The sequence below is a fragment of the Psychrobacter proteolyticus genome (genome assembly GCF_003350005.1).
GTDB classification, from domain to species: Bacteria; Pseudomonadota; Gammaproteobacteria; order Pseudomonadales; family Moraxellaceae; genus Psychrobacter; species Psychrobacter proteolyticus.
This window is the reverse complement of record NZ_QLKS01000001.1, coordinates 864,331-922,001: the sequence shown is the minus strand read 5'-3', so window position 1 is coordinate 922,001 and position 57,671 is coordinate 864,331. Positions and strand designations below refer to the sequence as shown.

The window sequence follows — 57,671 nt, the reverse complement described above, 5'->3', positions numbered from 1 at the left end:
TCAGGTTGAGAAACAAAACGCATCACATCTGCCTATTGCCGAGCTTCATGACAAGGTCATCAGTGCGTACCCTCAATATAATTTTTCTAGTATGCCAACCTCGATAGCAGCAGAGAGGTCAGCCGTGTTTTCGGTAGATAGAGCACGAGGAAAAGCCGCCCAAAACCAACCAAAAGCACCGTTTCAACAAGTTTATGTCCACCCTTATACTGGCGATATCATTGGTACTCGTGATAGAGATGAGTGGGCATGGCATAACACCATGTGGAAAGTGTTTTGGTTACATCGCGATTTATTACTGGGTGATATTGGAAAATTGCTACTAGGGATTGTTGCGCTCGTGTGGACGATTAATTGCTTTATTGGCTTTTACTTAACGTTTCCTAGAGCGATTAAGAAAAAAGCAAAGAACCAAACCTCGCCTAAAAAACGTGCATCCTTTTTGAAACGCTGGTTACCAGCGTGGAAAATCCGTACCAAAAGTAATATGTTTAAATTGAATTATGATCTACACCATGCTTTTGGATTATGGCTTTGGGGGATCTTGTTTGTCATCGCGTGGTCTAGTGTTGGTTTTAACCTAAGAGAGGTCTATCAACCTGTGATGCACGCTGTCGTAGGTCTTGAGGGAAGAGATGAAAGACAGGAGAGCTCAAGAAAACCACCTAGAAAAGCAGAGCAGGCGTCTGGTGCAGAAATAGCGACTAGTCTTAAGGCTGTAAACAATGAGGCTGTTGATGTGGTCAACAAAGCCAATAGCATTGCTTATTTAAGTGAGCAGGCAAACACCGCCGCCCAAAGCAAGGGTATGCTAGTACGAGAGTTTTTAGGCATACGTTGGATTGAGGATGAAGGTCAATGGCAGCTGCGCTTTAAAACAGATAAGGACATTGGTAAAAAAGGCGGCGCATCATCTATTACGGTTGATGCCATAACTGGCAGGGTCGAGCGCGTTAATTTTGGTTATCAAAGCGGTTTTGGCAATAAAGTAGACCAATGGCTGTCAACGCTGCATATGGGTCATATTGGCCATGGCATCGGCCATTTACTGTATCAAATATTTTTAGCACTGGTAGGTTTGGCTGTGACAGTGTTGTCAGTTACTGGCGTCTATCTGTGGTGGAAAGGTCGACAGCAGCGACTTAAAGCATCACAAAAACTTAAATAGATATTAAGACATAAAATTAATATGCTCAATATATTGCTAGTACCAATGTGCTAGTAATATATTGAGTTTTTATTGCGTACTTGAATATAACCAGTCATTAAACCGCATCAACAATCACTGGACGGCCTTGATGACTTAGGACAGTGACATCGACGTTGTATAAATCTTTCATCGTCTCTTTAGTAATAACATCAGCAGGGCGACCTACAGCGGTCACTTCTCCTGCTTTCATCGTAACCACTGTATCAGCAAACTGTGCCGCTTGGTTGATATCATGCAGGACGATTACCACGGTTTTTTGCTGATTGTGGCTAAGCTGGCGTAGCTCACGCATGAGTCGACCAGCATGATACATGTCTAGGTTGTTCAGTGGCTCATCGAGCAATAGATAGGGTGTATCTTGGCAGACAATCATAGCAATCAGCACGCGCTGACGCTGTCCACCTGATAGCGTTGACAAGAAACGCTCGGCAAGTGGCTCAAGCTCAAAGCGCTCAAGGATTTCTTGCACTTTTTGCTGATCGTCAGCGGTTGGTTGTCCTTGATGATAAGGGTAACGACCAAACATCAGTAGCTCATGTACGCGCAGGCGTCCTTGCACATGATTGTCTTGCCCAAGCATCGCGACAGTCTTGGCCAGCGTCCGCGCCTGACAGCTGACAATATCACGTTCCTCATTATCTACAGCGAAGCTCACCTGCCCAGATTGTAGCGGCTGCAAGCGGGCCATAACAGAAAACAACGTAGACTTCCCAGCACCGTTAGGCCCAATCAAAGCAATCACTTGAGCAGGTGGCAGAGACAATGTGATGTCATGCAAGATTTGTTGTTTGCCAATATGGTGAGAGATATTATTCAGTTTAATCATAGTCAGTCTTATTTAAAAAAGTCTTAGGTTTTTCTCTATCAACAGCATCAGCTAAATAAACAATGTCGGCTAAGTAATCATAAAGAACGGCGCTGAGACATAAATATCAATGCTAAGAACATCAATCCGCCTGCTAGCTCTATCACGACGGACAATACGCCTGCCATATCTAGCACTTGCTCAAAGATAGTCTGACCCAGCACTAAGCAAATCATGGCAACCAAACTGACCAATATCAGCCGCTCGGTGTGATACATATGTCGAGCGATGCGATTGGTCAATGCGCAAACCAGTAGACCAAAGAAAGTCACTGGACCGACCAGAGCGGTAGCCGTGGCAACCAGTACAGCAATGACAGTTAATAGACCAAATGCCAGACGTTGATAATTGATACCAAGATTGACGGCTTGTGCTTGTCCGAGCATCAACACATCGCACTGATAACGCCAGCGCCACACAAATATCGCAGTGATGGCACAGATAAATAAGCTGATGCCCAGCAGCTGAGGGTTGACCGTATTGAACTGTGCGTAGCTAGCAGACTGTACGACCACAAAATCATCAGGGTTAATCAGCCGTGCAATGAGTGCTGATAAGCTGCGAAACAACACGCCAAAGATAACACCCACCAATATTAGCCGCGTCAAATCCTGACTGCTTTTAGAAAATAATAGCTTAAACAATAATAAAGATGCGCCAAACATCAGGACAATCTCTAGCGTGAACTTGGCAATAGGATCGAGACTGGTAAAGCTAATCGCACCTAAAAAGAAAACCAGTAAGCTCTGCAACAGAACATAGAGTGAATCAAATCCGAGTAGGGAGGGCGTTAGAATTGGATTGTGAGTCAACGTCTGAAACAGTAACGTCGACACGCCAATCGCATAGCCAACCACCATCAGTGCTAGCAGTTTTTTGCCGCGTAATGGTAGCGCAAAGTCCCAATAGCCATTGACATTGAGCGTCATAAACAAGGTCATCGAGATCAGTAGAATAATAGCTGCAATAGATTTCGGATGCGCAGCTATCCATGCCCAAAGCTTTGCCAAATGACCTTGGGCAGCGGCTGAATACTGACCATCTGCTGAAGATGAGTTATCTATCGCTGTGCTGGTTTTGGTAGCATCAGTCTTGGTAGAAGTAAGCTTAGTTGATGAGAACATACAAAAATCCTATGGTGCCAAGCTTATCTAATAAGGCAAAAATGAACGACGGTAAGTGAGTGTTGAAAATTAATACATAGTTAGTGAACATGGTGCTACTGCTCAGCTGGCGCACGTAATAACAGCCATAAAAACAGCACCGTACCAACCACACCAAAGATAGTGGCGACCGGCACTTCAAATGGGTAGCGAATAGATCGCCCGATAATATCGCATAGCAGCACGGCTGAAGCACCAAGTAGGGCAACTGCTGGCAAGCTGCGACGCAATTTATCTCCCATTAGACGGCTCACAATGTTTGGCACGACCAGCCCAATAAAAGGAATCATGCCCACAGTCACGACCACGACAGCGCTCATCATGGCTACCATACCCACGCCAATCCAAGTGACCTGACGCTTACTAATACCTAAGTTTAAGGCGATATTGTCACCCAAACCAACGATAGTCAGCTTGTCAGCTATGATATAGGCCAGCACACAAAGTCCACCCGTGAGCCACAACAGCTCATAGCGCCCTGCCAATACGCCTGAAAAATCCCCAAATTGCCAAACACTCAGCATCTGTAGCGACTCGGTTTGATAGGCGATAAAGGTAGTGACGGCTTCGATAATGCCGCCGAAGACAATGCCAATCAGTGGAATCATCAAAAAATCAGTAGGCGGAATGCGATGAATGAGCAGCATAAATAGCATCATGCCAAAAACGGCAGCGATGGTTGCCACACCCATTTTTACAATGAGGGCACTGGCAGGGAACAATAAACTGACCACTAGCAAACCAAGTGCCGCGCTCTGAGTTGCACCAACCATAGATGGCTCTACAAAGCGGTTTTTTAGCACTACTTGGATAATCATCCCAGCTACTGCCATCGCAATACCAGTCAAAATAATGGCGATGGTGCGCGGTATACGGCTAACCAACAATAATGAGCTATCGGAATTGGCACTTTGAGTCAGCAGGCTTTGCAAGATACCTGACCACGAAAAATCAGCCACACCAATAGATAGGCTCAATAACACCAAAAGCCCCATAAGAATGAGGCTTGCTGTATTGATGAACCACGGTGGTATGACAGTACGTTGATGTAACGCATTGCCAGTACCTCTTTGCCAGCTTGACGCTGATGGAGCAGTACTGGATTTGAGCCTAGCGTGAGTACGGTGTGAAAATAACGACATAATCTTTACTGGCTTAAACATGAGCAGTGTTAACGGCAATAATACTTGCTTGTACAACAATCGTTTTTATCATTAACGACGTTATTTAGCGCTAGCAAAAGCATCTTTGATCGTCGTTAGATCCTGCATCCACTGATAGTAGCCGCCAAATGCTAAGTAAGAGTCTGGGCTCAAATAAACCACTTGCTGCTTGCTCCACGCATTGCTCTGGGCAACCAATGGATTGTCTAATACGGCCTTGGCACCAATACCGTCTTCACCAATTGCGGCACTGCGGTCGATGACAAATAACCAATCAGGATTGGCTTTTTGGATGTATTCAAACGATATCGGCTGACCATGAGGCGCATCGGCAATTTTGTCATCTGCCATTGGTACACCTAACACAGTATGGATAAAACCATAGCGAGACTTGTCACCATAGGCTGACATTTTATTGCCATTGACCATGACGACTAGGCCAGTGCCTTTATTTTCTTTTGTTAGACTCTTGGTCTCAGTGATGAGTCCATCGATGTTCTGTTGTAGCTTAGCGGCTTGATCGCTTTTACCGAACAGCGCACCTAGATCATGCAGGCGCTGCTTGCTTGACTCATAGATATTGGCTGTATCAATACTCATGTCCAATGTCGGCGCGATACTTGATAACTCGTCGTATTTTTCTGCCATGCGTGAACCGACCAAAATAGCTTGTGGCTGCATTGCATTCAACGCTTCAAGATCTGGCTCAAACACAGTACCTACCGATTTTGGATCAGGCTGTGTTTCTGAGTGTAGATTCTTTAGTAATAGACCACCAGGCATACCATCGACCGCCACATCTAGCGCGGCCAAGTCTTGCATCAACGTCATATCATAAACGACAAGTGGCGATGGGTTCATAGCCAGCTCAACATCACCTTTTACGGTATTGACCATGATTTTCTCAGCAGATACAGCGTCGTTATTGGCAACGTTCTGTGATTCATCAGCCGTTGGGTTTTCAGTTTTGGCGTCTGCTGGCTCAGAGTCATTGGATTCAGGCGAGCTACATCCTGCCACTACAGTAGCTAACAACGCTGTCATGGCAGCAGTCAATAATGGACGTTTAAAAAAAGAGGCGGTAGATCTGCTAGATAATAAGGGTGTCGGCATAATGAACTCGGTCTATCAAAAAATGTTTAAGCAATTGTCTAAAATAATTGCAAATGAATAACGCTAAAAATATTAAGTCTGAAAGATGCTTGAGATAAAAAGCATAAAATAAATAGTCTACTTAGTACCAATCACTAATTTTTTATACGAATAGTTTTTATAAAAATAGTATGGGTAGACAAGACAGCGATTATAATAAAGTAGTTGAGACTCATTATCAATATAAATGATAATGGTTTTTATTAACAGCACTTGCTATATTAAACGCAACGTATCATTTGATGTAAAGATAAGATTCATAGTAGTGAAGTATAGAAGTAAGGAACGTTCATGAAAATGAGCGCCCTGATAGGTAAAACTACTAAGCAATGCCATGTGTCAGAGATGTATTAAATAGCGAAAATATTGTAAATTATTATTGATAATAATTATCGTTTGCATTATTATCTACGCCATTCTACTCTGAGTAATAAACATTAGGCTGTTATGAGTTCAACGGATTTAGACGCGCCACCACTTAAGTCGTTATTGCTAGCTATTGTTGCAGTACTAGGACTCCATGTGCTTGCCGCAATTGCACTAGTGGCAATAAAAACGCCTGAACTCAAACCTGAGCCAAAAAAAGAGATGTCACCACTTGAGATAAAGTTTGTGTCATTACCGGCAAAAACGGTCTCAACTGAAGTAGAAAAGCAAACAGTCACAGCCAAAAAAGAAGTACAGCCTGAGGTACAAGTTCAGCCAGTGCCGCAACCTGAACCAAAGCCTAAAGAACCGGTTAAACAACCAACAGAGACCCCAGTAAAACCAAAAGAGCCTGTTGTAAAAAATATAGAGCCGAAAGTGACGCCTGTTATAGCGTCAGAAAAGCCTCGTCCTGATACCAGTCAAAAAGTAGCCCCAAAAGAGCCACTACCGAAACCAAAGGTTGATAATTCAGCAGCTGAAGCACAGCGCAAAGCAGCTGCCCAAGCTGAATCAGAGCGACAAGTCAGAAAAGCTGAGCAAGAGGCGCAAGCTAGGGCAGAGCAAGAAGCCAAAAGAGTCGCTGATGCCAAAGCTGCCGCTCAAGCGAAGGCTGCCGCAGAGGCCGCCGCTGCACAAGCAAGAGCTGAGGCAGAAGCAGCAGCTGCTTTAGCACAGAGTAATGAGCCTGTGAGCTTTACTGCTAGCTCAGCCAACTGGGCATCTGCGCCAAACTTTAGTTTCCCTGAGCGCGCCGCACGTAGAGCCCGTTCTGGTGATACGCTCAATGTTGTCTTGGTATTACGAGTCAACAAGCAAGGCGGCATCGATAACGTGCGCGTTGCCCAATCATCAGGTAATCCGCTAGTAGACAAAGAAGCCCGACGTCAAGTGCGATCGGGCAAATTCAAACCCTTTACTAAGAATGGCGTACCCGTGGTAGGTGATGTGACCCTACCGATCAGTTACGCGGTTCCTTGATAGCTCATACTTTATAACAACGTATTTATTGATCATTTTTCATTATAAAACTAAACATGGTATTTACCTCAGTATCATGTAATGGCATTACACATTAAGGAGTCTGACATGGACTTTATGCAATACTGGCAGATCAGCGACATGGTGACAAAAACGTTGTTCTTTTTGTTGCTTGCGTTATCTATTCTCTCTTGGGTGACAGGTATCGTCCGCGTATTGCAAAGTCGCAAACTGGCGACCAATGTAGCAGATGATTTGAGTCAGCAATTACAAGCCAAGCAGTCTGACTTGGCTGGTGCTGATGCTGCCACATGCCGTTTGGTGACTGAGCAGACTTTGCTCAAGCATATCGGTCGCTATCGTTTTGCTAGTGAGCGCGGTCTGCCAATTCTTGGCACGACGGCAGCAATTGCACCGTTCATTGGCTTGTTTGGTACTGTATGGGGTATTTTCCATGCCTTGCACAACATCGGTGTGAGTGGTCAGGCAGGATTGGGGCAAGTTGCAGGGCCAGTCGGTGAAGCACTGATTATGACAGGTCTTGGTATTGCAGTAGCGATTCCAGCCGTGGTGTTTTACAACCTTGCAGTACGTATCAATCGCCGCATAATGTATCAAGCCAACGATAGAGCGCATGATTTATTGGCGCAATCAACGGGTCTTGTGGATACTACTAAGGTAACTGCGAGCAATCATGCTAGCGCCTCACAAGTGCACGCTGCAACAAGCAGTCGTTCAACTACTAGCGAGACGCAGCATACCAGCAACTACAGTAGTTCTGTACCGAAGCAACTATAGATAGTGTTGATTTTGCAGATACTGATTCTGTAAACGCTAGGTCTGTAAGCGATAAGTCTGTAAACATTAAGGCTGCAAGCGTTGGGTCTATAAAGGCTAAAACGACAAGTCGAAAGATAGCCTGGCTGTGTGAAAATAACCAAAAGCATTGAGAGTAACTATGGCATTTCAATTGGGTGATGATGACGTACGAAGCATGGATGAGATGAACCTCATTCCGCTTATCGATATCATGCTGGTATTGATGATTATATTTTTATTGACAGCGACCGTGCTGAATCCGACGGTGCCTTTAGATTTGCCAGAGACTAGTGCCGCGCTCAATGAAACGCCGCCAGAAGCGATTCAAGTCAGTATTGATAAAGATGCGGGGATATTCTGGGATAGTGATCCAATCAGTATGGAAGAGTTGGAGACACGCTTGCAGCAGCAAGGCGCGACTGGTAAGAATCCAGCAGTACAGTTACGTGCAGATAAAGAAGGCAAGTACGATACGGTCGCTCAAGTCTTGGCAGCGGCAAGTAATGCTGGACTGACCAAAATCGCCTTTGTGAATGAGTAGCTTAGTAGCTAAATATTGAATAACTTAAGCACTGTGAGTCAGTACTAGTAGCTTTGGCTCTATAGTAGAAAACTGGCTAGATAAATCAATAGCCCAACCAGTAAAACAACCAACACCGCTATAATAAAAACAATTAAAATAATAAAATTTTCTCCAACCTCATTAACTACTTAAACCTCAAATTAAGTCGTTAGTGAGGTTTTCTTTTTTTACCAGCCGTAGCCAAATGGACGATAGCCGTAACCGAAGCCTGCATGTCTGTAGCCAAATGGGTAAGGTGAGCGTAAGTAGTCGAGATCACGCTGACGGATGTAGTAGTAGCGCCCTTGGGAGTAGGCTTCTTCTAACTTCTCAATACCTTCTAACGGACAGACAGGTTGCCAGTCATAGCCTTCGCGACCGAGCTTATAAGCGTTCAGCTCATTACAATAGTTTTTGAGACCCTGTTGACGGCCTTGCTCCCATTGGATACGGTTAGGACTAGCACCGCCGACACTGGCGCAGCTATTAGTATAGTGACCGAAGTAAGCACCTGAACGACCTTGTGAGCCATCAGCATAGCCGACTTCTTGCCAGTTACTGCTTTGACACTGCTGCGGAGTTAGGCTCTGAGTCGTGGCACAGCCCGATAATGTCAGTACGACCGCGCCAAGTAGCGATAGGCTCATGCTTGTTTTGCTCATGACTTTACTCATCAGCTTGCGAGCGTGATAAGCGCCCGATGAGTTTGACTCAATAAGATAATTCATAATAAACCTGCGCGCGTTTAAAATTATGGTTTATCATAGCACTTTTTTGCGCTGACCACTTTTCGAATCTGGTTTTTATAGCGTGCTGTGTTCGGTAAATTTGTATACGCTAAATAGCTGATTTAATAGCGTAACTTGCTAAATTGTCATATGTTTCAAAAGCACCTGTTGCACCGCGATTGGACGACAACGCTTGATTTTTAATGGTTCGTGCTCATTATAAGCCCTTATATATCGTTGTTTATTATCGTACTAATCGCAAAACTATATGTACTATTTATAAATAACGGTTCATTAGCGATATTTCACTCTATATCTCTTAGTATCTTTTTCATTTAGTCAAAAGGCCAGACCATCATGGGAACATTGATTGGCGTTATCATTGTACTATTCGTATTAGGGAGTATGATGGCGCTCAAACCGAACGGTATCGATCAGCGTTTGGATAAGCTGCGTATGACCGCGCGTCGTTTACAGCTCAATCCAAAGCTCGTTTCGTGCCCTGATTGGATCAAAGGTCGTGATAATGAGTATGGCCGCGGTATGCTTGGACAGTACTGCCTGATATTTGAAGACACTAAACTGCCGCATACCCGTTATCAAGTGATTGATGGACAGTGGCGACCAGACAGCAGTTTTGTCGATACCAGTACAGATGATAAGACGCTTACTATTCCCAGTGCGATTCGTTCTAGTCAAATCAGCAATAATCCAGTAGTCAAAAAAACTGATTTTAGCTTGGATCAAGTGCCGTTAGAGCTGCCAGTAAGTATCGAACCGTTTGTTAAAGGTCTATTGACCAAGGCCAATAGCATTATTATTTATTGGGAAGATATTGCTTATGTACGTCCAGCATCTAATCCTACGTATCATCAAAAACGGATCGAAGCGGACTTACTAGTGCTCAAAGAAAACCTTGAGAAGTGGGCGCTACAGATGCAAAAAAAAGCATAAACCTAGTAAAGCGTTTTTTCGTCTCCATTAAAGGGCAATATGCAAGCGGTTTGTTATATTCAAATTATTTAAAGTTGACAGTTTAACGCTTAGCAGTGTAACGTCTTTATAACTATATCTTTATTTTATGGTTATTATTTGTTTTATAACCTTTTTTATCAGCAGCGATTATTACTATAAATAGCTGAACCATGGCCAAACCATGAGTATCCGCTTCCATAAATTGCTGTGCTGCTGAATTTAATCTTACTTTTAATTTACTTATATTATGGTGTCGTCAAACATGGCAAAAACCACAACCAAAAAAAGTCCAGCACCAGCTGCTGACAGCCCAAAGGGTAAGTCTTTGGTGATTGTAGAATCACCAGCCAAGGCAAAAACGATTAATAAATACCTTGGTGATGACTTTATCGTACGCTCAAGTATCGGTCACGTCCGTGATTTGCCGGTCAGTGCGAGCAAAAGCGCAAAGAAAGCAACAACCGCTAAAAAAGATGACAGTCTGACCAAAGAAGAAAAAGCGCAGCAAGCACTGGTACGCCGCATGGGTGTAGATCCAGAGCATGACTGGGCAGCAGTTTATGAAGTACTACCAAACAAAACCAAAGTCATCAAAGAGCTTAAAGCATTAGCCAAAGACGCTGACAAAATCTATCTAGCAACGGATATGGATAGAGAAGGGGAAGCGATTGCTTGGCATCTAAAAGAAGTCATCGGTGGCCCTGATAGCAAGTATCAACGTGTGGTTTTTAACGAGATTACCAAGTCAGCTATCCAAAGTGCGTTTAAACAGCCTTCGAAATTAGACATTGACCGCGTGAACGCGCAACAAGCTCGTCGATTCTTGGACCGTGTTGTCGGCTTTATGGTATCGCCACTATTATGGCAAAAAATAGCCCGAGGACTGTCGGCAGGTCGTGTACAGTCAGTCGCTATGCGCTTGGTCGTCGAGCGTGAGCATGAGATTCGCGCGTTCATTCCAGAAGAATACTGGCAGATTCATGCGGACACGCACATTGCTAATGGTAAAGCCAAAAAAACCTCAGACGCTGAGCAAATCGGTATACGTTTAGAGGCGACCAAGCAAGGTGGCAAAACCCTAAAGCTTGGTAATAAAGAGCAGACCGATAAAGTTTTAGAGGTGCTCAAAGCAAGCGATTTTATCGTCAAAGAGCGTGAAGAGAAACCAACGCAATCACGTCCAAGCGCGCCATTTATTACTTCGACCTTGCAACAGGCTGCTAGTACACGCTTAGGATTCTCTGTTAAGAAAACCATGATTTTGGCACAGCGTCTATACGAAGCGGGTCATATTACTTATATGCGTACTGATTCGACGTTCTTATCAGGCGATGCCCTTGCAGCTGTCCGTGGTCATATCGAAGACAGCTATGGCGCAAAATACGTACCAGAAAAACCAAATTTCTATGGTAACAAGCAAGGTGCACAAGAGGCGCATGAAGCGATTCGTCCTTCTAATGTCAATATGAAGTCAACACAGCTCAAAGGTGTTGAGCGTGATGCTATACGTCTATACGAGCTAATCTGGCGTCAGTTTGTGGCGTGTCAGATGTTACCTGCCAAATATTTATCAGTGAACCTGTTTGTAGGCGCAGATGATATCGAGCTAAAAGCCCGCGGCCGTACCATGGTATTTGATGGCTATACAAGAGTCATGCCACCAGCCAAAACTGATGATACCTTACTCCCTGATGTCAAAAAAGGCGATAAGTTAAACCTAGACAAGCTAGATCCAAGTCAGCACTTTACTAAGCCTGCGCCTCGCTATACTGAAGCAAGCCTAGTAAAAGAGCTTGAGAAAAAAGGCATCGGTCGTCCATCGACGTATGCTTCAATTATCTCAACCATTCAAGATCGCGGCTATGTGAAGCTTGAGAATAAGCGTCTGTTTGCCGAAAAAATGGGTGATATCGTCACCGATAGATTGACGGCTAGCTTCCCAGACTTAATGGATTATACCTTTACTGCTGCGTTAGAGGACAAGCTCGATCATGTGGCAGAAGGTGATCAAGATTGGAAAGATGTGCTTGATAATTTCTATGGCGAGTTCAAAACCACTCTAGAGCGTGCCAAAGAAAAAGACGGCATGCGTCCAAACGATCCGACTGACGTGCCAGATGTCCATTGTGATATCTGTGATCGTCCGATGCAGTTGCGCACAGGGTCAACAGGCGTATTCTTAGGCTGTACTGGCTATAATCTACCGCCAAAAGAGCGCTGTAAAGGCACTAAAAACTTAATGCCAGTCGAAGCTTTCGCCAATCTCGATGATGCCGAAGGTGAAGAAGACGAAGCGGCCGAAGTCAAAGATTTGATGGAGAAAAAACGCTGTCCAAAATGTGGTACAGCGATGAATGGCTATATCGTGGATGGTGGTCTAAAGCTGCACATCTGCGGTAACAACCCTGATTGTGATGGTTATATCCTAGAAGAAGGTAAGTTCGAAGTACCGGGTTCAGATGCCCCTACCATCGATTGTAATAAGTGTGATGGGCAGATGGAGCTGAAGACGGGACGTTTTGGTCCTTACTTCGCTTGTCAAAAATGTGACAATACGCGCAAGGTACTAAAAACAGGCGAAGCAGCGCCGCCACGTATGGATCCAATCCACCTACCAGAGCTAAAGTCGACCAAGCATGATGATTATTTCATTTTGCGTGAAGGGGCGGCTGGGATGTTCTTAGCAGCGTCTAAGTTCCCAAAAGTGCGCGAGACACGTCCGCCAAAGCTGGCTGAGCTACGAGAAATCAAAGACAAGATGGAAGATAAGTTCCAGTATCTGTTTGCAGGACCAGACGAAGATCCTGAAGGCAACCCAACCATATTGCGCTGGTCGCGTAAGAAAAAAGAGCAGTATATCGGCTCTGAGAAAAACGGCAAGGCCACGCGTTGGGGTGTGTACTGGCGTAAAGGTGAGTGGGTAGAAGAATAACTATTTTTCCATTAACCATGAAAAAACCTCTTAGTATCTAAGAGGTTTTTTTGTGCTATCAATAATAGCTAAATATAGATACTATTAGCTCTTTTCGATAATACCACAAGCAACGCGATCGCCTGATGCGCCTGATGGTTGACTACTGTAATCATCTGCGCCTGCATGAACGATAAAGGCTAAGCGATTGACGCTATACTTACCTGCTTCATCAGCAGTGATTTTTTTGTTCACATAGTTGATCGTTGCCACGCCGTCTGCATTAGCAGTTAAGTTTGGCAAGTCACCAGCATGGCCATTCATGTCATCTGGATTAGAGTGTGGTTTGTTATCTGGATTAAAGTGTCCACCTGCCGCTTTACCCATGTCAGCACAGCTACCTGTTTCGTGAATATGTAATGAGACAGTTCTACCTGGCTGTAAGTTAGTGAGTTTACCGTAAACTTGGACGCCACCATCAACTGGACGTAAGAAAACTTGACCAACTTCTTTCTTCTCGCCATCTACTGTTTGTATGGTTGATTTTAGCGTTGGCTGTGCTAAAGGATTACCCGTTTGCATTTGACTTTCCACTGTTTGGCAACCAGTCATTGCTAACGCTGAACCGCATAATAGGGTACTTGCAAGTAATGTCTTATTCATTATCATCTCCAATTGTTTGAGTTGTTATTTTTAATCTTCATTAAAGCCACGAATATCTATCGTTATTGTTCTATAAAATCGGTGTCAATATTCGTTAACATCGGAGTCAGTATAGCCAAGCTAACTCTATAGTTATTCATCAAATGCGCAACAATCAGTTAATAAATGTAAGTAACGTATGGGTTTGAAAATGTATTAAAGGGTTTTCTTTGGCTCATTTTTCCAAATTAACGTTTCACCAGAATCTAAAGTTTGGGTGAGTAAGTAATTTGGCTCTGACTGCTCTGTAATTGTCTTCGCTTTACTATCCCCGTATTTTAAAGTCAATTGACTCTTACTATGGGTCATCATACGTCGAAGCTGTGATTCGACATCATCAAGAGTATCGCCACAGCTCATCATAGTAGAAGGAAAACTGCCAGTAAGTAAAATTTGATTGATAGAGAGGGCGTAAGGCCCACTAACGCCGTTGCAGCCAACAGAGACACCAAAGCTTTGACCATATATACCTGACTCAAAGCCATTTTGTTCGTCACTCTCATCACCACTATAGTTATCCAAACCATAGGAAAGCATAATAGGTTCTTCTATTTGCGTAAATTCACTCAAGATTGCGTCTGCTTTGTCCGTCACTTGTACTAGCTGCCAGCGATAGCGCTCTAATAATTCATTGGTGAGTGGTATGCCAGTCACAGGGTATTCAGGTTTGGGCGTGCCCGAAAAGATAAGTGTTTTCCCCTTGCTGGTCTTTAAAGCGAGCTGTTTTTCTATGGCTTTATTAACCTGTATGGACTGAATCATCACAGGATTAAATATGAAATTCGTTCCTGCGTAGCGCCCAAAAGTCGCGTTTAATAGAGATGCTGTATCACTAGGGATGATTTTATTACCACGCCAGTCTTGGGTAGTTGCTTGATATATCGCTGTGCAGTCAGCAGCCTTGATTGGCGATTTAGTTGTATCTTGTACTGATGCATCTGTATAAGGATAAGGTAAGGGCAGCCACATATCAAAGGACACGAGATGTCGGTAGCAGCCGTCATCAAAGGTTAACAGGTCTGGGCGAACGTGCATAGTTAGGGGTGGCTGAAAAGTAACACGTATGAGTTTGCTTTTATCATTGCTAACATGCGTCAGTTGCCAGTCGTATTTGGTGATCGTTTGAAACAGTCTGGGTTTTAGTGTTGTCACTGACCAGTTTTTATCGTCGATGACGGTACTGGTTTGGGCTGAATGATTAAGGCTGTTTGTTTGGCAGCCTAACAAAGCGACTGGTAGTAATGCACTTATTATCGCTAGAGGCATCCGTAAACGATTTAAAATCATAAACTTTCTACTAAATAAACATTTGTCTGAAATATAGCACAAGGCTGTAGAGAGATTGTCGTTTATTATTGCCAAAAAAAAGCCGCCCATCATTGTGATGAGCGGCTTCTTAATCTATAAGACGAGTTTAATAAAGGTTCAATTAATTATGAAGTGCTTTGCCAGAAGTTTTATCGACGGTCACTTTGGCAGGTTTGATTGGTGTTGGCATACTGACCAAAGCAACCTTTAAGATTTCTTCAATCGTCGCAACTGGTTGAATGGTTAGGCCTTCTTTCACGTTATCAGGGATATCAGCCAAATCTCGCTCATTGGTCGCTGGAATCAAGACGTGCTTGATACCGCCGCGATGTGCCGCAAGCAATTTCTCTTTAAGGCCACCGATACGTAATATCTTACCGCGTAAGGTAATCTCACCTGTCATCGCAATATCTGGACGGATAGCGATACCTGTCAACGCAGAGACGAGCGCTGTCGTCAGTGCACCACCAGCTGATGGGCCATCTTTTGGCGTAGCACCTTCAGGCATATGCACATGGACGTCAGTGGTTTTAAACGTCTCATAATCAATGCCTAAGCTATCACCGCGAGCACGAACCACGCTCATAGCTGCGCGAATCGACTCTTTCATCACATCGCCTAGTGAACCGGTAAAGCTAAGCTCGCCTTTACCTTTCATGCCGACCGCTTCGATGGTCAATAGCTCACCGCCGACCTGAGTCCATGCAAGACCAGTGATACGACCAATCTCAGGCTCTTCTTCAGCCAGACCGTAGTCATACTGATGTACACCTAGATAATCATCGATGTTTTTGTCATCGACTGTCACTAGCTGACGTTCTGCTTTTTTCGGAGCACGTGCGCCATGAGTTTCAACCGAACCGCGAACCACTTTACGGCAGATCTTGTTCACTTCACGCTCAAGATTACGCACACCTGCTTCACGGGTATAGCTACGCACGATGCTGTGCAATGCTGCTTCAACAATCTCAATTTCACCTTCTTTGAGACCATTTTGCTTAATTGCTTTTGGCACTAGGTATTTCTGTGCGATATTGACCTTTTCTTCTTCGGTATAACCTGGAAGACGAATAACTTCCATACGGTCAAGCAGCGCAGGCGGAATATCCATGCTGTTGGCGGTACAGATAAACATCACTTGCGACAAATCTAAGTCCATATCTAAATAATGGTCGTTAAATGTATCGTTCTGTGAGGGATCCAATACTTCAAGCAATGCTGACGCTGGATCACCGCGGAAGTCTTGCGCCATCTTATCAATTTCATCTAATAAGAACAGCGGATTTTTGACTTCTACTTTTGCCAATGACTGAACAATTTTACCTGGCATAGCACCGATATAGGTACGGCGATGACCACGAATCTCTGCTTCATCACGTACGCCACCAAGCGCCATACGCACAAACTTACGACCCGTAGCACGGGCGATAGATTCGCCTAGTGAAGTTTTACCAACACCTGGAGGACCAACGAGACATAGAATCGGACCACGAAGTTTTTTCACGCGTGATTGCACGGCGAGATATTCTAAGATACGGTCTTTTACATCTTGTAGACCGTAGTGGTCTTCGTCTAATACTGTTTTGGCTTTGTCTAAATTGATCGAGACTTTGGTCGTCGCATTCCACGGCGTGTCCAAAATCCATTCAATATAGTTGCGTACGACTGACGATTCACTTGATGCAGGTGGCATCATTTTGAGCTTTTTGAACTCTTGCTCAGCTTTTTTGCGCACATCTTCTGGCAGGTCAGCATCTTCTAAACGCTGCTCTAGCTCAGCCACATCATCTTCACCATCGAACGCGCCGTCATTCATATCTGACAGCTCGTTTTTGATGGCTTTCATCTTTTCATTTAAAAAATATTCGCGTTGATTATCTTCCATTTGCTGACGGACAGCATCTTGGATATCTTGTTCGATATTTTGCTCAGCACTTTGCTTGACTAGATATTCAGTCAAAGTATTGATATGCGTTTTGATATCGTCTTCTTCTAAGAAAGACTGTTTGATATCAAGGTCCATCGACACACGAGTTGAGATGAAATAAACCAACTCAAGCAAGTCGTCGATACGCTTAGCCACACGAGTCAGCTCACGTGCATTGCGAAGTCGCGCATCTGCATAGCTTTCGAATAATGTAGTTAATGCCTGAATGGTGTTTTTCTGTTGGCTTTCATCCATGCTGACGTCAAGGTCGGCACGCTCAAATCTCGCCATCAATAAGTCATCATGGCCTTCTATGTTATCGACACGAGCACGGTATTGACCTTCGATCAATACTTTAATGCAGTTCTCATCGCTATCGTGTGGCATAGTGCTGACGATGCGGCAAACCGTACCGTACTGATACAAGTTATCTTGATCAATATCTTCGGTCAGTGAGTCTTTTTGCGCGACTACCAGCACTTTGTTGCCATACTCAGCCTGTGCCAACTCAACCGCTTTCACCGATGGCGCGCGTCCCACAAACAATGCAATCTGCATATGTGGATAAACGACGACGTCTCGCAATGCCAGCAGTGGCAGATAGCTTTCATCTTCATTGTCTTTGACAGCGTTAGACGAGGCATTTAACTCATCCGTAGATGAGTTCTCTGTCTCATTGTTCGCGTCAGCACTGATATTAGCATCAGTATTTGCGTCAGACGTCGTGTCAGTGTTCAGGGCAGATGATACATCGATGTCGATGTTGTCTTTATCAATATTATGTTCACTCATATGTTTTTCCTCGTTCCCCAGACTTGTAAAGTCAAGTTCGTGGTTCATGTTTAGATAAATGGTGCTCACGAAAAAAATTGCAAGGCTGAATGGTGAAGTCGTCTGCTTATCTTTGTTAAATAGTTGTTTGAGCGCCCAGTAAGCAATGCTATTAATGTTATCAATACTATGTCGTCAGGAGTGTGACTGGTCTATGAGTGATAAACACAGTCAGAAATTATAGAAGAGGGTTTAGATGTATAGGTGCTATTTGGCTACCTATGTTGATGTCTAATCGGTTCTATGCGTAGGCTTTATACCCAAAATAAGGTAAACTGGCGCGCGTCTAAAACAGGCTCTCACATTGAGACGTTTTAGACAACAGGGCGATATTCATTAGTTTCAATATTCATAGGTCTCAATAAGACCAAAGTATAAAGAACAAGGGGCAACACATGGCCATCAATGCAGTATTGCTAGCAGTTATTATCATGCTAGGACTGTCACTTTCGCGAGTGCACGTGGTGCTCAGTTTATTAATCGGCGCGCTGGCAGGTGGACTGCTGGCAGGGCTTGGTATTACTGATACGCTTAATGCTTTTCAAGAAGGCATCCGTAATGGCGCAGAGATTGCGCTGTCGTATGCATTGCTTGGGGCGTTTGCGGTAGCGATTGCTCATTCGGGCTTGCCGCAATCGCTAGCAGGTGCGGTCATCAAGCGTATTGATGCTGCCGGTACGAGTGGCATGATTAAGTACATGCTGTTTGCAGGCCTCATTACCATGAGCTGCTTTAGCCAAAACTTAATCCCTATTCATATTGCCTTTATTCCGCTACTGGTACCGCCACTATTGTTAGCATTCAATCGCATGCAGATTGATAGACGCCTGATTGCTTGTCTGATTACGTTTGGACTGGTCACCACCTATATGTTTATTCCTTATGGCTTTGGTGATATCTATCTCAATCAGATTATGCTAAAGAATGTAGGTGAAGCGGGCATTGATGTTGCCAATATTTCTGTGGTGCAAGCCATGGCGATTCCTGCATTGGGTATGCTAATTGGTTTACTGGTTGCTGTATTTATCAGCTATCGTAAGCCACGCGCATATCAGCAGGTTGCGATAGATCAGCAAGCGCATGATGCTGTAGTAGAAGGTGATGCATTAAGCAAAACTGCCGCTGGTGCACAGTCGCAAAGCAAGCTAAAGACACTGGTTGCACTGGCTGCTATCGTGACTGCTTTTGTGGTGCAGCTATACACTGATTCGCTACTGCTTGGCTCAATGTTTGGCTTTGGTGTGTTTATGGCGACAGGCGTGGTCAAGTGGCGTGATGCTGACAGCGTCTTTAATGATGGTATCAAGCTGATGGCGATGATTGGCTTTATTATGATTACCGCTCAAGGGTTTGCGGAAGTCATGAAAGCGACTGAGCAGATTCAGCCATTAGTTGATGGGGCAGCGTCACTGTTCGCCGGTAACAAAGCAATGGCCGCATTTATCATGCTACTCATTGGTTTGATTGTGACCATGGGTATCGGCTCGTCATTCTCGACCATTCCGATTCTGGCCGCGATTTATGTACCGCTATGTATCTCGTTAGGGTTTTCACCATTAGCAACTGTAGCGATTATAGGTACGGCGGGCGCGCTGGGTGATGCGGGTTCGCCAGCGTCAGATTCGACATTAGGACCAACATCTGGTCTAAATATCGATGGACAGCATGACCATATCAAAGACAGTGTGATACCGACATTCTTGCATTACAACATTCCGCTACTAGCCTTTGGTTGGATAGCCGCGATGGTGTTGTAGTAAATGACTTGAATTGTTGGGTTTGATATAAAAGGTGGGCATAGCAACTATCGTAAATAGTAACTAATATAAACAGTCACTATGCTCGCCTTTTTTTATCTCTACTCATCGCTTAATCGATGTGTTTTCTAACAATCTTCATCAAAATCTCTTATCTCACTGCTTAAACTACTCAAAAACTCATCGCTTTGCGCCAGCAGTTTATTTAGACGCTCTTCATTGACTAGCCGTGTCATCTCATCAGCGCTAAAGGGCTGCTCTTGACTGTAGTAACGCAGCTCTCTAGCGTCCTCATTGCCTAATGTTTGCAAATATTCATCCACACTGTCTGCACTGGAATCAGCAGCGCTAGAGTCTTTTTCAAACTGTTTATCGTCTTTCATTAAAACCACCTTATGCCGCTTGGCGTAATTAAACCATCTAACGGCACATCCCACGATTGCCGTTGTAATTGTTCAACCACTTGAAAATCATAGCACCAGCCTATCTTTAATGGTTTCTTGGCCCCTGAGCGATAGCTTTTACCAAGCGTCGTATCATAGAACCCGCCACCCATGCCCATACGATTACCGTTTAGATCAACCGCCACAAGTGGACAAATAATCACGTCTAGTTCTGATGCCCATAATAGAGCGCGACTGTGGTTTTGTTTCATGCCTAATTGATGAACGCGAGTGGGGATATTGATCAATTTTGAATGATAAACAGGTACGAAGCGCAGGCGTTTATTATCATTACCATTGCTGGTACGACTAAGTGAACCAACAACAGGTAAATAGGATAAATAGCCTAAGCGCTGACACCAGTCTAATATTAGCTGAGTAGGTAGCTCACCAAATCCATCATAATATAGACCAATGCGTGCATGTGTAGGCAATCGCTGCTGTAGTTTGGTCAGATATAAGCTTGCAGATTGAGCAAATTGTCTGCGTGCGCCCTCACTTAACTGGCGGCGTTGGCGGGTAAAGTGCCGTCTAGGCGGGTTACTTAGTGTGGGTTCTTGTGAGTTAAAAGTTTTTGGCTCAGTGGGCATAGTTTTAGAGTGCATAGGTATCTTATCCAATGAAGTATCAGATTGGTGATGACAGACGTTTTTAGACATTCGTTTTTAGGCATTGCTCAAGGCTATTTGTGAATATTCAACACGCCTTAGTCATGCTATCATAACGCCACTTTACATCGTATTTCCGTTTATGTGCAGCAGCTGTTGCACTTTTTATCGTTCAGTTATCTAACAACAAACCAGTAAAGAGGGTAGTTATGTCGACACAGAATCAGGCAACTCGTACCGAAAAAGACACCATGGGCAACGTAGAAGTCCCAGCTGATGCTTATTGGGGCGCGCAAACTCAGCGTAGCCGCGAAAACTTCAAAATCGGTGGCGAGACTTTGCCGCGTCCAATGATTGAAGCGATGGCACTGGTCAAAAAAGCCGCTGCGCTTACCAATGCAAGCCTAGAGCGTATCGAAGGCGACAAGCGTGACCTTATCGTACAAGCCGCTGACGAAATCATCAATGGTGGTCTGGTCGATCAGTTTCCATTGGTTGTATGGCAGACAGGTTCTGGCACCCAGTCAAACATGAACATGAACGAAGTATTGGCCAACCGTGCCAACGAAATCGCTGGTTCTGAGCGTGGCAGCTACACGCCAATTCACCCAAATGATCATGTAAACCATGCACAGTCTACCAACGACAGCTTCCCAACGGCGATTCGTGTGGCTGCTGCTCGTCAGATCAACAGCTTATTGATTCCAGCGGTAAAAGCACTACGCGATACGCTAGCGGCAAAAGCCAAAGAATTCGATAGCATCGTGAAAATCGGTCGTACGCATTTACAAGACGCGACGCCTTTGACCCTAGGCCAAGAGTTTAGCGGCTATGTGAGCCAACTTGACCATTCATTGACTCGTATCGACAACGCGCTACAAGGTCTATATGAATTGCCACTAGGCGGTACTGCGGTTGGTACTGGTCTAAACGCCCATCCTGACTATGCAGTAAAATCAGCTGAGCAACTAGCGACTTTGACTGGTTTGCCGTTTGTTACTTCACCAAACAAATTTGAAGCACTAGCCGCTCGTGATGCAGAAGTATTTGCCTCAGGCGCACTAAAAACGCTAGCGGGCAGCTTAAACAAAATCGCTAACGACGTACGTTGGTTGGCATCTGGCCCTCGTTGTGGTCTTGGTGAGTTGACGATTCCTGAAAATGAGCCAGGCTCTTCTATCATGCCAGGCAAAGTAAACCCAACTCAGTCAGAAGCAATGACCATGGTTGTCGCTCAGGTTATGGGTAACGACACAACTATCAGCATGGCTGGCGCATCAGGTAACTTTGAGCTGAACGTTTATAAACCAGTTATCGCGTTTAACTTATTGCAGTCTATCAAACTGCTTGGCGATGCTTGCAACAGCTTCAACGAAAACTGTGCCGTAGGTATCGAACCAGTAAAAGACAAAATCGATGACTTCTTGCACAATTCATTGATGCTAGTAACGTCATTGAACCGTCATGTTGGTTATGAAAATGCAGCTAAAATCGCTAAGACGGCTTATAAAGAAAACAAAACTTTGAAGCAAGTGGCGGTTGAGCTAGAGCTATTAACTGAAGCGCAGTTCGATGAGTGGGTCATTCCTGCTGATATGGTACATCCTAAGTAAGCAGTAGACCAAATAATGAGCTGCTACGGCGTCAGACTCGCTTAATGTACGATAAGTACAATTTGCACTCGTCTTTCTGGTAGCAGCATCATATTTGTTCCACTGAGAGTTTAGAGATAAAAAGACCTTGTCATGTGGCAAGGTCTTTTTTTTGTTTGCGCTTTTGAGGTTAATTCTATGTTTTGCTTGTACTTATTAATCTATGTGAGTTTACTACTCGATTAGTGTTTATAAATACGTGATATAAGTGCTATTATTCTAGAAAGACTGATTATTATGCTAACAAGGAGCTAAGATGACTAAAACTGATCGTATAGAAATAAAATGTCCTCAATGTGGTCACAATGAGTTTGAGCATCCAGAAAACTTACAAGAAAATGATTTTGTTAAGTGCGATAACTGTCACTTTGAAATCATGCTTACTGATTTAAAAGAAGTAGGGTTTGAGCAAGCGAAAGATGTGGCTATACCTGAAATGAAGGCAGAAGCTGAGAAATTAGTTAAAAATTTATTTAAGGGCTTCAAATGAGCAAATTTGAAGTTTTAAGTCTAATAGTCTCTATTTTAGCAGCAATAATTTCAACTATTTCTTTAGTTCGTACAAGAGAGCTAGCTAAGGAACAATTAGAACTTGAAAGAGTAACTGCAGAGTTATCTCGGCTTCAGATAGAAAGTATTACTGAACAAAAAACAGAAAAAACGAAGCCTAAATTTAATGTGAGCCTGACTAAGTTAGGAAAGGCTTACAATTTCTATATTTCTAATACAGGACAGGGTAGTGCATATAATGTTCATTTTGAATTGATTGACTGCGAAGACAGTCCTTTATTTGATGCCGAGTTATCAGAAATATTTCCTTACCAAGAAATGAAACCAAGTTCAAGAATTAAGCTTTTAGCCTCCCTACATATGAATAGTCCTAGCAAATATCAGTCTATGATAAGTTGGGAAGATGTAAGTGGTAAAAAACATGAGGAGATATTTTGGACTTCTTTGTAATAAATACGATCATGTATGTCTTTCAAATCGATTTTTTTGCATATAAGTTTGAACTAGAATATAGTTTTTTCATTGATACTGCTTTATAGGAATATATAACAGGTATATGTTCTAAGAGCATATAGTTCATAGGCTTGTTGGGTACGCTTTTTATCTACATTCAAAGCTGAAAAAGACCTTACCATATTACACAGTAAGGTCTTTTTGTTATCAAACATCTAAGCTGAATTAAAACTTATAAAGCAAACCAAGCGTGGTCGCCGCTTCCGTACGCGAGTCTACCATTGGGCTATCGTATTGCTCATTGGGCACATAGCTCACGCTTTGATTGGCAAATCCTGCCCAGCGCTCATTAAAGTCATAGTTAGCGCTAATGTTGATATACGGATTCAGGCTTGAGTTAGATTTATAAGCGTCAACGCCCGTTTTAGCAGCCTCTTTTTCACTGACACCATAGTAGTATTCATTGTAGTCAGCATCATGATATTCAAAGCCAATACTTGGATAGACCGTTAGCTTGCCTTTAGTGATTCTAGAAAGATAGGTCAAGCGAGCTGTGTTACCACCACTACGATCTAATACATCAGCACCTATCTGCGCGCGGATGCCGCCAATAGCCGTACGGCGCTGATAGCTTAGACCTGCTTCTGCTGATGATTTACGTTCATCCAAGCCTTGCAGTGCGCCATTGGCATCATCAGGCTCAAACTCAGAACCCGCAAGCTTGGCATAGGCAGACAGCTGATTGACACCGTCATTGATCAGATACGCACCAGCTTGTGCACCGCGTACATAGACTTTGTTGTTGTCATAAAATGCACCTGGTAGCACGCGCACTTCAGTACTGTCTTCGAGATCATAGGCTGATTTGACCGCCATGACATTGACCCCAACGCTGAGCTCAGCATCTTTGTCAGTCGGCAAGTTGTCATTAAAAAGTGCGGCGTTAGACAGGCTAGCCACACTAAATAGTGCAGTAGCGGTGAACGCGCTAAACATAGTACGTGTAGAGATATTAGGTAGCGCTGCAAGTTTTAGCATAATTGGATCTCGTAAGTGAGTATAAATAACTGAGTGGTGCGGTTAAGCAAAACGTGTTCAAAAGGGCAAGCGATAAAACGAATCAGTAATGTTGGTCAGTATGCTGTTTTTGGAGTCTATATAGCAATGATAGATAAGTATGAGCATTTACTCAATGGCTTTTAGTACTTGCAGTAATTGCTGATGAATATCTTGCCACCACCAGACAAAACCAATGCTGATAAGTAACATCGTAAGCCATGGTAATAGTTGCCAAATAATGGAGGGTTTTTTAAGTGCTTCGGGTTCAATACTATTATGAACAGCTTCATTACTTAACGGTGAATTGTTAGCAGTAATGCTTTCAGCATATATGTCTGCCGTATTCGTTTCATCGTTGGCAACCGCAGTATCTTGCTCGATTGAGTGGGCATCAAGGTGAGGCGATTGATCGATAGGAGTAGGGTCATAAGGACTTTGGTTATCGTGTTGTTCACGATATTGACCGCTATACTGACTGTCATATGGTGGGTTATCTTGAGCACCGTATGTATAGTTGGTTTGATAAGAATTAAACGTGCGCTGCTGCTGAATCGCTGCATTTTGTATAGCGACTGCTAGACGCTGACGGTAGCCAATCGCAAAAGCCAATGCAATCACTAGACCCGTGATTGCGCCACCGATATGACCAGCATTATCAATTCCCGGTACGGCAAACCCATAGACGAGGTTGATGCCCATAATAAATATCAGGCTTTTTAGATTGAGCACCATGCCATTGACCGATATTTTAAACAGTGCCGCGATTAATAATGCCGCACCAATACCCATGATACCGCCTGACGCACCAGCTGATAGTCCAGGCTGTCCCGTACCATCCAAGATACTTTGCCACGTCACATAGCTATTGAGTAAGTTGCCACCGATTGCCGCCAGCAAAAATAACGCCAAAAACTTGGCTGAGCCAAACATCGGCTCGGCAATTTGCCCAAAGAAATACATGGCAAACCCATTAAACAATAAATGCATCAGACCAATGTGTAAAAACGCACTACTGATCAGTCGCCAAGGATCATCACCCATGGTAAAAGGTAAGGCATTGGCACCCCATTTGAGCAGCGCTTCAGTGGAAGGGTTATTGGCATCGACACCCGTTAGTATCTGCATAATAAATAGCCCTATAAAGCTAGCTAGTAGCAGGGTAGTGACGGGTGCTGTTTTTAATAGTTGTTGAATGGTCATAAAAGCGAGATATCATCAAAATGTTGTATATATAGTATAAAGGGTATGGTCAGATAATGTTATGTATCCGCAGGTCATCATGGCACAAGTTTTCATAATCTTTATGACTGATAGCTTTTAAAACTAGAAAGCTCAGAAATGGAAAGTGCTTAAAAACGGATAGCTCTAAAAATTGATAGTCCTAAAAACGACCAACTTTAAGATTCTCGTAAGTACCTTTTACCAAGATATCATCCGTAACTTTATTGATATTGGTATGACCGCAGAATGCCATTGAGATATCACACTCTTTATAGATGATTTCGAGCGCGCGGCGTACACCATCTTCACCATAAGCGCCCAGTCCATAGAGGAAAGCGCGACCAATCATTGTGCCCTTTGCCCCCAGTGATATCGCTTTTAGCACATCTTGACCAGAGCGAATGCCACTATCTAACCATACCTCGATATCGCTATCCTCAGCATGGACGGCTTGTACGATGTCAGACAGCACAGAAATAGAAGACAGTGCGCCATCCAATTGACGGCCTCCATGGTTTGAGACGACCAGTGCATCGGCACCGCTACGGGCAGCCATGATGGCATCTTCGGGTTCCATGATGCCTTTGATGATGAGCTTGCCACCCCACATATCTTTGATACGCGCCACATCATCCCAGCTCAAACGTGGATCAAACTGCTCTTCCGTCCATGAGCTTAATGATAACAAGTCTTCGACACCTTTGGCATGACCCACGATATTGCCAAAGCTACGACGTTTGGTGCCTAGCATATTCATACACCACTGCGGCTTGGTCATTAGATTGATAATGTTGGTAAGTGTCGGTTTAGGCGGTGCAGACAAGCCGTTTTTGATGTCTTTATGGCGTTGACCCATGACCTGCAAGTCGGCAGTTAATATTAGGGCTGAACAATTGGCATCTTTGGCTCGTTGAATCAGATTGGCCATATAGTCTTGATCGCGCATGACATACAACTGAAACCAAAACGGTTTGCTGGTATGAGTAGCGATATCTTCGATAGAGCAGATGCTCATGGTCGAAAGCGAGAAGGGAACGCCAAATTTTTCAGCGGCACGCGCGGCGTGAATTTCGCCATCTGCCCACATCATACCAGTGAACCCAGTTGGGGCGATGGCGACGGGCATGTTGACGGACTCGCCAATCATTTGTGTTGCTAGACTGCGATTGTCCATATCGACCAATACCCGTTGGCGCAGTTTGATACGGTCAAAGTCAGTTTCATTACTACGATACGTGGTCTCAGTCCATGAACCTGAATCGACATAGTCATAAAACATACGCGGTACTTTGCGCTCAGCGACACGGCGCAGGTCTTCAATCTCTGTTACTTTCTTTAAGACAGGTTTTAAATCTTTCATGATTTCTCACCACTTTATCATCGTAATAGGGCGTCTTTGTTATAGGTCTAATGCTATTAAGCGAGCAGCTGCTGCAAATCCATCACCGAAAACGGATAGTTTAATCGTTTGGATGGCGTCAAAATCACAGGAATAGCTGTGGAAAATTCCATCATCAGCGCCTCATCAAAGTCTGCAATATCGACATTTTGGTAGCTAATCGGTTGTACCGCCTGAAACTGAGTAATTATTTGCTCGGCGATGTCACATAAATGGCAGCCCGAGGTGCCCAGTAGCCACCATTGATTGTTATTTTCAGTGCTGTTTAGGCTTGGGCTTGCTGCAATAACACGCGCTCGTAATACTTCTATATTATCATCGTGCATGGTTAGTCTCTTATCTTCATACTGATTGCAAAGCGCTGATGCTCAGCACGCGCTTATCTAAAACATAAAATACTTTAACGGTCATTACATCATAAAGAAGTGGGGTAAATAATGACAGCGATTGTGAGATTAGGTAAGATGACCTGCTATTGATCGTTATTAGTGACTAATGCTCAACAGTTAATGATTGGCTATAGATGGCCCGTTTACAATCATTGATTCTTAGTTGATGTCTCATAGTCATTAATAGAGTATCTACCTTATCTTATTACTTTTTTAACCACTCGGATATCGCGCATGGCAAGTTTTGGCACATTTATCAAACGTCTGTTATTGGCAATTATGCTATTGGTTGTCGCATTCCATATATTGGTCGTTGGGCTACTATTAATTTGGAAAACACAGCCAATTAACAACAGCATGTTTATGTTGACGCATCGCCTAACGGGCGGCACAGTTACTCAGACATGGGCTGAATATGATGCGATTGCCAAATCTGCCAAGCAAGCGGCGATTGTGAGTGAAGACTCAACGTTTAGTCAGCACAGTGGTTTTGATTTTAAAGGTATCAAAGCCGCACAAAAGAAAAATGAAGAAACAGGAAAAATGTCTGCTGGCGGCTCAACGATTACTCAGCAATTGGCAAAGAACTTGTTCCTCACCTCGCATCGCTCTTATGTGCGTAAAGCTGAAGAGGCTGTCATCACTGTGATGATTGAAACGCTATGGGATAAGCAGCGCATTATGACCGCTTACCTAAATGTAGCGGAGTTTGGCAACGGTATTTATGGTATTGATGCAGCCGCGCATCATTATTTCGATAAGTCTGCGGCCAATCTAAACCGAGATGAGTCAGCGCTTCTGATTGCGATGCTTACCAATCCAAAGTACTACGAAGACAATCAAGGCGATAAGCGTTTACGTAACAAGCAACGTATTATCAAAAAACGCATGAAAAACGCTGTATTACCGCAAGCAGCTTCGTAAATATAAAGCATTAAGGATATTTTGAATGAAACTAGGGCGTATCCTCATTCTTCGCCTATTTAGATCACTAGTGAATTGAGGATACATCCTAATAAAGACAGAACGATAAAAGATGATGGCGTATCGATAACGCAAAAGGAGTAGTGACGTGGTAGAGATGACTAGTAATCAGGGCAGTGGTGATGTTAACGATATGATTGACGTTAATAATGTTGAAGATGGCGCTAATGACAATATTGATAAAGACATTAGTGTAGATAATATCCAGAATGACTTGGCCGAAATCGAATGGCAACGCTCAGAAGATGGCAGCTATTCACCGAGCAGTTATATCAATCGTGATTTGTCTTTATTACAGTTTCATCTGCGGGTATTAGCGCAGGCATCTAGTTCACGTCACCCACTGCTTGAACGCTTATTTTTCTTGATTATTTTTTCATCCAATCTCGATGAGTTTTTTGAGATTCGTGTCGCTGGCATCATGCAAAAGCTCAACATCGGTGATGTATCGACCAGTGCTCATGGCATGCGTCCTAGCGAAGTGTTAAACGAGATATCTATTATTACTCATGCCGCAATCAGTGAGCAGTATCGTATTCTCAATGAAGATATCCTGCCAGCGCTCGCGCTCGAAGATATTCGCTACCTAAAGCGTGATGAGCTAAACGCTGAGCAGTCTGCATGGATGAAGCGCTATTTTACGGAGCAAGTCGTACCCGTATTGACGCCGATTAGTATTGATCCGGCGCATCCGTTCCCGCGTCTCGTGAATAAAAGCTTAAACTTTATCGCTACATTAGAAGGCAAAGACGCCTTTGGACGCGATATTAACTTGGCGATTGTGCCTGCGCCGCGCAGTCTACCGCGCGTGATTCGTCTGCCAGATGAGCTAACTGGTGGCAAAGAGCATCATGTGATGCTATCCGCTATTATTCATGAGCATATCGGTGAGCTATTCCCTGGGATGAGTGTGACAGGTTGTCATCAATTTAGGCTGACACGTAATGCCGATTTAGACTTGGCTGATGATGTCGAAGACATTGCCAAAGCACTAGAAGGCGAGCTTGAAAACCGTCGCTTTGGTGATAAGGTGCGCCTTGAGGTCACAACCGATTGCCCAACACATATCAGTGAGTATCTGCTTAATGAGTTTGAGTTGCATGACAATCAGCTATACCGTGTCAATGGCCCAGTCAATCTAACGCGCTTGCTATTTGACTTTAATATTCCTGCGCTACGCTACCAGCCATTTACTCATGTCGTGCCAAAGGCATTTCGCCGAGAAATGGATAAGTCAGATAAATCGACCAGTATGTTTGCTGCCATGCGTAAAAGCGATGTGTTGGTTCATCATCCTTTTCATGCGTTCTCACCGATTATTAATTTACTTTGGCAAGCAGCAAGCGATCCCAAAGTATTGGCGATTAAACAAACGCTATATCGCTCAGGTACCAATTCAGAAATCGTCAAAGCACTTGCGGCCGCTGCTCGTAATGGCAAAGAAGTCACGGCTGTTATCGAGCTGCGTGCGCGTTTTGATGAAGCGTCTAATATCGCAGTTGCCAACTATCTACAAGAAGCAGGCGCGGTCGTGGTCTACGGTATCGTCGGTTACAAGACTCATGCCAAGCTCATGCTAATCGTACGCCGCGAGGACGACCGAATCCGCCGTTATGTCCATTTGGGTACGGGTAACTATCACGCGGCAAATGCTAAGGTCTATACGGACTATGGTCTGTTTAGCGCTGATCCTGATATCTCAGAAGATGTTCACAAGATATTCCAAGAGCTAACCGGCATGGGCAAGCCTGCCAACCTCAAAAAACTGCTACATGCACCGTTTACTTTGCATGAGAAGTTGATGAGCTTTATCGATGATGAAATCGCTCATGCCAAAGCGGGCAAACGTTCTCATATCATTATTAAAGCCAATGCGTTAACTGAGCGCCGCCTCATTGATAAGTTGTATGATGCCTCGCAGGCAGGTGTTAAAATTGAGCTTATTTTGCGTTCTATGTGTTGTCTACGTCCACAAGTAAAAGGGCTGTCTGAAAAAATCACGGTACGCTCTGTTATCGGACGGTTTTTAGAGCATACGCGCGTTTATTATTTCTATAATAATGGCGATGAGCGTCTATACTGCGGTAGTGCAGACTGGATGGATCGTAACCTGTTCCATCGCGTAGAAGTGGCGTTCCCGATTGAGAACAAGAAACTGTTTAAGCAGATTTATCAAGATGGCTTGATTAACTACTTACAGGATAATACGCAAGCATGGACACTTGATGGCACTGGCGTTTGGCATCAGCTACAGCCAGCAGCAGGTGAGGAGCCACACGTCGCACAAGAGCATTTATTAAAAACGATCAATCGTGTCGAGGAATCTAGCTAATTCGTAAAAGTACCTTTAGATGATAATCAGCTATTCAATTATCTATCTAACCAAGCACTGGTAAATACTGGTGCTTGGTTTTTTTGTTCTCACCAATTGCAAAAGTTACAAACTGACTTGCAACCTCACAATTATTCACATATTGATACGGCAGTACACTGGTGCATTACCCAAGGTAAAACCTATAATTAATATCAATTATGACGCTACTTGATAAGTATTGGCTACTTATTTGAGCGTTGGTACAAGTTCAAAACAATTTAATAAAATCATAATAATAGGAAATAAATCATGAGTACTACTAATGATGACAATTCAGATATCAAGCAAGCTGCAGAACAGGTAAATGGTCAGGAAGTTGAGAAGAACTTAGCAGAGAATAAAAAAGTCGACGCTCCTGAATCATTAAGCGAAGAAGAGCAAACGCCTTTTATCGATGATGATTTACGTACTGATAAGTAATCTATAACATCGAACATCTACCTAATAATTAATAATAACCAATAATAAAGCGAGGGACGCGCCATGACTATGCAAGAATCTATAGCACCAGTAGCAACGGAAACAGAAGAAAAAGTAATCGTGGATGACCCTGCTGATAATGAACTAGAAAACCCTAAAGATAGCTATGCAGGGCGCAAGCACAAGCCTGAAATTGATGGCCCTGAGCAAGACTCACAAGAGACAGACGAGGTTTATGCTGATCCACGTAAAGAAGAGAATCTTCCAGCTGGTGGCAAGAATGCAGCAGAACTAAGTGCCTACGACTTGAGCCAAAAAGGTAATGAGTAAAGGGTTACAGATAACAGTGTGCTAACCAAATCGACAAAATTATAAATATAAAAAGAGGATATGATAATGCAAGCCAAAGACTCAGCAATAGACAAGAAAAAAGTACTAGGATCTGACGATCATAGTGCAATTGAGAGAAATACCACTGAGAACAAAGGAACTGATACTTTTGATGAGTCTGTTGTCGACTCAGAACACGTAAATGATAATGACAATCCAGCGCGCCAACCAGATCGTCGTGATCAAGAAGGAAGTACCGCATTTGACGATAATATTAATGAAGATACTGTCGGTAGTGCAGCACCAAAGAGTGAAGGTATTAATGATTTGAATCGTTATGCCAACATTGATAACGCACAAACTCGTATCTTAAATCCTGATGAGAAAGATTAAATAGGTATAAATTTCGACACATATATAGAGTTTTTGGGATTAGACGAGTAATTATCATAGTAGGGAGTACCAATGAATAACTCACATAATGAAAGCGTTAACAACGATCATAATTTGAAAGATGCAGATGATAATAATGGTATTGTCCCTGATGATGCATTACAAAAGGTAAATCCAGCTGCAGCAGAAAAGGCTACGGAAGACCATGATCCGCATAATGTCGCTAAGAGTAACAAACAGTATGATAGTCCATTGATGGAAGATGACAAGTAAGAATTCACTATATAAATAGCTATTAGTATTTGTACATAAATAGGCATTTGTACATAGATAAAAAGGCACTGTGTTTGGTAAGAGTATATAACTCATATCAAACACAGTGCCTTTTTTTGCTTCCTACATTTTCGGTTTTACATTATATAGGTAAATATATTTAGGTAAGGCATGTGCTTTAAGCAGGTGTACCACTGTGAAAGCGTAGCTCAGCATCTGGGCTACTGATTAATTCAGCTTCTACTTCTTTAAAGAACGCGACTCGCTCGTCTATATTCTCATCTGACAATGATTGAGCAAGCGCAAGATAATCTTCGAAATGACGGCTCTCTGACTTGAGTAGATAACGATAATATTTTGCCAAACGCTCATCATCGATGACTTCGGCCAATGCTGCAAAACGCTCACAAGAGCGCGCCTCAATAAATGCCCCAATTATTAATACATCAACCATTGCTGCTGGCTCGTAAGTGCGTTTGTGCTTCAACATACCTTTGGCGTAGCGTCCAGCACTTAGATATTTCCACTCTTGACCGCGCTCATTCATGATACCCAGTACTTGCTCGTAGTGCAGCATCTCTTCTCGTATCAGCTGTGCGAGTTTACGCTGCAAGTCATACGAGAACTCATAACGAAATATCAAATTCATCGCAGTACCAGCGGCCTTTTTTTCGCAGTTGGCATGGTCTTGAATGATCATAGGTAGGTTTTCAATCGCAGCATTTACCCAAGCTTGCGTGGTTCGAGCCCCTAAGAAGTTGTAAACAGGAGATAAGTCTACCTTTATAGGAGTACGTAGATGCGTAATATCGATGCTATCTTCTTCAGGCAGCTCTTTTTCGGTTAGATTTGCTTCAGCACTATTATTTACAGTTTGAGAAACATTTTCTTCGACAGATTTTTTCTCGATACTATCGTTATCTATAGTATTTGCTGTTGATTGTAATGTTGCGAGGTCTTGTTGATTGATAGTCATAGTCTAAGGAAGCTTTATTTATGAATGGTAATACGAGTAATTATATCGTTAGTCTGACCTAGATACGATGCTAAATAACTGACAGTCATCAATAGGTGTTTATTAATAGATAACGGTTAAGCATAATTAAAGGTGTTAATGATTACTTACTGTTTATATTAACGTTGCTGCATCTATTTCCTAGATGATGATTATAGCTCTTAGAGTAGGCCGCTTATACATTATCATTATTAAACAGCCTAAGTATTTACTTAGTGAATGGTGTTTCCTTGTTAATTTCATTATTTGATAGTAGGATGAGATTTTGCTATTTAAGCATTTCGTCTTACTTTTATGATGTGCTATTAGTAAAGAGCAAACCTGATATCAATAGATTACCTTTTATTAGAACATAAAAATTGTAGATATATCTTTGTAGAAAAATTAGAGAATCAAAGATTCCACAATGAATGAGATATGAACGTTTAAAACCTCACAAGATTAAAAAATCTTAAACAGTTACTGTCACAACTCAGTATTAGTACCCCTCACGAGCAGATAAGGATAACAATATGAGCCAGTCTTCTAACACCAATCGTATTCAAAAAGGCAGTCTTGCCATCGATCAGCAGTTATATGACTTTATTGAAAACGAAGTGCTACCGAAAGTCGGTGTGGATTCAGACGATTATTGGTCAGGTTTCGAAAAGGTTATTAAAGAGTTTACCCCTCGCAATAAAGCACTATTGGAAACTCGTGACAAGATTCAAGCGCAAATTGACCAATGGCACTTAGATAATCCTGCAAAAGATGGTGAAATCGACTATCCAGCTTATAAGACATTCCTACAAGAAATTGGTTATTTGCTACCTGAAGGCGAAGCATTTACGGTTGATACCAAAAACGTCGATGACGAAATCGCGCACATCGCAGGGCCGCAGCTGGTCGTACCAGTTCGTAATGCTCGTTATGCGCTTAACGCGACCAACGCACGATGGGGTAGTTTATACGATGCGTTGTATGGTACCGATGTTATCAGCAGTGATAATGGCCAAGAAGCGGGTGGTAGCTATAATCCTACTCGCGGCGCTGCTGTTGTGGCTTACGCCAAAGCGTTCTTAGATGAGCACTTTACATTAGCATCAGGTTCTTACAATGATGTGACTGGTTTTAAAGTAGTCGATGGCAAGCTAGAAGTCGTACAAGGTGATAGCAGTACTGAGCTAAAAGATACGGCTAAGTTTGTCGGTTTTGTCGGTGACGCTGAAGCTCCTACAGGTGTACTGTTAAAGAACAACGGCTTGCATGCTGAGATTCAAATCGATAGTAATCATCCAGTGGGTAAAGACGATCCAGCAAATATCAAGGATGTACTGCTTGAATCGGCCATGACAGCCATTCAGGATTGTGAAGATTCAGTCGCTGCTGTAGATGCAGCAGAGAAAGTCGAAGTTTATCGTAATTGGCTTGGCTTGATGAATAGCGACCTACAGGAAACCTTTGAAAAAGGCGGCAAAACGCGTACACGCAAGCAAAACCCAGATCGTGAATATAACACGCCAGATGGTGGCAAGCTGATCTTGCCAGGTCGTTCGCTATTATTAATTCGTAACGTCGGTCACTTGATGCAGAATCCTGCTATTTTGGTCGATTTTGGTGATGGTCAAGAGCAAATATTTGAAGGCTTAATGGATGGTTTAATCACGCCACTATTATCACTTAATGATATTAAAGGCAAAAACGAGCTATCAAACTCACGTCAAGGCTCAATGTATATCGTGAAGCCAAAAATGCATGGTCCTGAAGAAGTTAAAATGGCTAATGACTTATTTAATGCGTCAGAAGACTTGTTAGGTCTAGAACGCAATACGCTCAAAATCGGCATCATGGATGAAGAGCGCCGTATGACGGTCAACTTAAAAGAAGCAATCCGCCAAGCCAAAGAGCGCGTTATATTCATTAACACAGGTTTCTTAGACCGTACTGGTGATGAGATGCATACCAGCATGAATGCAGGTCCATTTGTACCAAAAGGCGAGATGAAATCGCAAGCATGGCAGCCTGCTTATGAGCAGTGGAACGTCGATATCGGCCTAGAGACAGGCCTACAAGGTCGCGCGCAAATCGGTAAGGGCATGTGGGCTAAGCCTGATGAGATGAAAGAGATGATGGATACTAAGGCTGCTCATCCTAAGTCTGGTGCCAGCACTGCGTGGGTACCATCCCCAACGGGCGCTACCTTGCATAGCATACACTATCATCAAGTGAGCGTGGCTGATGTACAAGACACGCTAAAATCACGCGAGCGTGCTAGCTTGGATGACATCTTGACCATTCCATTAGCAAAAAATACCGACTGGACTGACGAAGAAAAGCAGCAAGAGCTTGAAAACAATGCTCAAGGTATCTTGGGTTATGTCGTACGCTGGGTAAATCAAGGCGTTGGTTGCTCCAAGGTGCCTGATATCAACGATGTCGGTCTCATGGAAGATCGTGCTACTTTGCGTATCTCAAGCCAACATATTGCTAACTGGTTGCATCATGGCGTGGTTAGTGAGCAGCAAGTGATAGATACGATGAAACGCATGGCCAAGGTCGTTGATGAACAAAATGCAGGCGATGATGACTATCAATCGATGGCAGATAACTTGGATAGCTCTTATGCATTCAAAGCCGCCTGCGATTTAGTATTCAAAGGACGCGCGCAGCCTAGTGGTTATACTGAGCCATTGTTGCATCAAGCACGTCTGGATCTTAAAGCAAACGCTTAGAACCATAGAATAAATATGACACCTATTTGAGCATACTAGATGAGTAAGTATAATAGTTAGTCTTGCTCATTTGTAACTAATAAATCTGCTCAAATGGATTATCAACTCCTTAATTAGCGCTGTTTATTTATGAGTAAATAGCGTTTTACTTTGGACAATTATTTGATGTTTATTATGAAAATTTAAGAATATTAGTAATCGTATTAACCAATATTATTCGTATCTAATTGAGTAAGTAGAAGTTTTTTCACAATCGTTCAAATAAAATAAAGCGTCTGTTATTTGATAAGAGCTGTATCGAAAAGGCAAAAAAATATGTTGCAAATTATGTCAAAGTTGTTATGCTTGTACTCGAAGTATGAGTTTGGTAACGGATGTTACGCAAAGGAAGGATAAAAACTAAAGATTACATGGCAGTTACTTTTTTAATCCCAGTTATGTAAATCATGGTTTTTTTCATCTTACTGTAATAGAACTTCGCCACACTTGTTTCTGACTAATCTCGGTAGCCAGTTACACATTATATCTTTGAGGATTTGTGACGATACCATTATGGGCGCCAGCTAATAATAGCTTGCTCATTACTACAATTGTAAAGTGGAGATACCCCATGAAAAAACTACTTTTAGCTACAGCAATCGCAGCCCTATCTGTATCTGCAGCCAATGCAGCACCAACTCTATATGGTAAAGCTTTTCTAGCAGCTGACTATGAGAATGCTGAATTTGATGGCCCTGCTGGCAACATGTATGATGAAGATACTGTAAACATTAACTCTCATGCTTCACGTATTGGTCTTAAAGGTTCTGAAGCCATGACTGCTAATACTGATGTTATTTACCGTCTAGAGTATGGCACAAGCATTGATGGCGATAACGCTACTTTTACTAACCGTGACACATATCTAGGTGTTGTAAACAAGCAGTTTGGTGAGTTCCGTGTTGGTAAAAACCAATCAAGCCTAGCTCGTATCGATAACGTGGTTGTTAACCAAGGTTACTGGGATAACCTAGGCCAAACTGAAAATGAAAGCGAAGTTGTTAGTGCTCTAAACATGGCGGATAGCGGCCGTATCAATAGTTCAGTCATTTGGACTGCACCAAAGTATGACGGTCTACCACTACAGTTGTCTGCTATGTATAGCTCTGATGATCAGAATGGTAACGATGATGCTGGTTTTGGTGTTGCGATGTTATTCGATCAAGGTACTGGTTTCACAGCTGGTGTTGCATACGATAAAGACCAAAACATCGATGGTGACATCATCCGTGGTACTGCTACTGTTGATTTAGGCAAGTACATGGCTTATCCAGTACAGCTAGGCGCACTATACCAAGTAGGCGATTATGACTACGGCTCTGAAAAAGAGAAAGGTCTAGTTGTTAGTGCTCAAATGGGTCTAAATAACTTTGCCCGTCCAGCATCTTTATATGCACAATACAACAAAACTAACAACTTAGATGGCGTTGATAACGCTGATTCTGATCAAATCGTTGTTGGTGGTAAATATATGTTTAAAGATAACATCATTGCTCATGCCTATGCTGGCGTAAACAATGCTGATAATGTTGGCTATGAATACAATTCAGGCACTAACGAAGACCCTATACTTACTGGTGTAAGAGGCGATGCACAAGTAGTCGTAGTTGGTACTGGTCTAGAATACTTGTTCTAGTAAAAACTAGAATCTGATTTTAAAAAAACTCATCCTTCGGGGTGAGTTTTTTGTTGTGCAGCGTTTTAATAATAGAAAAATGTTTGCTACCAGCACGAAAACATAAGAGTTTCAGACAGTTTGCATTTTTGCCCTATATTTTATGGCATATTTTTAGTAAAATCCTTCTTTACCAATTACCGACAGAGTACTATGACCAAGTTTATATTCGTGACCGGTGGGGTAGTGTCCTCACTAGGAAAAGGTATCACCGCAGCTTCTCTTGCAGCGGTCTTAGAAGCACGTGGCGTGACTGTCACGATGACCAAAATGGATCCGTATATCAACGTCGATCCAGGTACAATGAGTCCATTTCAGCATGGTGAAGTATTCGTCACCGAAGATGGCGCAGAGACCGATTTGGATTTAGGTTATTACGAGCGTTTTTTACGTCATTCAAAAATGAGTAAAAGTAATAACTTCACCAGTGGCCGTATTTATCAGAATGTTTTGAATAAAGAGCGCCGTGGTGAGTATCTAGGCGGCACCGTACAGGTTATTCCACATATTACTGATGAAATTAAAAACAAAATCCTTGCCAGTGGCGAAGGATATGATATCGCGATTATCGAAATTGGCGGTACGGTTGGTGATATCGAATCACTTCCTTTTATGGAAGCCGTGCGTCAGATGCAAGTAGAACTTGGCCGTAATAGAGCCATGTTAATGCATCTAACATTGGTACCATATATTGCTAGTGCAGGTGAAACCAAAACTAAGCCAACGCAGCACTCAGTAAAAGAGTTACGCTCTATTGGCTTACAGCCTGATATCCTAATCTGCCGCTCTGACCATCACATTTCACCAGACAACCGTCGCAAGATTGCGCTATTTACTAACGTTGAAGAGCGTGCGGTCATCATGTGTGAAGATGCGCAAAGTATCTATCAGATACCGCGCACATTACACGAGCAAGATCTTGATGATCTCATCTGTGAGCGTTTCGGTCTTGATGTGCCTGAAGCTGATTTGAGCGATTGGGATAAAGTGGTTGAAGCACAGTTGAATCCAGAAGGAACAGTTACTGTTGCGATGGTTGGCAAATATGTTGAGCTTCCAGATGCTTATAAATCTATTAACGAAGCATTGCTTCACGCAGGTATCACTCATAAAGTAGACGTGAAGATTGACTACATCGATGCTGAACGTCTAGAAGATGACGATACTTTGCTTGCGCAGCTAAACGATGCTGATGCTATCTTAGTACCAGGCGGTTTCGGTGAGCGCGGTACGATGGGCAAGATAAAAGCCATCACTTATGCTCGTGAAAACAACGTTCCGTATCTAGGCATTTGTCTTGGTATGCAGTTGGCTGTGATCGAGTATGCGCGTAACGTACTTAACATTAACGCCAACTCTTCTGAGTTTGATCGTAAGACAGCTGAGCCTATCATTGGTCTTATCACTGAATGGTTAGATGAGCGCGGCGAGCTACAGATTCGTAGTGATGATTCAGACCTTGGTGGCACGATGCGTCTAGGCGCACAGCAAGCAGAGCTAGTTTCTGGTAGTAAGCTAAGCCAAATTTACGGCGCTAGCAATATTACTGAGCGCCATCGCCATCGTTATGAGATGAATAACCGTTATATCGAGCCGCTAGAGCAAGCAGGTATGACCATATCTGGTTATTCTGCCAAGCAGCATTTGGTAGAATCGGTTGAGATTTCTGAGCACCCATGGTTCGTTGCTGTACAGTTTCATCCAGAGTTCACTAGCTCACCACGTGGTGGTCATCCACTATTTAATAGCTTTGTAAAAGCCGCTAAGAACCACAGCGAAACAAAGTAGTTCTTATAATAGAGTAACTCTATATAATGTAGTGCAAGGTAAAAGTATTTATTATAAAAAAGACTGATCTTCGGATTGGTCTTTTTTTTTGCTTAATTCAAACTGCTGGACATTATTAAAGAGTCAACATCCTCATTAATAGGGTCTAATTACGCTTGCATACTTTTTTTAATCAGCCTATCGGTTACAATATGGGATAGAGATATTAATAATAAAATAAGAGGTAATGGCTTCATGGAAAACTTATTGACCGCACAATCACATATCACGCTCAACACTCCTAACAACGATACGATTAACATTGGTAACGATCAGCCTTTTGTATTGTTTGGTGGTATGAATGTTTTAGAGTCTAAAGAATTGGCATTTGAGATTGCTGAGCAGTATGTTGATATTTGCAAGCGCTTGGGTATTGGCTATGTTTTTAAAGCGAGCTTTGATAAAGCCAACCGCTCAAGTCTGCATTCGTATCGTGGGCCTGGTTTAGAGCAGGGTATCGATTGGCTAGGTCAGATCAAAGAAAAGTTCCAAGTACCGATTATCACTGATGTGCATGAACCACATCAAGCAGCACCAGTTGCTGAAGTGGCTGATATTATTCAGCTACCTGCATTTTTGTCACGTCAGACGGATCTAGTGCATGCGATGGCAAAAACAGATGCCATTATTAATATCAAAAAGGCGCAGTTTTTGGCTCCTCACGAGATGCGTCATATTGTTAATAAGTGCTTAGAAGGTGGTAATGACAAATTGATACTTTGTGAGCGTGGTAGTGCCTTTGGCTATAATAATCTGGTCGTGGATATGCTTGGTTTTGATACCATGAAGCAGATGGATATACCGGTATTCTTTGACGTGACGCATAGCTTACAACAACCAGGTGCACGTAGTGATAGTGCTGGTGGACGTCGTGAGCAGATTACAACGCTTGCCCGTGCAGGTATGGCTACAGGGTTGGCAGGGTTGTTTTTAGAAGCGCATCCAAGCCCAGAAACTGCAAAGTGTGATGGTCCATGTGCGCTGCGTATGAGCCAACTAGAGCCGTTCTTACGTCAACTTAAGCAAATTGATGATTTGGTCAAAGGTTTTGAAGTATTGGATACTCATTGATACGGTACGTAATAAGAGGGCTATACAATGGCAATTCAGATGGCGCAAGTAAGCATCGAAAATATCGATGATGCAGAAGGCATAGATAGTGTGATGACCGCTCTTAAAAAGATCTCAGGCGTGACGGCTATTAATTTGGATCCTAAGCATAATGTCGCAACGGTAAGCTATGATGATACAGATACTAGTATCCATGCCTTAACAGCAGCGATTAGTATGGTGGATTATGTGACTCAGCCATTTCCGATTGATTCACCGCAGAACCCGCACCATAACGATTTATAATCACAAATAGCTATTGTTATAAACTTGTCGATGCGCTCTTTTACGTTTTTATTAATAAGTTCCTGTCTCGTTAATAGCATTTCGTTAATAAAGCAACAACCAAACGGTCTTGTTGTCGAGGATAATAGGGCTTATGCTTATTTAATGTAGCTTTGATAGTTGCTCTTACTTTGATAACTTAAAAGATATCAAAGTAAGTATTAACAGAATCACTATTAGAGTTGCTCATTACTAATAAAAATAAGGAGCCCAATATGGCAGATCAAACACGTATTATTAAAATTGACGGTATGACTTGTGGCGGATGCGTAGCAAGCGTACATACAGCAACAGCCGATATTGATGGATTAGAAACTATTACCGTTGACCTCGCTGATAACCTAGCGACGATAACCTTTGATGATAACAAAACCAGTGCAGAGGCTATTGCTTCAGTTATCGACGATGCGGGATTTGAGGCGACAGTTGCTAACTCATAAATCTCATCTTCTATGTAAAGAACCAGCTAACATGTTATTACAAGCATGATAGCTGGTTTTTTAATGATTAACGATTACGAGTATTCAGTCTCGATACTTTGATATATTGCTACATTGCTACATTGCTACATTGCTACATTGCTACTTTGTCTAAAATACTCATACTGAATACGATATTACCTAATTGCTTTATTTGAATTTTTTGCCCACCCACTGATATTTTATCGTGGTTCCTACAAATTTATAGGCACCATGACGAGTTTTATTTATGAACGATACCACCCGTACTACCAAAGATGAGTCTTATGATGTCGAAACTGATGTTGAGTCCGACACGCCATTGACACCGCAACGCGCGCATTTGCAATTGGCGATTGATGGCATGACTTGTCAGGCCTGCGCCTCAAGAATCGAGAAGGTGCTTAACAAAAAGCCTTCGGTGTACGAGGTAAGTGTGAGTTTTGCTGGCGAGACTGCCAATGTTGATTATGATCCAACCCAAACGACGCCCGAACAGGTGACGGAGTGGGTGAATAAAACAGGTTTTGTGGCTAATGTGCAGGCAGCCGATAGCTTGTTTGCCCAGACTGACGAAGATACCGCGACTCAATACCCATGGCGTTTAATCGGATTATGGGTTTGTTTGGTGCCATTTTTGGTGGGTATGGCAGGTATGTTGGCGGGTTTTGGTATGGCGTGGATGCTGCCAGTCTGGGTGCAATTTATTTTAGCGACTGTAGTACAGTTTGGCTTGGCATTGCCGTTTTATAAGAGCGCATGGGCATCTATAAAAGGTGGCCTTGCCAATATGGATGTGCTGGTGGTCATTGGTACCGTGACGATATGGGTATATTCGACTTACCTTTGGCTCACGCACGGCGATGGTACTTTAAACAGCCTATTGCAAAGTGGGCATTTGGGTGGACACGGTGCTAGTAACAGCCCAGCCGTATATTTTGAAGCAGGGGTGATGGTCATTGCCTTTGTGCGTACAGGTAAATATCTTGAGGAACGTACCAAGAAGCACAGCCTAAACAGTATTGATTTACTATTGTCATTGACACCTGATGAAGTAGAGCAGCAGCAGCCAAATGGTGAATTTCACAATATTGCGTTGTCTGATGTACAAGTAGGTGACATCCTACGTGCAAAGCAAGGCAGTCGCGTCGCTACAGATGGTACCGTCATAGAAGGCAGCGGTTGGTGCGTGGAGAGTCATTTAACTGGCGAATCAGTCGCACTCAAGAAAGAGCAAGGCGATGGATTGCTGGCAGGTGCCTTGGTAGAGAATGGCAGTCTACTGTATCGTGTCAGTGCAAAGGGCAGTGATACGAAACTCGGCGATATGGTACAAGCGTTGAGTGATGCACAAGGCTCAAAAGCCAATCTAGCGCGTCTCGCGGATCGAGTAACGGCTATTTTTGTCCCTGTAGTGGTAACGATTGCGTTGGTTACTTTTGGGGTCACATGGTGGCTAACAGGTATGATTGATACTGCACTAATGCACGCGGTATCGGTATTGGTCATTGCTTGTCCTTGTGCGCTTGGTTTGGCCACGCCAGCGGCGATCATGGCTGGTATGGGCGTTGCCGCGCGTCATGGTGTGTGGTTCAAGGATGCACAAAGTCTTGAAGCAGCAGGTAATATTGATACAGTAGTACTCGATAAAACAGGCACATTGACGATTGGTAAACCTACTATCGTCGATCATGTCATGGTGGATAAATCGCTTGCTGTGGATGATGTATTGCAGATTGCGGCCAGTGTCGAGGCGCATGCCAGTCATCCATTAGCAACTGCTCTGGTAAACACAGCTAAAGACCGTCAACTGTCTCTATTTAATGTGACTGACATCAGTGTGATAAAAGGCGCTGGTATACAAGCAAATATCGAAGGTCTTGGGCTGATAAAAGTGGGTACGGCAGAGTTTGCGAACTTGACGTTGCCAAGATTCATGCCAAAAGTATGGCAAATTGCCAGTACCGTTGCGATTAGTATCAATGATGAGCCACTAGGTGCGTTTGCACTAGCCGATGACTTAAAGGCAGATACGCCGCAAGCAATCGCTGCACTACAAGATGCGGGTATCAATGTCATTTTGATGAGTGGTGATAAGCAGTCCGTCGTCGATCATGTAGCAGGACAGTTGGGTATTGATAAGGCTTATGGCAAGATGAGTCCACGTGACAAGGCCAGTCAAATTGCACTATTGCAAACTGCTGGTCATAAGGTAGCGATGGCAGGAGACGGCGTCAACGATGCGCCAGCGATGGCTACTGCCGATGCTAGCTTTGCGATGTTTGAGGGGACTGATGTCGCTCAGCATAGTGCCTCTGCACGTCTAATGGGTGAGTCGCTCATGCATATCGATGCGGCACAAAAAATCGCTCAAGCGACACTACGCAATATTAAACAAAATCTATTTTTTGCCTTCATTTATAACTGTCTTGGTATTCCGCTTGCTGCGTTTGGGTTTTTAAATCCGATGATTGCTGCCGCTGCTATGGCACTTAGCTCCATCTCAGTACTCATGAATGCACTACGATTGACACGGTTTAAGACAGAGGTTGAGCTAGATAATACGATATCAACCTCTCATACGGATAAAAAACGCATAGCGAAATAGTAGCTATCATATTTGCTTAGGTATTTTATAAATATAAAACAGATAGCCATCGCATATATGTATCTCTAAGATTGTTTTTATGACGGCAAGTCGGTGTAAGATAAGGGAAGTTTGGTAAAATATATGCTATGATGCCAAGCACTATAGCCGACTATTAATATGCTTTATATCCCTCTAATTGCTAGATAACGATAGCCACAAGATAGAAAGGTATGAAGGGTTTTTAGGATTATGTGCTATACGATATTTTGCTTTATCTTTTTTGTATGCTAGCTGCCGTTATTTATCTCACAAACTTGGCATGACCAAAGGAATTAACAGACATTATGTACGCTGAAGAAACCAACAACGTCACCGCAATTAAAGACATTCGCGCTCGTGAAATTTTAGACTCGCGCGGCAACCCAACTATCGAAGCTGATGTTATTTTAGCTGACGGTACTGTCGGCCGTGCTGCTGCTCCAAGTGGCGCATCAACAGGCTCACGTGAAGCGCTTGAGCTACGTGATGGCGACAAGACCCGCTTTATGGGTAAAGGCGTCAAAAAAGCCGTTTCTAATGTCAACAGTCAAATCCGCAGCGCCTTGATTGACAAAGATGTGACTGAGCAACAGGCCATTGATGATGCCATGATTGCGCTAGATGGTACAGAAAACAAAGAAAGCTTGGGTGCCAATGCCATGCTAGCTGTGTCACTTGCGACGGCCAAAGCGGCAGCCAAGTCACAGAATCTGCCATTACATCAATACATTGCCAATCTACGTAATCAAACGTCGTTGACCATGCCTGTACCGATGATGAATATCTTGAACGGTGGCGAGCACGCGGACAACACCGTTGATATTCAAGAGTTTATGATTGAGCCTGTAGGCTTCACTAGCTTCTCAGAAGCGCTGCGTGCTGGTACAGAGATTTTTCATAGCTTGAAGTCAGTATTGAAATCACAAGGTCTAAACACTGCCGTTGGTGATGAAGGTGGTTTTGCACCGAACTTACGTAGTAACGAAGAAGCCATCACGGTTATTATGCAGGCGATTGAACAAGTTGGCTACAAAGCTGGTGAAGATATCCACCTTGCGCTAGATTGTGCGGCTAGTGAATTTTACAAAAATGGTCAATACGTTTTGGCAGGCGAAGGTAATAAAGCCTTTGATAGCCAAGGGTTCTCAGACTATCTAGTTGGGCTGGCACGTCAGTATCCTATTATCTCTATCGAAGATGGTCTTGATGAGTCGGATTGGGATGGTTGGAAGTATCTGACCGAACAAATTGGCGATAAAGTCCAATTGGTTGGTGATGATTTGTTCGTAACCAATCCTGCAATCTTGCAAGAAGGTATCGATAAACATATTGCTAATGCTATTTTGATTAAATTTAACCAAATTGGCACCTTGTCAGAAACGCTAGATGCGATTTATATGGCTAAGAAAAATGGCTATGCAACTATTATTTCACATCGTTCAGGTGAAACTGAAGACAGCACCATTGCAGACTTGGCTGTTGGTACTGCTGCAGGCCAGATCAAAACTGGCTCACTATGCCGTTCAGACCGCGTAGCGAAGTACAACCAATTGCTACGTATCGAGCAGCAAGTACGTGCAAGCTACCGTGGCCGTGAAGAGTTTATCGGTCTACGTGGCTAAGAGTCTGACTGGCTTTTTAAGGTGTAATATCCATTAAAAAACCTAGACTCATCAGCTGAAGTTAATATTTAGGCGATATATAACCATTTATATATCGCCTAATCAGCTTAAATTTCACTATCCTTCTTTTATACCGTTTGGCGTTGTCATCTTATGAAATATTTTAGCCAATTTATACTACTTGCTTTAGCCGTTGCAGTGCTTTTAGGGTTGCAATATCAGTATTGGTTGGGTGAAAATGGGCGCTTTGAACACAGCAAATTGACGGTTCAAATTGAAGAACAACAACGCTTGAATGACAATCAAGTTGCAGCAAATAATTTATTACGCACCGATGTTCAAGATTTGAAAACTGGGCTTGAGGCCGTAGAAGAGCATGCTCGCTTAGATTTAGGTTTAATCAAACCCAATGAGACTTTTGTCCAAGTATCTACCGCACCAACCACGCACAGCAACTATTAGCTTTATAAACACACTAGCTTTTACGAATACACTAGCTTTTACGACATGAATTAATTTTCATGATGCAGCATCATAATGTTGATATCTAACATCATTCATCATACTTAATACCTGCTTTGATCCTCTCTACATATACTGTCATGGGCTTAAACCATGAGTACACTACTATGAATACAATCCCTAATATACATGCCATGATCGTTGCAGCTGGTCGCGGCAGCCGTTTTGGTGCGTCTATCGCCAAACAATATACAATGCTAGAAGGTCAGACGCTATTGCAGCATAGTGTGGCACGACTTGCTTGTAGTGATTACATCGATAGATGTCTATTGGTCATATCAGCCGATGACAGCACGGCTCAACAATTAGAGTTTGCACTTCCTATACGCTACGCAGTCGGCGGAGCAGAGCGTTGGCAGTCAGTACAAGCAGGCGTTGAGGCGATTAGTCAGACAGGTGCTGATGATTCAGATTTGGTGCTTATTCATGATGCAGCACGTCCCGCTGTACCAAGTTCAGATATCGATCAAGTGATTGAAGCGTCGATGTTGGAGCCTTATGGCGCTATTCTAGCAACACCAGTAGCGGATACGTTAAAGGCTTCCTACCAGCAAGCTACGACTACAGAAGAGAGTCGTCCACATTCTTATACCAAATCTACCATTGATCGTAGCAATATGTGGCAAGCACAAACCCCGCAAGTATTTCGCTTAGGTCAATTAAAAAAAGTCCTAAATCATGTGTTTGAGCATCAGCTTAGCATCACAGATGAGGCCAGTGCTTTTGAGCACTTAGATCTACCTATACGTTTGGTGCCTGGTAGTCGACAAAACATCAAGCTTACGTATCCTGATGACGCCATTTTACTGGCAGCAATTCTTAATATCCAATCTTCATATTAATCAAATTTATAGATTTGCTTCGCGCTTATATCAGATAGTTTAAGGTAATGACTGTCAATATCGCATCAATTTTACGGCAAGTTCGAGCCTCAATAGAAGTTAAGATATATTAATTTAATATATAATATATTTTAAAACATATTTTTTGTATATAAGCAAGGTTATTAATTAAGAATAGGTTGCTTTGATGACCAAACTAAACTATGATGTAACCATCTTAATACAATTAAAATAAAAGCTTATAAAATCAATAATATACTAGGTTGGCTTGTTAGAAGCATCTGCCTCGTCTCTATATTTTTTCTGAAGTTAATATGATTGTTTTAGCAATATTTACCTAATAATAGGGAGAAGCTGATTGTCAACAATCAATGATTCATCAAATCCAGTAACGACAGGTCTCTACCAGTTTGTATACATAAGCCGGATTACTTCTGCTGGTCTAGCAAGTCCTAGTACACTTAACGATATTTCAGAAATTGCTATTGAGCGTAATCTAATCGATAATATTACTGGTATTCTTTGCTATGGTAATGGCAACTTTTTACAATGTGTTGAAGGATCGGAGCAGGCACTTACCAATCTAAAAAATCGTTTATTATTAGATGATCGTCATAAAGAACTGAAAATTTTAGACTTTTCTGAGATTGCAAAACGTCGTTTTGCTAGCTGGTCATTACGCTCTATTACCCTTGAGCGTTGGATGACTAAAGAGCCTGAACTCAAGAAGTTGATGCCATTTAAGCCTGATGAATGGAACGCTAATGAGTGGCAAAAGTTTTTAGATATTTTGCAAGGGTATTATGAAGGGCAAAATAGTACAATTAGTGTTGATACACCGCCGGTCAAATATAGTACGTTAGGGGTGACTCTAAGTAAGGTGGTAGGAGAGCATCAAGCATTCTTTCTAATCCAGACAGTGTTGGGACTAATGATAGTTGCTACACTGCTATGGTTGCTGCTGTAATCGATAGATACTAACAAAGTTTCGCATTAGGCCAAGTTATATTCATAATTAATAATATAGCTAAACAAAAAGCCAGCATTCAATCGATGCTGGCTTTTTTATTTAGAAGAATAAGTTGGCTTTTAATAACAGGTATAAAAAAACCCAGTTCATAATATATTATGAACTGGGTTTTGGTGGTACGCTTGTTAGTCTAACCTGATGCTAAGCAAAATTGCTAACAAGTGACGCCAAATAGTGGCGTCCCCAGGGGGATTCGAACCCCCGTTACCGCCGTGAAAGGGCGGTGTCCTAGGCCTCTAGACGATGGGGACTAGTAACAACACTTCAACTGCTTTCACCATTTATGCTGAAGTGGTGCGTATTTTAATAGCGTCGGCGCTTCCTGTCAAGCCTTTTTCTACGTCTTTTTAAAATTAAATATCTTTTTTTAATTGCGCGACGAGGATGTAGGTCATTTCGCTTTAAATGATAGCGAATCCATAAAGAAGTACAGGCGCTAATCGTCAATGCAAGCAGCATATAACCGAGAATGGTGCCCCATAACTTGAGCTGTGGATCCATAATAAAGTCCCTCCTATTAATCTTGATAATACTTACTATCAAGACAGTGTGAGCAACTTAAACCATCTATAGGATATAACTACATCGCTTAAAAGTGATATTTTATCATCAGACAGTTATTCATATCGAATAAAACAACCATGTCTGTAATCAATAAATAGTTCCGTCTATTTATTATGATATCAATCATATCCCTATTGATTGCCAAATCAAGATGTCAAAGTCATCAAGTATTACAAATAGCACTATTACGTATGGTTGGCAATATAGGATATGTGACTTATTGACTGTCGCTATCAGTTGACTCTTCTTTCACGTCTTCATTATGCAGCGCATTGGCCAACATGGGATAGTTATTTAGTATATGACAGAATAGCTCAGCAGTCTTTTGAGTGTCATACAGAGCTGAGTGAGCATTCTTACCATCAAACTCTAACCCTGCTGCTTTACAAGCACGTGCTAAGACAGTTTGACCAAATGCTAATGCTGATAAGGTGACGGTATCGAATACTGAAAAGTTATGAAATGGATTGTGATTTTTGCTATTGGTTCGTAGCACAGCTGCATTCAAAAAAGCCAAGTCAAAATGAGCATTGTGCCCAATTAAGACACATTGACGGCATTCTTCGTCACGGCGTACGTCTTTTAACCCTTTGAAGATTCGGCGCAATGCTGTCTTTTCATCTTCCGCAATGGCTTTACGCATTGGGTTTTTAGGGTCAATGCCGGTAAAAGCAAGCGCACTTGGCTCTAAGTTCGCACCTTCAAAAGGCTCGATATGAGCATTAAAAGCTTCACCTGGATAAAATACACCTTGCTCATTCAGTAAGACGGGAATACAGGCAATTTCTAACAGGGCATCGGTCTGGGCATTGAAACCTGCTGTTTCCACGTCGACGACGACAGGCAAGAACTTGCGAAAACGGTCTTTTAAGGCCATAGGTGCTTGCTCATCTATCGCTGAGGCTGCATCTTCAGAGGAGGTGTTTAGAGTAGCATCAAGACTAGCAGATTTAAGATTTGATAAGTCTTCGTCAGGCAAGGTCGCTATGTTTTGATTGGTCATATAAAGTTAAATCACTTTTATCAGTCGTACTAATATATTGAATGAGAAATAAGCATCCTATGATATTAACTGCACCTTTAGTACCAAGAAGTCTAGTATAAAGGCATCATTAATGTCATAGGATAAAATAATAGGTCACTTTTGAATGTTAAGCTTTGTGGGCGTTAAGCCTTAATTGACCAAGGTAGCGTCTCACCTGCCATCAAGGGAGTCAATGATGCACCATCGAAATAAGGATAGTCAGTCGGCACCTGCATAGGCGTATTAACAAGCGTTATCGTGCTTTTATTTAGAGGTAGACCGTAGAACTGGGCACCAAAACGACTGGCGAAGCCTTCTAATTTGTCTATTTTTCCAACACTATCAAAGGCGGTCGCATACAAGGGCAGCGCCGTGGCTGCACTATAGCAACCGGCACAACCACAAGCCGCTTCTTTTTTATCTGTCGCATGTGGCGCAGAGTCAGTACCCAAGAAGAACTTTGGATTGCCACTAGTGGCAACATCTAACAGTACTTTTTGATGACTCTCACGCTTTAAAATAGGTAAGCAATAAAAATGTGGTTTGATGCCGCCAACCAGCAGATGATTGCGGTTAAACATTAAATGCTGCGGCGTAATAGTCGCAGCAACATGGTTACCTTGTGCCAATACAAAATCTGCCGCATCGCTCGTAGTGATATGCTCTACTACTATTTTTAACGTTGGGAATTTCACGATAATTTGTGCCAACACCTCATCTAAGAAACGCTTTTCGCGATCAAAGATATCTATATGGTCTTGGGTCACTTCGCCATGGATTAGCAATGGCAATTTGTACTTTTCTAGTGCCTCAAATACATCGACACAGGCATTGATGTTGGTAACGCCATCTGTAGAGTTGGTAGTCGCCCCAGCAGGATAAAGTTTGACCGCTTGTACAATACCTGACTGCGCTGCGACCTCAATATCATGGGCAGTAGTATTGTCCGTTAAGTATAAAGTCATACGCGGATCAAAAGCTGACTTGCGCTCAGGACTTAAATCACTCACTGCTAATTGATCCATGATACGGGCGCGGTAGGCGATAGCATCCTGCACATTTTTGACTGGAGGCACGAGGTTTGGCATACAGATAACACGGTTAAAGCTGCTTGCTGCATGAGGTACGGTCGTGCTCAAGGCGAGATCGTCACGCAAATGAATATGCCAGTCATCTGGCTGAAGGATGGTCAATTCTCTAATCGAATCAGTCATAGTGTCAAAGCGCTCTATATCGTCAAATAAAGGAAACAAAAGGGTGTGATATTGTGGGTCTATCATAACAGATTTGCCCACTTGACTAAATATAAGGCTAAATATCTGTACATAATTCATCGAGCTAAGATTAATATCTTATCTTTAAACGATGTTTAAATTCTGGTGGCAAAAATGAGGTTAATTAGAATTTAAGCCAAAAGCACACGCCTTATGGCAGTTAGACTTTTGCCCATAGTAAATATGATGTACACTGAGCAAGTAATTATCGTTCGACTTGCTTTCGATTTGTTCGCCGCCTTTTTTAAAACTATATTTCATAATGGGAGTTATTCATGGCTCAACTTGATCCAAAAAATATCAATAAAATCGTCTTGGCTTATTCAGGTGGTCTTGATACCTCAATCATCGCTAAATGGCTACAAGAAACTTATGATGCGGAAGTAATCACCTTTACCGCTGATATCGGTCAAGGCGAAGAAGTTGAGCCAGCACGAGCCAAAGCTCAGGCAATGGGTATCAAGCATATTCATATCGAAGATTTACGCGAAGAGTTTGCTCGTGATTATGTATTCCCTATGTTCCGTGCTAACGCCATTTACGAAGGTGAGTACTTATTAGGTACGTCTATTGCTCGTCCATTGATTGCCAAGCGCTTGGTTGAGATTGCTAAAGAGCATAACGCCGATGCCATCAGCCATGGTGCGACTGGTAAAGGTAATGACCAAGTTCGTTTTGAGCTAGGTGCTGTCGCTTTGTCACCAGACGTAGTGACTATTGCTCCTTGGCGTGAGTGGGATCTATCAAGCCGTGAAAGCTTGATGAAATATGCTGAAGAGCATGATATCGCCATTGATTATGCGGGCAATAAGAAAAAGTCTCCTTACTCAATGGATGCTAACTTACTGCATATCTCTTATGAAGGCGGTGTTCTAGAAGAACCGTATACTGAAGCAGAAGATGACATGTGGCGCTGGTCGGTCAGCCCAGAAGAAGCACCTGATGAAGCACAGTATCTAGAACTAGAATACGAAAAAGGCGACATCGTTGCTATCGATGGCGAAGCGCTTAAGCCTTATGAAGTCATGATTAAGCTGAATGAAATCGGCGGCAAACATGGTATTGGCCGTTTAGATATCGTTGAAAACCGTTACGTCGGCATGAAGTCACGTGGTTGCTACGAGACGCCAGCGGGTACTATTATGCTAAAAGCGCATCGCGGTATCGAATCACTAACGCTTGATCGTGAAGCTGCCCATCTAAAAGATGAGCTAATGCCACGCTACGCAAAAATCATCTACAATGGCTATTGGTTCAGCCCTGAGCGTATGATGCTACAAGCATTGATTGACAAATCACAAGAGTATGTCAACGGTACCGTACGTTTAAAACTGTATAAAGGTAGCGTGAGCGTTGTTGGTCGTAAGTCAGATGATTCATTATTTGATGAAAAAATCGCCACTTTCGAAGATGATGCGGGCGCTTATGATCAAAAAGATGCAGAAGGCTTTATCCGTCTAAATGGTCTACGTTTAGCTATCGAAGCTAGCCGTGGTCGTGATTTATCTAAGTAAGTTTTTTGGCTACTGATAGCCAATGAATAGCTTAGATCGCACAATAAAAAGAGGCTCTATATTAATAGGGCCTCTTTTTTTTATGGCTAATAAATGATTGCTAAAAGCATCACTTTTAGAATAGCTGTCTTAATAGTAAAGCTTTTTACTCAGATTTTTCTGTCTCTGCAACGTCAGGTTCGTCTTCGTCTACCATTACGATGGCTACATCTTGCTGTTGTCGCTCTTCAATAGCATCTTGTTCTAACACTTCTTCAGTTGCAAGGATAGCTCCATCAGATTTTTGCGATTGGTACTTTAAGGTAGCGAGTGCACCAAGGACACCAACGACAAGTAGGATGATAAGAATGACAGGATTTTTCCATAGCGGTGTAGAAGCTTCATACTCGATAGGCTTTTCGCTGGTGGTGGTCGGTGTATTGTCGTTATTGCCGCCGATTAATCCCAAACTTACCAAAGGCGGTTTGGGCGGATTGGCTGGTTCAGAATTAACACGCAGTCGATTTCGACTGAGATAGATGTCTGAGATTTTGGCCAATTGTAGCAGCCAGCGTTGGTGCGGCAAAGTAACAGCATGCATTTCGGTAAATACCATCATATCGTTGTGACGACCTTGCTGTAGATTGTCAGGGGAACGCCCAATGGCTTTTAAGTAATTACCTGTCGCCATTTGCATGTCTTGCACAGGTTCATAGTTTTCCGTATTAAAGCCAGTCAATTCATACCAGTAAGTGTCAAAAGGAGGTGGAGTGCTTGATAACTGCTCAGTATGTAGTAACGTACGTTCCGCATTACTCTCTGAGTTGTTCTCTATCGCTTCAACAGCTTCAGTAGTTGTTTCGAGCAGGTCACTATTGCTTTCTGTCTCAGCAGATGAGGTATGCGTGTGCTCTGAGCTAAAACGAGCTGCTGACAAAAACTGTGGTTGCAAGGCGAACCATTTATTCATCTCATCATTATCGAGTTGACTATACTCTGCTAAAATAGCCAATTCACGAAGTACGATCACACATAAAGACGTGAGCAAAATTTGAACTTGCTGCGTTGTTGCGTTGATTTTTTCAGCGATATGATCGCTCGCTTTGATGACACGTGCATTGTCACTAAATACAGCGTCTGCAGCATCGTGACGGTGATATAGCGTCGCATTGATGGTCGCAAAATTCATGGAATTATATTGTCGTAACTCTTTGACAGCCGCCCGTCCAAATAATTTTTTGCTAAGTGTTTGTCCTTGATGCTGCTGTTGGTAGGCAAGAAGGGCGCTCATAATGGCTTGCAGGCTTGCATTCATTGCTAAGCGAGCTTGTGGCAATGAGAGCTGTGCGGCATCAGCCAAAAGTGACAGCATAGGCTTGGTATCATGATATAAAAAATCATACATCGACACACGTGTCGGTGAAATAGTCGTCATAATCTGCTAGCATCAAAAAGTGTGCCCCTATATTACGGTGCCAAAAGCGTTGACACAATCCCTTAATAATAGAAATTTTCAATCATTTTACTTATAAACCTAATAGTAATCTGATGAATGACTGATAGCTGGAAGCATTTATGACAGATAATAAAACGCTTGATAAACAACTCGTGATTAGTATCGCTGAGCAAAAATTAACGATATACCAGCAGCAAACTGAGGTTGGGCAGTATGTGATATCTACTGCAAAAAATGGTATTGGCAGTCAGCAAGATAGTGGTTGCACACCGCTCGGTAGGCATATCATTGAACAAAAAATAGGCGGTAATGAGCCGATAAATGCTGTATTTGTTGGGCGTGTACCGACTGGCGAGATATATGATGCCAATCTTGGTGAGCTACATCCCAATCGTGACTGGATATTAAGCCGTATTCTTTGGTTAAGCGGTCTTGAAGAAGGGTTAAACAAAGGTAGTAATGGCCAAGGTGGTTGCGATACTTATGAGCGCTATATCTATATTCACGGTACACCAGATACTGAACCAATGAGTATTCCGCTATCACATGGCTGTATCCGTATGCGTAATGAAGATATTGTAGAATTATTTGAGCAAGTAGAAGAGGGTATGCCTGTTACGATTGTGGCTAATTAGGGCCTGTTGCACATTTAACTATGGCGCTGACAGAAACTATTTCAACACAATAAAAAAAGACAGCCTGTTATATAACAAGCTGTCTTTTTTATGGAGCGGTTTTACTTTATGAAAGCAGTATCCGTCATAAAAATAATATTTCTACTTCTACCAAAACGTTGAGCTGTCTGCAAATTTTGCTAAACTTGCATCAATGTGACTTTGGTCATCAGTCAGTATGGCCGTAAACCAACCCGCACCATATAAAGCATTAGCATCTGTTGTTGATTTCAATTCATAAAACTGCTGATATTGATTATCATCATTCAGTTGTTCTAACAATTTTTGCGCTTTTATCAGCCGTTTTAGCCAATGTTTGGTTTTCTTTTTAGCTTTTTTCTTACTTAGTAAAGGTGTGGAAAATTCACTGATGTAACGCAAATCTCTTAACTGATTAAGCAGCTCGCTTTCAGGTTGGTCATTATCAGCAACATCTGTGCTTACCTCTACGTCATCGCTCACAAGCTCAGCAACACTTACTTCGTCACTTACTTTGTCAGCTTTTTTATTTGTTTTAAGACATTTTTTATATAGTTTAGAGAGGATTTTCGTCAGCTTATCGCGGGCAAGCTGATCAGTCTGAGGTTCAATGCTTGGGTCGCTCATAGTAAAGGCAATCAGCTCTAGCAAGGTTATCTGAAAGTCATTGGCTTGCAGCGTATTGATAGGTGTGATTTTTATATTTTCGATATCTGTCGTCCAGTCAACGGCAGGCGCGCCACATGCTTGTAGCTCAGGTTCGATCTGTGCATTAATATAAGCAAGTTGATAGTAATCGCTAAGCAAGGTTGCAGTTTGCTTTAGTATTGGCAGCCATTCAGGATTAATTTCATCAGAGAAGTCAGCAAATGCTTTCAACGCAGTACGCAATCGATCAACACCAATCCGTAACTGTAGAATATGATCGTAATCTATACTGCCAGCGACGATAGCACTGCTGTTTGGTAATATCTGCAATAAGCAATTATGTACGACTGCACGTATAAAAGCAGGTGCACTACTGTCTTTGTCTATTTGCAATTGACTTAGGTTTGCGTTGACTGCAGGACTGTGGCTCTGCTCATTAATAAGTAAGCCACCATTTTCGGCTTTGGTAACGGTAGATAAACATAGTTTATAGCGCTTGCACCATGTTTTGGCAGTCGTAAATAGAAAATCTAAATCTCCTGACACCAGTTCAAACTCTAACTCTTGAATGGCTTTGCGTAGCGAGTCATCAGTACCATGGATGATTTCTCCCTGATCGTAAGCCATTTCGATGCAGTTATCGGTTTCATCCTCACTACTTTCTGTTAGCAACCGCGTAGTGCGCTCGACGTCAGTAACATAAAGTCGTGTTAGCGTCTTCGCTAACTTTTTGAGTTTAAAGTCAGCCAATGCTGCAGCGATTGGAGTGTCTTCATATATCGTTAAATCAGGTATCAGCTCATTATTATCGAGCATCGTTTGTACTTGCTCATTATCGAGTACAGCATTGTGCTCTAAGCGTGCCGCGATACCATCGCCACCAGCTTTAATGGTTTGTACCCATGTATCACCTTCTTTGCGAATACGCAGACCGATACCTGCCTGTGCAAGTTGTTGGTCAGGCGTATCGTAGTAGTGTGCAGCCAGTTGCGTCACTTGTGAGGATTTAACATGTGTTTGACGCATTAATCCCTTCAGTCGTGACTCTGGTACCAAAAACTTCAGCTCTATCTCTTGCATATTAGCTCCTAATAATTCTGACTGATGGCTCTGATCGATGGTTATAATAAACAATTATTAGTCTACCATTCTCTGATTATTTAAACTGCAATAAAAAACCGCCCTACAGGATGTAGGGCGGTTTTTTGATAAATACTGCTAGTCTGTCGGTTATTAGAACTGGTTCATCGTGTTCTTGCCGCCACCAGCTTTCAAAGCGTTATCGCCTGAGAAGATTTCTTTGTGGTCATCACCAAGGTCAGAACCAGCCATTGCTTGGTGCTTAACACAAGAGATGCCTTCGCGGATTTCTTTACGCTGTACGCCAGCTGCATAAGCAAGCATGCCTTCTTCACCGAAGTAGCCTTTAGCAAGTTCATGAACGCTAAGAGCAGTTGTGTGGTAAGTCGGTAGCGTGATTAAGTGATGGAATACACCAGCTTCACGTGACGCATCACGTTGGAAGTTCTTAGCGGCTACGTCAGCTGCTGCATCAAGTTCAGTACCGTCATAATCAGCACTCATCAAGTCATCTTTATTGTATGCAGAGATGTCTTTGCCTTCTTCTTCCCACTGAGCGATAACTTGCTTACGGAAGTTAAGCGTCCAGTTGAACGATGGGCTGTTGTTGTATACAAGCTTCGCTTTAGGCTGTTGCTCTTTAATACGGTCAACCATCATTTTGATGTGCTCTACGTCTGGAGTCGGTGTTTCGATCCATAGTAGGTCAGCGCCGTTTTCTAGAGCAGTTACACAGTCAAGTACAACACGGTCAATGTTAGTCTCTTCACGGAACTGATATAGACCGTTTTGCAGACGAACTGGACGTACTAGTTTACCGTTGTGCTTAAGTAAGCTGTCGTTTTCTTGAGCATTTTCTAAAGTAACTTCTTCCATTTCGATGAAATCGATGTATTTAGAAGCTAGGTCGCCTGGCTCATTTGATACTGGAATTTTTTGCGTTAGTGATGCGCCTTCAGAGTCAGTACGAGCAACGATAACGCCGTCTTCAACACCAAGCTCTAGGAATGCATAACGGATAGCGTTTAGCTTAGAGATGAAGTCTTCATGCGGTACCGTTACTTTACCAGCCTGGTGACCACATTGTTTAGCGTCAGATACTTGGTTTTCAACCTGAATGGCACAAGCACCAGCTTCGATCATTTGCTTAGTCAATAGGTAAGTAGCTTCTTCGTTACCGAAACCTGCATCGATATCAGCGATGATTGGCACAACATGTGAATCAAAGTTTTCGATTTTTTCTAAGATAGCTGAAGTATCTTGGCCAGCTTCTTCAGCAGCGTTTAGCTCACGGAAGTAGTCGTTCAACACTTTAGCATCTGCTTGACGTAAGAACGTGTAGATTTCTTCGATTAGCTTAGGTACTGATGTTTTTTCGTGCATAGATTGGTCAGGTAGTGGACCAAACTCAGAGCGTAGGGCTGCAACCATCCAACCTGAAAGATAGATATAAGTTTTAGAAGTTGTACCGAAATATTTTTTCTTAGCGTACATAGTTTGCTGTGCAACAAAACCATGCCATGCACCTAAAGACTGCGTGTACTGAGACGTATCATTGTCATAATCTTCCATGTCTTGACGCATGATTTTTGCAGTATATTTTGCGATATCCAAACCCGTTTTGAAACGGTTTTGTGACATCATACGTGCAGCATCAACTTCGCTAATGTTCTGCCAGTTGCCATGCTTTTGCTTTAATTCACGTACTAAGTCGATCGCTGATTTA

At 42.7% G+C, this 57,671-nt stretch carries 50 protein-coding genes and 1 tRNA gene (2 of these 51 only partly in view); 29 read left to right on the top strand and 22 right to left on the bottom strand.

Annotated elements, in window-relative coordinates:
• On the top strand, window positions 1-1,168 hold the 3' portion of the coding sequence (locus tag DXK30_RS03775; protein ID WP_114700512.1) for a PepSY-associated TM helix domain-containing protein. Its footprint begins 149 nt before the window's first position; the window shows 1,168 of its 1,317 coding nt (coding positions 150-1,317); its start codon lies off the left edge, out of view; it ends in the stop codon at window positions 1,166-1,168.
• Between the two features lie 97 nt (window positions 1,169-1,265).
• Here DXK30_RS03775 and DXK30_RS03770 read toward each other — a convergent pair whose 3' ends face one another.
• The 4 genes from DXK30_RS03770 to DXK30_RS03755 form a co-directional block, all read right to left on the bottom strand.
• Window positions 1,266-2,036, bottom strand: a complete 771-nt coding sequence (locus DXK30_RS03770) for an iron ABC transporter ATP-binding protein (RefSeq protein ID WP_114700511.1) — start codon at window positions 2,034-2,036, stop codon at window positions 1,266-1,268.
• A gap of 77 nt (window positions 2,037-2,113) precedes the next feature.
• Entirely contained in the window at window positions 2,114-3,199 is a 1,086-nt protein-coding gene (locus DXK30_RS03765; RefSeq protein ID WP_114700510.1) for an iron chelate uptake ABC transporter family permease subunit, read from the bottom strand.
• Window positions 3,200-3,294: 95 nt separating this feature from the next.
• Window positions 3,295-4,380, bottom strand: coding sequence for an ABC transporter permease (locus DXK30_RS03760; protein WP_390178018.1), 1,086 nt, complete (start codon window positions 4,378-4,380; stop codon window positions 3,295-3,297).
• An 81-nt stretch (window positions 4,381-4,461) separates the two neighbouring features.
• Complete coding sequence (locus DXK30_RS03755) at window positions 4,462-5,514, bottom strand: siderophore ABC transporter substrate-binding protein (RefSeq protein ID WP_114700509.1); 1,053 nt, start codon at window positions 5,512-5,514, stop codon at window positions 4,462-4,464.
• A gap of 486 nt (window positions 5,515-6,000) precedes the next feature.
• On the opposite strand from DXK30_RS03755, the gene DXK30_RS03750 reads away from it, so the two are divergent.
• The 3 genes from DXK30_RS03750 (at window position 6,001) to DXK30_RS03740 (ending at window position 8,320) form a co-directional block, all read left to right on the top strand.
• Window positions 6,001-6,960, top strand: coding sequence for an energy transducer TonB (locus DXK30_RS03750; RefSeq protein ID WP_114700508.1), 960 nt, complete (start codon window positions 6,001-6,003; stop codon window positions 6,958-6,960).
• 108 nt (window positions 6,961-7,068) lie between these two features.
• Window positions 7,069-7,758, top strand: coding sequence for a MotA/TolQ/ExbB proton channel family protein (locus DXK30_RS03745; protein ID WP_114700507.1), 690 nt, complete (start codon window positions 7,069-7,071; stop codon window positions 7,756-7,758).
• Window positions 7,759-7,918: 160 nt separating this feature from the next.
• Entirely contained in the window at window positions 7,919-8,320 is a 402-nt protein-coding gene (locus DXK30_RS03740; RefSeq protein ID WP_025651314.1) for an ExbD/TolR family protein, read from the top strand.
• Window positions 8,321-8,529: 209 nt separating this feature from the next.
• Here DXK30_RS03740 and DXK30_RS03735 read toward each other — a convergent pair whose 3' ends face one another.
• On the bottom strand, window positions 8,530-9,069 hold the full coding sequence (locus DXK30_RS03735) for a DUF2799 domain-containing protein (RefSeq protein ID WP_227670795.1): 540 nt from the start codon (window positions 9,067-9,069) through the stop codon (window positions 8,530-8,532).
• Window positions 9,070-9,426: 357 nt separating this feature from the next.
• Here DXK30_RS03735 and DXK30_RS03730 point away from each other — a divergent pair, with 357 nt between their 5' ends.
• Together DXK30_RS03730 and topA are read left to right on the top strand one after the other, a co-directional pair.
• The gene (locus DXK30_RS03730) at window positions 9,427-10,023 is read left to right on the top strand and encodes a hypothetical protein (RefSeq protein WP_114700506.1); all 597 of its coding nucleotides are present in this window, start codon (window positions 9,427-9,429) and stop codon (window positions 10,021-10,023) included.
• Between the two features lie 283 nt (window positions 10,024-10,306).
• Complete coding sequence (topA, locus tag DXK30_RS03725; RefSeq protein ID WP_114700505.1) at window positions 10,307-12,976, top strand: type I DNA topoisomerase; 2,670 nt, start codon at window positions 10,307-10,309, stop codon at window positions 12,974-12,976.
• Window positions 12,977-13,060: 84 nt separating this feature from the next.
• Here the strand turns inward: topA and DXK30_RS03720 are convergent, their stop codons facing one another.
• From DXK30_RS03720 to lon, 3 genes are all read right to left on the bottom strand, one after another.
• A complete protein-coding gene (locus DXK30_RS03720) occupies window positions 13,061-13,618 on the bottom strand; it encodes a superoxide dismutase family protein (protein ID WP_114700504.1) in 558 nt (185 codons plus the stop codon).
• Window positions 13,619-13,813: 195 nt separating this feature from the next.
• The gene (locus DXK30_RS03715) at window positions 13,814-14,944 is read right to left on the bottom strand and encodes an META domain-containing protein (protein ID WP_162799508.1); all 1,131 of its coding nucleotides are present in this window, start codon (window positions 14,942-14,944) and stop codon (window positions 13,814-13,816) included.
• 142 nt (window positions 14,945-15,086) lie between these two features.
• Window positions 15,087-17,684 carry an endopeptidase La gene (lon, locus tag DXK30_RS03710; RefSeq protein ID WP_227670794.1) on the bottom strand — a complete coding sequence of 866 codons (2,598 nt, stop codon included), beginning with the start codon at window positions 17,682-17,684 and terminating at the stop codon, window positions 15,087-15,089.
• Between the two features lie 434 nt (window positions 17,685-18,118).
• Here lon and DXK30_RS03705 point away from each other — a divergent pair, with 434 nt between their 5' ends.
• Complete coding sequence (locus tag DXK30_RS03705; RefSeq protein ID WP_114700502.1) at window positions 18,119-19,480, top strand: Na+/H+ antiporter family protein; 1,362 nt, start codon at window positions 18,119-18,121, stop codon at window positions 19,478-19,480.
• Between the two features lie 128 nt (window positions 19,481-19,608).
• Here DXK30_RS03705 and DXK30_RS03700 read toward each other — a convergent pair whose 3' ends face one another.
• Window positions 19,609-19,863: a hypothetical protein gene (locus DXK30_RS03700; protein ID WP_114700501.1), complete on the bottom strand. Its 255-nt coding sequence runs from the start codon at window positions 19,861-19,863 to the stop codon at window positions 19,609-19,611.
• On the bottom strand, window positions 19,863-20,528 hold the full coding sequence (locus tag DXK30_RS03695) for a 5-formyltetrahydrofolate cyclo-ligase (RefSeq protein ID WP_227670793.1): 666 nt from the start codon (window positions 20,526-20,528) through the stop codon (window positions 19,863-19,865). Before DXK30_RS03695 ends, DXK30_RS03700 begins: the two co-directional genes overlap by 1 nt.
• A 212-nt stretch (window positions 20,529-20,740) precedes the next feature.
• Here DXK30_RS03695 and fumC point away from each other — a divergent pair, with 212 nt between their 5' ends.
• The 3 genes from fumC to DXK30_RS03680 all read left to right on the top strand — a co-directional run bounded on the left by fumC (window position 20,741) and on the right by DXK30_RS03680 (window position 23,143).
• Window positions 20,741-22,144, top strand: coding sequence for a class II fumarate hydratase (gene fumC / locus DXK30_RS03690; protein WP_114700499.1), 1,404 nt, complete (start codon window positions 20,741-20,743; stop codon window positions 22,142-22,144).
• A gap of 295 nt (window positions 22,145-22,439) precedes the next feature.
• A complete protein-coding gene (locus DXK30_RS03685; protein ID WP_114700498.1) occupies window positions 22,440-22,673 on the top strand; it encodes a hypothetical protein in 234 nt (77 codons plus the stop codon).
• A complete protein-coding gene (locus tag DXK30_RS03680; RefSeq protein ID WP_114700497.1) occupies window positions 22,670-23,143 on the top strand; it encodes a hypothetical protein in 474 nt (157 codons plus the stop codon). The genes DXK30_RS03685 and DXK30_RS03680 overlap by 4 nt, the downstream gene beginning before the upstream one ends.
• Before the next feature lie 228 nt (window positions 23,144-23,371).
• Here DXK30_RS03680 and DXK30_RS03675 read toward each other — a convergent pair whose 3' ends face one another.
• The 4 genes from DXK30_RS03675 to DXK30_RS03660 all read right to left on the bottom strand — a co-directional run bounded on the left by DXK30_RS03675 (window position 23,372) and on the right by DXK30_RS03660 (window position 27,151).
• Entirely contained in the window at window positions 23,372-24,184 is an 813-nt protein-coding gene (locus tag DXK30_RS03675; protein WP_114700496.1) for a MipA/OmpV family protein, read from the bottom strand.
• 147 nt (window positions 24,185-24,331) lie between these two features.
• Window positions 24,332-25,405, bottom strand: coding sequence for a rhomboid family intramembrane serine protease (locus DXK30_RS03670; protein ID WP_114700495.1), 1,074 nt, complete (start codon window positions 25,403-25,405; stop codon window positions 24,332-24,334).
• Window positions 25,406-25,586: 181 nt separating this feature from the next.
• Entirely contained in the window at window positions 25,587-26,786 is a 1,200-nt protein-coding gene (locus DXK30_RS03665) for an alpha-hydroxy acid oxidase (protein ID WP_114700494.1), read from the bottom strand.
• 56 nt (window positions 26,787-26,842) lie between these two features.
• On the bottom strand, window positions 26,843-27,151 hold the full coding sequence (locus tag DXK30_RS03660) for a glutaredoxin family protein (RefSeq protein WP_114700493.1): 309 nt from the start codon (window positions 27,149-27,151) through the stop codon (window positions 26,843-26,845).
• A gap of 297 nt (window positions 27,152-27,448) precedes the next feature.
• On the opposite strand from DXK30_RS03660, the gene mtgA reads away from it, so the two are divergent.
• From mtgA to DXK30_RS03635, 6 genes are all read left to right on the top strand, one after another.
• Window positions 27,449-28,138 carry a monofunctional biosynthetic peptidoglycan transglycosylase gene (mtgA, locus tag DXK30_RS03655; protein ID WP_102093061.1) on the top strand — a complete coding sequence of 230 codons (690 nt, stop codon included), beginning with the start codon at window positions 27,449-27,451 and terminating at the stop codon, window positions 28,136-28,138.
• A gap of 157 nt (window positions 28,139-28,295) precedes the next feature.
• The gene (gene ppk1, locus DXK30_RS03650) at window positions 28,296-30,530 is read left to right on the top strand and encodes a polyphosphate kinase 1 (RefSeq protein WP_390178020.1); all 2,235 of its coding nucleotides are present in this window, start codon (window positions 28,296-28,298) and stop codon (window positions 30,528-30,530) included.
• Between the two features lie 291 nt (window positions 30,531-30,821).
• Window positions 30,822-30,992 carry a hypothetical protein gene (locus tag DXK30_RS12755; RefSeq protein WP_185156594.1) on the top strand — a complete coding sequence of 57 codons (171 nt, stop codon included), beginning with the start codon at window positions 30,822-30,824 and terminating at the stop codon, window positions 30,990-30,992.
• 63 nt (window positions 30,993-31,055) lie between these two features.
• Window positions 31,056-31,322 carry a hypothetical protein gene (locus DXK30_RS03645; protein WP_114700492.1) on the top strand — a complete coding sequence of 89 codons (267 nt, stop codon included), beginning with the start codon at window positions 31,056-31,058 and terminating at the stop codon, window positions 31,320-31,322.
• Between the two features lie 66 nt (window positions 31,323-31,388).
• A complete protein-coding gene (locus tag DXK30_RS03640; RefSeq protein ID WP_227670792.1) occupies window positions 31,389-31,715 on the top strand; it encodes a hypothetical protein in 327 nt (108 codons plus the stop codon).
• Window positions 31,716-31,787: 72 nt separating this feature from the next.
• Window positions 31,788-31,988, top strand: coding sequence for a hypothetical protein (locus DXK30_RS03635; protein WP_114700491.1), 201 nt, complete (start codon window positions 31,788-31,790; stop codon window positions 31,986-31,988).
• 178 nt (window positions 31,989-32,166) lie between these two features.
• Here the strand turns inward: DXK30_RS03635 and miaE are convergent, their stop codons facing one another.
• Window positions 32,167-32,964: a tRNA-(ms[2]io[6]A)-hydroxylase gene (miaE, locus tag DXK30_RS03630; RefSeq protein WP_227670791.1), complete on the bottom strand. Its 798-nt coding sequence runs from the start codon at window positions 32,962-32,964 to the stop codon at window positions 32,167-32,169.
• Window positions 32,965-33,515: 551 nt separating this feature from the next.
• On the opposite strand from miaE, the gene DXK30_RS03625 reads away from it, so the two are divergent.
• The 11 genes from DXK30_RS03625 to DXK30_RS03575 all read left to right on the top strand — a co-directional run bounded on the left by DXK30_RS03625 (window position 33,516) and on the right by DXK30_RS03575 (window position 47,690).
• A complete protein-coding gene (locus DXK30_RS03625; protein ID WP_114700490.1) occupies window positions 33,516-35,714 on the top strand; it encodes a malate synthase G in 2,199 nt (732 codons plus the stop codon).
• A gap of 610 nt (window positions 35,715-36,324) precedes the next feature.
• Window positions 36,325-37,389, top strand: coding sequence for a porin (locus DXK30_RS03620; protein ID WP_114700489.1), 1,065 nt, complete (start codon window positions 36,325-36,327; stop codon window positions 37,387-37,389).
• Window positions 37,390-37,581: 192 nt separating this feature from the next.
• Window positions 37,582-39,216: a CTP synthase gene (locus DXK30_RS03615; RefSeq protein ID WP_114700488.1), complete on the top strand. Its 1,635-nt coding sequence runs from the start codon at window positions 37,582-37,584 to the stop codon at window positions 39,214-39,216.
• 234 nt (window positions 39,217-39,450) lie between these two features.
• Window positions 39,451-40,326 carry a 3-deoxy-8-phosphooctulonate synthase gene (kdsA, locus tag DXK30_RS03610; protein ID WP_114700487.1) on the top strand — a complete coding sequence of 292 codons (876 nt, stop codon included), beginning with the start codon at window positions 39,451-39,453 and terminating at the stop codon, window positions 40,324-40,326.
• 27 nt (window positions 40,327-40,353) lie between these two features.
• Window positions 40,354-40,611, top strand: a complete 258-nt coding sequence (locus DXK30_RS03605; protein ID WP_114700486.1) for a heavy-metal-associated domain-containing protein — start codon at window positions 40,354-40,356, stop codon at window positions 40,609-40,611.
• Between the two features lie 254 nt (window positions 40,612-40,865).
• Window positions 40,866-41,090: a heavy-metal-associated domain-containing protein gene (locus DXK30_RS03600; RefSeq protein ID WP_114700485.1), complete on the top strand. Its 225-nt coding sequence runs from the start codon at window positions 40,866-40,868 to the stop codon at window positions 41,088-41,090.
• Window positions 41,091-41,358: 268 nt separating this feature from the next.
• Window positions 41,359-43,716 (top strand): heavy metal translocating P-type ATPase, encoded by a 2,358-nt coding sequence (locus DXK30_RS03595; RefSeq protein WP_114700484.1) that lies wholly within the window; start codon window positions 41,359-41,361, stop codon window positions 43,714-43,716.
• 326 nt (window positions 43,717-44,042) lie between these two features.
• On the top strand, window positions 44,043-45,359 hold the full coding sequence (eno, locus tag DXK30_RS03590) for a phosphopyruvate hydratase (RefSeq protein WP_057761174.1): 1,317 nt from the start codon (window positions 44,043-44,045) through the stop codon (window positions 45,357-45,359).
• A 153-nt stretch (window positions 45,360-45,512) separates the two neighbouring features.
• A complete protein-coding gene (locus tag DXK30_RS03585; protein WP_114700483.1) occupies window positions 45,513-45,821 on the top strand; it encodes a septum formation initiator family protein in 309 nt (102 codons plus the stop codon).
• 167 nt (window positions 45,822-45,988) lie between these two features.
• Window positions 45,989-46,723 (top strand): 2-C-methyl-D-erythritol 4-phosphate cytidylyltransferase, encoded by a 735-nt coding sequence (ispD, locus tag DXK30_RS03580; protein WP_227670790.1) that lies wholly within the window; start codon window positions 45,989-45,991, stop codon window positions 46,721-46,723.
• Between the two features lie 358 nt (window positions 46,724-47,081).
• Complete coding sequence (locus tag DXK30_RS03575; RefSeq protein ID WP_114700481.1) at window positions 47,082-47,690, top strand: BLUF domain-containing protein; 609 nt, start codon at window positions 47,082-47,084, stop codon at window positions 47,688-47,690.
• 238 nt (window positions 47,691-47,928) lie between these two features.
• On the opposite strand, the gene DXK30_RS03570 is transcribed toward DXK30_RS03575, so the two are convergent.
• The 4 genes from DXK30_RS03570 to pyrC all read right to left on the bottom strand — a co-directional run bounded on the left by DXK30_RS03570 (window position 47,929) and on the right by pyrC (window position 50,555).
• Window positions 47,929-48,004: transfer RNA gene (locus tag DXK30_RS03570), tRNA-Glu, on the bottom strand.
• A gap of 52 nt (window positions 48,005-48,056) precedes the next feature.
• Entirely contained in the window at window positions 48,057-48,254 is a 198-nt protein-coding gene (locus DXK30_RS12700; protein ID WP_134292217.1) for a hypothetical protein, read from the bottom strand.
• 280 nt (window positions 48,255-48,534) lie between these two features.
• Window positions 48,535-49,320, bottom strand: a complete 786-nt coding sequence (gene rnt / locus DXK30_RS03565; protein WP_201507845.1) for a ribonuclease T — start codon at window positions 49,318-49,320, stop codon at window positions 48,535-48,537.
• A 164-nt stretch (window positions 49,321-49,484) separates the two neighbouring features.
• Window positions 49,485-50,555: a dihydroorotase gene (gene pyrC / locus DXK30_RS03560; protein ID WP_114700685.1), complete on the bottom strand. Its 1,071-nt coding sequence runs from the start codon at window positions 50,553-50,555 to the stop codon at window positions 49,485-49,487.
• Between the two features lie 335 nt (window positions 50,556-50,890).
• On the opposite strand from pyrC, the gene DXK30_RS03555 reads away from it, so the two are divergent.
• The gene (locus DXK30_RS03555) at window positions 50,891-52,129 is read left to right on the top strand and encodes an argininosuccinate synthase (RefSeq protein WP_114700480.1); all 1,239 of its coding nucleotides are present in this window, start codon (window positions 50,891-50,893) and stop codon (window positions 52,127-52,129) included.
• A gap of 145 nt (window positions 52,130-52,274) precedes the next feature.
• On the opposite strand, the gene DXK30_RS03550 is transcribed toward DXK30_RS03555, so the two are convergent.
• Window positions 52,275-53,543: a hypothetical protein gene (locus tag DXK30_RS03550; protein WP_114700479.1), complete on the bottom strand. Its 1,269-nt coding sequence runs from the start codon at window positions 53,541-53,543 to the stop codon at window positions 52,275-52,277.
• 140 nt (window positions 53,544-53,683) lie between these two features.
• Between DXK30_RS03550 and DXK30_RS03545 the strand changes: the two genes are divergently transcribed.
• The gene (locus DXK30_RS03545; RefSeq protein ID WP_114700478.1) at window positions 53,684-54,199 is read left to right on the top strand and encodes a L,D-transpeptidase; all 516 of its coding nucleotides are present in this window, start codon (window positions 53,684-53,686) and stop codon (window positions 54,197-54,199) included.
• Window positions 54,200-54,346: 147 nt separating this feature from the next.
• Here DXK30_RS03545 and DXK30_RS03540 read toward each other — a convergent pair whose 3' ends face one another.
• Together DXK30_RS03540 and DXK30_RS03535 are read right to left on the bottom strand one after the other, a co-directional pair.
• The gene (locus tag DXK30_RS03540) at window positions 54,347-55,945 is read right to left on the bottom strand and encodes a CYTH and CHAD domain-containing protein (RefSeq protein WP_114700477.1); all 1,599 of its coding nucleotides are present in this window, start codon (window positions 55,943-55,945) and stop codon (window positions 54,347-54,349) included.
• 153 nt (window positions 55,946-56,098) lie between these two features.
• A protein-coding gene (locus DXK30_RS03535; protein ID WP_114700476.1) for an isocitrate lyase crosses the window boundary here: on the bottom strand, window positions 56,099-57,671 show its 3' portion. The gene runs 14 nt beyond the window's last position; the window shows 1,573 of its 1,587 coding nt (coding positions 15-1,587); its start codon lies off the right edge, out of view; the stop codon is at window positions 56,099-56,101.

Excerpts from the sequence above, each read along its gene's own strand:
- DXK30_RS03770 (WP_114700511.1), bottom strand. The coding sequence starts at position 2,036 with ATGATTAAACTGAATAATATCTCTCACCATATTGGCAAACAACAAATC.
- DXK30_RS03765 (WP_114700510.1), bottom strand. The coding sequence starts at position 3,199 with ATGTTCTCATCAACTAAGCTTACTTCTACCAAGACTGATGCTACCAAA.
- DXK30_RS03760 (WP_390178018.1), bottom strand. The coding sequence starts at position 4,380 with ATGTCGTTATTTTCACACCGTACTCACGCTAGGCTCAAATCCAGTACT.
- DXK30_RS03755 (WP_114700509.1), bottom strand. The coding sequence starts at position 5,514 with ATGCCGACACCCTTATTATCTAGCAGATCTACCGCCTCTTTTTTTAAA.
- DXK30_RS03750 (WP_114700508.1), top strand. The coding sequence starts at position 6,001 with ATGAGTTCAACGGATTTAGACGCGCCACCACTTAAGTCGTTATTGCTA.
- DXK30_RS03745 (WP_114700507.1), top strand. The coding sequence starts at position 7,069 with ATGGACTTTATGCAATACTGGCAGATCAGCGACATGGTGACAAAAACG.
- DXK30_RS03740 (WP_025651314.1), top strand. The coding sequence starts at position 7,919 with ATGGCATTTCAATTGGGTGATGATGACGTACGAAGCATGGATGAGATG.
- DXK30_RS03735 (WP_227670795.1), bottom strand. The coding sequence starts at position 9,069 with ATGAATTATCTTATTGAGTCAAACTCATCGGGCGCTTATCACGCTCGC.
- DXK30_RS03730 (WP_114700506.1), top strand. The coding sequence starts at position 9,427 with ATGGGAACATTGATTGGCGTTATCATTGTACTATTCGTATTAGGGAGT.
- topA (WP_114700505.1), top strand. The coding sequence starts at position 10,307 with ATGGCAAAAACCACAACCAAAAAAAGTCCAGCACCAGCTGCTGACAGC.
- DXK30_RS03720 (WP_114700504.1), bottom strand. The coding sequence starts at position 13,618 with ATGAATAAGACATTACTTGCAAGTACCCTATTATGCGGTTCAGCGTTA.
- DXK30_RS03715 (WP_162799508.1), bottom strand. The coding sequence starts at position 14,944 with ATGATTTTAAATCGTTTACGGATGCCTCTAGCGATAATAAGTGCATTA.
- lon (WP_227670794.1), bottom strand. The coding sequence starts at position 17,684 with ATGAGTGAACATAATATTGATAAAGACAACATCGACATCGATGTATCA.
- DXK30_RS03705 (WP_114700502.1), top strand. The coding sequence starts at position 18,119 with ATGGCCATCAATGCAGTATTGCTAGCAGTTATTATCATGCTAGGACTG.
- DXK30_RS03700 (WP_114700501.1), bottom strand. The coding sequence starts at position 19,863 with ATGAAAGACGATAAACAGTTTGAAAAAGACTCTAGCGCTGCTGATTCC.
- DXK30_RS03695 (WP_227670793.1), bottom strand. The coding sequence starts at position 20,528 with ATGCACTCTAAAACTATGCCCACTGAGCCAAAAACTTTTAACTCACAA.
- fumC (WP_114700499.1), top strand. The coding sequence starts at position 20,741 with ATGTCGACACAGAATCAGGCAACTCGTACCGAAAAAGACACCATGGGC.
- DXK30_RS03685 (WP_114700498.1), top strand. The coding sequence starts at position 22,440 with ATGACTAAAACTGATCGTATAGAAATAAAATGTCCTCAATGTGGTCAC.
- DXK30_RS03680 (WP_114700497.1), top strand. The coding sequence starts at position 22,670 with ATGAGCAAATTTGAAGTTTTAAGTCTAATAGTCTCTATTTTAGCAGCA.
- DXK30_RS03675 (WP_114700496.1), bottom strand. The coding sequence starts at position 24,184 with ATGCTAAAACTTGCAGCGCTACCTAATATCTCTACACGTACTATGTTT.
- DXK30_RS03670 (WP_114700495.1), bottom strand. The coding sequence starts at position 25,405 with ATGACCATTCAACAACTATTAAAAACAGCACCCGTCACTACCCTGCTA.
- DXK30_RS03665 (WP_114700494.1), bottom strand. The coding sequence starts at position 26,786 with ATGAAAGATTTAAAACCTGTCTTAAAGAAAGTAACAGAGATTGAAGAC.
- DXK30_RS03660 (WP_114700493.1), bottom strand. The coding sequence starts at position 27,151 with ATGCACGATGATAATATAGAAGTATTACGAGCGCGTGTTATTGCAGCA.
- mtgA (WP_102093061.1), top strand. The coding sequence starts at position 27,449 with ATGGCAAGTTTTGGCACATTTATCAAACGTCTGTTATTGGCAATTATG.
- ppk1 (WP_390178020.1), top strand. The coding sequence starts at position 28,296 with ATGACTAGTAATCAGGGCAGTGGTGATGTTAACGATATGATTGACGTT.
- DXK30_RS12755 (WP_185156594.1), top strand. The coding sequence starts at position 30,822 with ATGAGTACTACTAATGATGACAATTCAGATATCAAGCAAGCTGCAGAA.
- DXK30_RS03645 (WP_114700492.1), top strand. The coding sequence starts at position 31,056 with ATGACTATGCAAGAATCTATAGCACCAGTAGCAACGGAAACAGAAGAA.
- DXK30_RS03640 (WP_227670792.1), top strand. The coding sequence starts at position 31,389 with ATGCAAGCCAAAGACTCAGCAATAGACAAGAAAAAAGTACTAGGATCT.
- DXK30_RS03635 (WP_114700491.1), top strand. The coding sequence starts at position 31,788 with ATGAATAACTCACATAATGAAAGCGTTAACAACGATCATAATTTGAAA.
- miaE (WP_227670791.1), bottom strand. The coding sequence starts at position 32,964 with ATGACTATCAATCAACAAGACCTCGCAACATTACAATCAACAGCAAAT.
- DXK30_RS03625 (WP_114700490.1), top strand. The coding sequence starts at position 33,516 with ATGAGCCAGTCTTCTAACACCAATCGTATTCAAAAAGGCAGTCTTGCC.
- DXK30_RS03620 (WP_114700489.1), top strand. The coding sequence starts at position 36,325 with ATGAAAAAACTACTTTTAGCTACAGCAATCGCAGCCCTATCTGTATCT.
- DXK30_RS03615 (WP_114700488.1), top strand. The coding sequence starts at position 37,582 with ATGACCAAGTTTATATTCGTGACCGGTGGGGTAGTGTCCTCACTAGGA.
- kdsA (WP_114700487.1), top strand. The coding sequence starts at position 39,451 with ATGGAAAACTTATTGACCGCACAATCACATATCACGCTCAACACTCCT.
- DXK30_RS03605 (WP_114700486.1), top strand. The coding sequence starts at position 40,354 with ATGGCAATTCAGATGGCGCAAGTAAGCATCGAAAATATCGATGATGCA.
- DXK30_RS03600 (WP_114700485.1), top strand. The coding sequence starts at position 40,866 with ATGGCAGATCAAACACGTATTATTAAAATTGACGGTATGACTTGTGGC.
- DXK30_RS03595 (WP_114700484.1), top strand. The coding sequence starts at position 41,359 with ATGAACGATACCACCCGTACTACCAAAGATGAGTCTTATGATGTCGAA.
- eno (WP_057761174.1), top strand. The coding sequence starts at position 44,043 with ATGTACGCTGAAGAAACCAACAACGTCACCGCAATTAAAGACATTCGC.
- DXK30_RS03585 (WP_114700483.1), top strand. The coding sequence starts at position 45,513 with ATGAAATATTTTAGCCAATTTATACTACTTGCTTTAGCCGTTGCAGTG.
- ispD (WP_227670790.1), top strand. The coding sequence starts at position 45,989 with ATGAATACAATCCCTAATATACATGCCATGATCGTTGCAGCTGGTCGC.
- DXK30_RS12700 (WP_134292217.1), bottom strand. The coding sequence starts at position 48,254 with ATGGATCCACAGCTCAAGTTATGGGGCACCATTCTCGGTTATATGCTG.
- rnt (WP_201507845.1), bottom strand. The coding sequence starts at position 49,320 with ATGACCAATCAAAACATAGCGACCTTGCCTGACGAAGACTTATCAAAT.
- pyrC (WP_114700685.1), bottom strand. The coding sequence starts at position 50,555 with ATGACTGATTCGATTAGAGAATTGACCATCCTTCAGCCAGATGACTGG.
- DXK30_RS03555 (WP_114700480.1), top strand. The coding sequence starts at position 50,891 with ATGGCTCAACTTGATCCAAAAAATATCAATAAAATCGTCTTGGCTTAT.
- DXK30_RS03550 (WP_114700479.1), bottom strand. The coding sequence starts at position 53,543 with ATGACGACTATTTCACCGACACGTGTGTCGATGTATGATTTTTTATAT.
- DXK30_RS03545 (WP_114700478.1), top strand. The coding sequence starts at position 53,684 with ATGACAGATAATAAAACGCTTGATAAACAACTCGTGATTAGTATCGCT.
- DXK30_RS03540 (WP_114700477.1), bottom strand. The coding sequence starts at position 55,945 with ATGCAAGAGATAGAGCTGAAGTTTTTGGTACCAGAGTCACGACTGAAG.